Consider the following 55,321-nt stretch of genomic DNA (forward strand, 5'->3'; position numbering starts at 1 on the left):
ATCCTGGACGGGCACGGCCGCGAGGTGCCCGCCGGTGAGGTGGGGGAGCTGCACGTCGGCGGCCCCGGCGTGGCCACCGGCTACCTGGGCAGGCCGGACCTGACCGCGGAGCGCTTCGTCGACGACCCGATGGGCACCGACGGCGTGCTGTACCGGACCGGTGACCTGGTGCGCAGGGACGCGGCGGGCGCGCTGGAGTTCCGCGGCAGGACCGACGACCAGGTGAAGGTACGGGGCTACCGCGTCGAGCCCGAGGAGGTCTCGCGGGCCCTCAACGGCCTGGCGGAGGTCGGCGAGGCGGTCGTCCTGCCCCGCCGCGACCGGCGGGGCGGGGCGGGGCTCGTCGCCCACGTCGTGCCCGCGCTTCCCGGGGCACCCGGGCAGGAGCTGGCGGACCGGCTGACGGCTGAGCTCGCGGGGCTGCTGCCCGACCACATGGTGCCGCGCGCCTGGGCCGTGCTGCCCCGCCTCCCGCTGTCCGGCAACGGCAAACTGGACCGGACCGCGCTGCCCGCCCCCACCCTGATCACCTCACCCACCTCGCCCGCCGCACCCTCCGAGCGGCCGCGCCCCGCGCGCGACGGTATCGAGGCGCGCCTGAAGCGGCTGTGGGCCGAGGAGTTCGAGGCGGACGTGGCGGCGATCGCCTCCGACGCGTCCTTCTTCGAGCTGGGCGGTCACTCCCTGACGGCGATCCGGCTGGCGAACGGCGTGCGGGAGGAGTTCGGCACGGAGTACCCCGTGGCCCGCTTCTACGAGGAGCCCACGCTGCGGGCGATGGCGGCGTACGTCGCGGGAGACCTCGGCGAGGGCGCGGTCGAGGACGAGGATGAGGGCGGGGGTGAGGGCGAGGGCGGACAGGGCGCGACGCACGTCGTCGGCCGTGCCCCCGTCACCGTCCAGCAGGCCGCCTTCATCACCCGCCACGGCACGCACCCCCGCCCGCAGATCTACAACGTGGCGATGCGGCTCACCCTGACGGGTGCCCTGGACGTACCGGCCCTGCGCGCGGCGCTGACCGGACTCGTCGCCCGGCACGAGGCCCTGCGCACCCGCTTCGTCGAGGACGACGGCCAGTGGTGGCAGGAGGCGCTGCGCCCCCGGCCGGTGGAGCTGCCGGAGGAGGACCTCGTCGCGCGCCACGGTTCGGCGCGGGCGGCGCAGGAGGCGGCGGAGCGGGCGGCCGCGGACACCGCCGGGGTCCCGTTCGACATCGAGGCCGAACTCGCCCCGGTGCTCCGCCTGTTGCGCACAGGACCGGACCGCTGGGTGCTGCTCTTCGTCCTGCACCACGCGGCCTGCGACGGCTGGTCGGTCAGCCTCCTGTTCCGGGAGCTGGCCGCGCTGTACCGCGCGGCGGTCACCGGGGCCCCGCACGGTCTGCCGGAACGCGTTCCGCAGCCGGGCGAGTACGCGCGCTGGCAGCGCGAGCAGAGCCGCACGCAGGACACGGGCCGCCTGGTCGACTACTGGGCCCGCGAGTTGGACGGCGCCCCCTTCGGGATGCCGCTGCCGCTGGACAGGCCGCGCCCGGACGAGCTGAGCGGGGCCGGTGACGTGGTGCTGTTCACGGTGGACCGGGCCGCGCGCGCCGATGTGGAGACGCTGGCGCGACGGCACCGTACGACGCCGTTCGTGGTGACGGCGGCGGCGTTCGCGCGGCTCGTCGCGGAGGCGGGGGGCGAGCCGGACGTCGTGCTCGGCATCTCCCACGCCAACCGGGAACGGCGCGCGTTCGAGGCGCTCGCGGCCTGCACGGTCTCGTCGTTCACGCTACGGGTACGGGGCGGCGCCGCCGCGTCGTTCGGGGCGCTCGTGGACCAGGTGGCGCGCAGTGCGGTCGGGGCCCTAGACCACGCGGCGCCGCTGCGCGCGGTGGCGGCGGAGGTGAGCGAGGCCCTCGGCACCGAGATCCCGGACCGGCTGCCGCTCGGCTTCCAGTACCAGAGTTCACTGGAGACGGAGGTCGACCTGCCGGGCGTGACGACGGCGGTCGAGGACCTCGCGGTGCCGGGCGCCCGCTCGGAGTTCAACTTCGGACTGATCCCGACGGGCGACGTGCTCTCCGGCTACCTGGAGTACTCGACCGACCTGTGGGACCGCGCCACGGTCGAGGCCTGGACGGCCGCGTACGTGGAGCTGCTCGCGCGGGAGGTGGGGGAGGCGCTGGGGCGGTAGCGGAGGGGAGTGGGGAGGGCGGCGCCCCGGCGAGTCCGGAGCGCCGCCCTCCCCACGCTCCACGCCGGAAACCCTTCGCCACGCCCCGCCGACGGCGGCTACGGTGCCGGTCATGCTGCCCGAGGTGAACACGGACGAAGAGTGGGACCGCGTCGTCGGCGACGAGACGGTCGTGCGGCCCGCGGCCGAGGACCTGTGTGCTCGGCTCGGGCTCGCCGGCGCGCCCCTGACCCGCTACCCGGAAGGGTCCCAGCCGGTCTACGCCGTCGGCGACGAGCACGTCCTGAAGCTCTTCCCCGGCGCGGCGGCCCAGGATGGCATCGCCGAGGCCCGCGTGCTGAGCCACCTCGAGGGCCGCCTTCCCGTCCCCACGCCCCGGGTGCACGGCTCGGGAACGTACGAGAGCGGCTGGCGCTACGTCCTGATGTCCCGCCTGCCCGGCGAGGACCTCGCCGCCGCCTGGCCCCGTATCCCGCGCGCCGACCGGGAGCGCATCGTCACCGACGCCGCCGAGGCCCTTGCCGCGCTGCACGCGCTCGACCCCGAACCGCTCGCGGACGTCCTCGGCCCCGGCGACTGGGACGCGTTCCTCGCGCGGCAGCGCGCGGGCGCGGTCGACCGGCAGCGCGAGCGCGGCCTCGCGGAGCACTGGCTGGCGCAGATCCCCGGCTTCCTGGCCGCCGTCCCCCTGCCCGAAGCCGAAGGACGCCACCAACCCGCCCTGCTGCACACCGAGTTCATGCGCCAGCACCTGACCGTCGACCCGGACGACGGCTGGCGGCTCACCGGGCTCCTCGACTTCGAGCCCGCCATGATCGGCGACCCCGCGTACGACTTCGTGGGCGTCGGCCTCTTCGTCACGCGCGCCGAGCCGGGGCTCATGGACCTCTTCACGAAGGCGTACGGCAGGTCGTTCGAGCCGCGCCACCTCCTCGCGTACACACTGCTCCACGTGTACGGCAACCTGTCCCGGTACCTGCGGGAGCTGCCCGCTCCGCCCGAGCCGACCCTCGACGCGCTCGCCGAGGCGTGGTTCGGGCGGTAGGCGAGCCGACCCGGTTGCCTCAGCCGACCGGCACCAGCGTCAGATAGGCGATCCCGAGCACCCCGCGGTAGCCGTGCAGCCAGGACGCGCGCTGGGCGTCGACGCGGGTGCGGGTCTCGGCGGCCAAGGGGTGGTCGGGGTGTGTGGCCAGCCACTCCTCGACGTCGGAGCGGTAGCCCGACTCGAACTCCTCCCACTCCTCGGCGCTCGCCGTCTCCACCCACAGCGGGCGGAACCCCGCCCCGACGGCGGCGTCCACCAGGTCGCCGAGGGAGAGGTGCTCACCGGCGTCGGCGTCCGGCCACATCGCGGCGAGTTCCTTCGCGGTGGGTTCGCGCTGCCAGAAGCCCTCGCCGAGCAGGACGCGGCCGCCCGGCTCGACCAGGCGGCGCAGCACGTGCAGCGCCTCGACGGTCGCCCCGGGCGGCGCCGCGGAGCTGAGGGCGTGGCTGGAGCTGAGGCACAGGACGAGGTCGGCGGGGCCGCGCGCGGTGCCCGTCGCCGACTCCTCGGCGAAGACGACCCGGTCGCCGAGACCGCGCTCCTGCGCGGCGGTCCGCCCGCGCTCCAGGTCCTCGGCCTTGAGGTCGACGCCGACGCCGGTGGCCTCGGGGGCGGCTTCGAGGACGCGGAGCATCAACTCGCCCCAGCCGCAGCCGAGGTCGAGCACGGTACGAGGGCCGGCCGCCGTGAGACGTTCCACGAGTCCGGCCGCCCGGGTCTCGGAGAGGGGGCCGTGGAAGGTGAGGCGGGTGAGGCGCGGGGGTTGATCAGAGGCAGTGGTCATATGCGGTGACGCTAGGACCTCAAGGGGCGGGCGGCAAAGGAATTCCGGCGCGCTCGTCGAGGCGGCGCAGGTGCGTGGCCAGAACGTCCCGCGCGTCCGGGGTGAGCGTGCGCAGGGCGACCATGGCCGTGACGACGACGTCGCAGAGCTCGGCCTGAACGTCGTCCCAGGTGTGGGTGGTGCCCTTGCGCGGGTTCTGTCCCGTGGCGCCGATGACCGCCTGCGCGACCTCGCCGACCTCCTCCGACAGCTTCAACACCCGCAGGAGCAGGGCCTCTTGGGGTGCGCGGCGGTTGTGGGAATCGAGCCACGCGTAGAGGCGGTCGACGGTGTCCCACGGGTCCTGGCCCGTACGCGGCGTGCCCTGCTGATCGTCCATGGTGCGCAGCTTGTCACGGGGGTGCGACATCACCGGCGTACGGCAGGGGCGTGCGCCGGGCCCGGGCTAGGCATCCGTCGCGCCCTCGTCCGCCGCGCGGACGTTCTTCTTCCGCGCCCCCAGCGTCGCGAGCACCCCGACGGCCGTTCCCGCGAGCGCGGCGGGCACCATCCAGCCTCGGTTGAGCCAGTGGCCGAGCGCGTGGTCGGCGGAGTAGCGGCCGGGCCCCGTGACGGCGAGGGCAGCGGCGACCATGCCGAGGAACGCCGGGTACTCGTAGCCGCCGCCCTGGCTGAAGAAGCCGTTCGGCGTGTGCACGGCAGCGGCGCCGGCCATCGCGCCCGCCGCCGCCGAGCCCGCGGCGGGCGTCGCGAGGCCGAGGGCGAGCAGCGCGCCGCCGCCCGCCTCGGCGACCCCGGCCACGGTGGCGTTCAGCCTGCCGGGCGCGTAGCCGACGGATTCCATGAAGGCGCCGGTGTCCTCGATGCCGCCGCCGCCGAACCAGCCGAACAGCTTCTGGGCGCCGTGCGCGACGAGCACCCCGCCGGTTCCCGCGCGCAGCAGGAGCAGTCCGAGGTCACGTCGGTCCAGGCACGAGCAGGTGGTCATGGGGAACTCCCGGTTCGGCCCCTGGGCGGGGTGCGGCTGTGTCCGCCTCCACCGTCCACCGGACCCGCCCCCGCCACCCGGCTCGCGGGGCCGTCCGGGTGACCCGCGGGGTGCGGCACGGGTGGCGCCGCGCCCCGCGGGGTGTGACCGTAGGCCCATGAGCATCCAGGTAAACCGGCTCGGCGACCCCACGGTCCAGGCCTTCGTCACCGCGGTGAACGCCCACGACAGGTCCGCTTTCGACGGCCTCCTCGCGCCCGGCGCGACCATGTCCGACGACGGGTCCGACCGGGACATCGCCGACTGGACGGACCGCGAGATCTTCTCCTCCAACGGCCACATGGACGTCGAGTCGGAGTCGGACGGCGGCCGCACGCTGCTCGTCTCGTTCCGCAACGACACCTGGGGCGAGATGCGGACCAAGTGGCGGTTCACCGTCGACGGCGGCAAGGTCTCCCGCTTCGAGACCGGCCAGGCCTGACCGCCGCACAGAGCCAACAGGGCACAGGGCGCCCGCGACGTTTCGCAGGGCGACCGTTCCGCGACGCGGGCCGTTCCCCACGGCCCCAACCGCGGGTCCCTCGTCGCGGAGCGGTCGCCCTGCCCCCTCCCCTGTGGCAGTGGTCAGTGGCAGTTCGCGGCCCCGGAGCCGAGCCGCGACCACGAGCAGGAGTCCTGCTGCGCACCGCTCGGCTTGAGGAGGCGGGCCTTGTCGCCGGTGTTGTTCCAGACGTAGTTGCCCCGGCCCCAGTAGCGCACGCCCGAGGCGTCGCGGCCCTTGCCGGTGCGGACCTTGACGGTCTTGCCCGCGCCGATCTTGTAGCTGCCGAAGGTGTACGTGTAGCCGGTGTTGTCCTTCAGCTTGTAGCCCTTGAGCTGGACCGCCGAGCGGCCGTTGTTGTGGATGTTCACCCACTCCGCGTTCAGCGAGGAGTTCGAGCGGTTGTCCCGGCCCGGGCTGTCGTACTGGATGTAGCCGAGGTGCAGCCCGCCCTGGTGGCGCACGGTCGCCGCCGACGCGGGGGACAGGGTGAGCAAGGACACCGACAGGGCGGTGGCGGCGAGGACGGCGGGGGCCGCGGTGCGTATGCGCAAGGAGTGCTCCAAGTGTGAAGTTCTCGTGGAGAGGAGCCGAGCATACGGGGAGTACTGACCCGACCTGACGCGGAAGCTGAAACTCCACTTGTAGAGATTCCGGCCGTGCTGTCGCGCCACCATGCGCCACCCCGGCCCGTATCCGGCCCCTTCAGGGCGTTGGCGCCGCCGCCCCCGCGGGCCTCAACCCCGCCCCACGTACGGCATGTTGGTCGCGAGGACCGTCGCGAACTGGACGTTCGCCTCCAGCGGCAGCTCCGCCATGTGCCGCACCGTGCGCGCCACGTCGGAGACGTCCATCACCGGCTCGGTCGCCAACTGGCCGTTCGCCTGGAGGATCCCGGACTGCATGCGCTCGGTCATGTCGGTCGCGGCATTGCCGATGTCGATCTGCCCGACGGCGATCCGGTACGGCCTGCCGTCCAGGGAGAGTGACTTCGTCAGGCCCGTCAGGGCGTGCTTCGTCGCCGTGTACGCCACCGAGTTCGGGCGCGGGGCGTGGGCCGAGATCGAGCCGTTGTTGATGATGCGCCCGCCCTGCGGGTCCTGCTCCTTCATCTGCCGGAAGGCCGCCTGCGCGCACAGGAACGCGCCGTTCAGGTTGGTGTCGACGACGTGCCGCCAGGCGTCGTAGGGGAGCTCCTCGACCGGCACGCCGCCGGGGCCGAACGTGCCCGCGTTGTTGAAGAGGAGGTCCAGGCGGCCGAAGTCCTCGCGTACGCGGGAGAAGAGCGCCGCCACGTCGTCGGGGCGCGACACGTCCGTACGGACGCACAGGGCGGCGCCGTCCGCCGCCGGCGCGAGGGCGGCCGTCTCCTCAAGGGTCTCGGTGCGGCGGCCCGCGAGCGCCACCGACCAGCCCGCCGCGAGCAGTTCGAGGGCGACGGAGCGGCCGATTCCGGAGCCGGCTCCGGTCACCACGGCGGTCTTCGGCGGGGCAGTTCGCTCAGCGTTCATGGCCCCGCAGCGTACGGGAGGGCTGTCCACGCGGACATCATCCGCCCGCCATGCGGCTGTTGTGTACGCGACAGGCCCGCGTCGTCCCCCGCCACTTGCATGCCCTTGACACCAATCGTCAGGGGAGGGCCACATGACACCCGCAGGCCAGCAGCACGCGTCCGAGATCCGGGCCGCCGCCCGTCATCTGGGGCGCCGTCGTTTCCTCACCGTCACCGGCGCCGCCGCCGCGCTCGCCTTCGCCACCAACCTGCCCACCGCGGGCGTCGCGGGCGCCGCCGAGCTCGACGCCCGCCGCATCACCGAGGACCCCTTCACGCTCGGCGTCGCCTCCGGAGACCCGCTGCCCTCCTCGGTCCTGCTCTGGACCCGCCTCGCCCCCGCCCCCTACGAGCCCGGCGGCGGCCTGCCCCAGGAGCGCGTCACCGTCCAGTGGGAGCTCGCCCACGACGCCCGCTTCCGGCGCGTCGCCAGACGCGGCACGGTCACCGCGCACCCCGAGTTCAGCCACACCGTGCACGTCGAGGCCGACCACCTCGACGCGGGCCGCACGTACTGGTTCCGCTTCAGGACCGGCCGGTGGGTGAGCGAGACCGGCCGCACCCGCACGGCGCCGTCCGCGGGCAGCCGCCCCGGCGCCCTCACCCTCGCCGCCGTCTCCTGCCAGGCGTACCACGACGGCTACTTCACCGCGTACAAGCACCTGGCGCAGGACGACGTCGACGTCGTCTTCCACCTCGGCGACTACCTCTACGAGTACGCCGTGAACGCGGTCGGCGGCGCCCGCAACTACACCGACCGCACGCTGCCCGCCCACTTCAACAAGGAGACCAAGACCCTGGAGGACTACCGCCTGCGGTACGCCCTCTACAAGCACGACCCCGACCTGCGCGCCGCGCACGCCGCGCACCCCTTCGTCGTCACCTGGGACGACCACGAGGCCGAGAACAACTACGCCGACGACGTCTCCGAGAACGACGACCCGCCCGCCGAGTTCCTGCTCCGCCGTGCCGCCGCCTACCGCGCGTACTGGGAGAACCAGCCGCTGCGCCGCCCGCAGCTGCCGAGCGGGCCCGACGCGCAGCTCTACCGGCGCCTGACCTGGGGCAGGCTCGCCCAGTTCGACATCCTCGACACCCGGCAGTACCGCTCCGACCAGGCGTACGGCGACGGGGCGCACGTCCCCGGGCCCGAGTCGGACGATCCGGCGCGCACCATCACCGGCGCCACCCAGGAGCGCTGGCTCCTCGACGGCTGGCGGCGCTCGCGCGCCCTGTGGAACGTCGTCCCGCAGCAGGTCACCTTCTCCGAGCGGCGCCTGGACCTCAACGAGCGGGCCAAGCTCTCCATGGACGCCTGGGACGGCTACCGCGCCTCCCGGCAGCGGGTCCTCGCGGGCGCGAAGGCCGCGGGCCTGGACAACCTCATGGTCCTCACCGGCGACGTGCACGTCGGCTACGCCTTCGACATCAAGGCCGACTTCGCCGACCCGTCCTCGCGCACGGTCGGCACGGAGATCGTCGCGACGTCCATCGCGAGCGGCAAGGACGGCGCCGACAAGCCGGCCAACTGGGAGACGTACACCAAGGCCAACCCGCACCTGAAGTTCTACAACGGCCGCCGCGGCTACGTGACCGTCGGCTACGGCAAGGACGTGGCCAGGGCCGATTTCAAGACGGTCTCCGCGGTCACCACGCCGGGCGCCCCCATCAGGACGGCGGCGTCCTTCGTGACGGAGGCGGGCGACCCGGGGCTGAAGCCCGCGTAGCCGCCCCCGGGCGGTTCGAGCCCGTCCGCCGATCGACGACGAACCCGGCGAAGCCGACGAACCCGGCGAAGCCGAGCCTGACCGAGCCACGTGCACCGCGTACCGGGGCGGAGCCCACAGCTGCGACCATGGAGACCTACACGCAGCACATGGGAGGGGCACGATGCCTGAGCTCGGGCAGGCCACAACAGCACATCCGGCAACGAAGGCGGCGGCGCCGAACGGCCCCGCCGCCCTCCGTCGTACCGGCGCCCTGGTCACGCTCGTCCTCGGCGGCCTCACCGCCGTCCCCGCGCTCTCCATGGACATGTACCTGCCGGCCCTGCCGGAGGTCACCGACGCCCTGCGCTCCCCGGCCGCGACCGTCCAGCTGACCCTGACCGCCTGCCTCATGGGCATGGCGCTCGGCCAGCTCGTCGTCGGCCCCATGAGCGACAAGTGGGGCCGCCGCCGCCCCCTCCTCATCGGCCTGCTCGTCTACGTCCTCGCCACCGCCACCTGCGCCTTCGCCCCCACCGCCGAGCTGCTCATCGGCTTCAGGCTGCTGCAGGGCCTCGCGGGAGCGGCCGGGATAGTGATCGCCCGCGCGGTCGTCCGCGACCTGTACGACGGCGTGGAGATGGCCCGCTTCTTCTCCACCCTGATGCTCATCTCCGGCGTCGCGCCCATCGCCGCCCCGCTCATCGGCGGCCAGGTCCTGCGCTTCACCGACTGGCGCGGCATCTTCGTCGTCCTCACCGTCGTCGGCACCGCGCTGACCCTCCTCGTGTGGCGGCGGCTGCCCGAGACCCTGGCCCCCGAGAAGCGGCACAGCGGCGGCACCGTCGAGGCGCTGCGCACCATGAAGTCGCTCCTCGCCGACCGCGTCTTCGCCGGATACATGATCGCGGGCGGCTTCGCCTTCGCCGCGCTCTTCGCCTACATCTCCGCCTCGCCCTTCGTGATCCAGGAGATCTACGGCGCCTCCCCGCAGACCTTCAGCCTCCTCTTCGGCGTCAACTCCGTCGGACTGATCGCCGCGGGCCAGCTCAACGGCAAGGTCCTGGTCGGCAGGACGAGCCTGAACAAGGTGCTCGCCGTCGGCCTGGCGATGATCACGACCGCCGCCACGGCGTTGCTGCTCATGACCCTCGGCGTCTTCGGCGACGTCGGCCTCTTCCCCGTCGCCGCCGGGCTCTTCGTCCTCATGTCGTCGATGGGCCTCACCATGCCCAACACCCAGTCGCTCGCGCTGATCCGCACCCCGCACGCGGCAGGCTCCGCGTCCGCGCTGCTCGGCACCACCTCCTTCCTCGTCGGCGCGGTCGCCTCGCCGCTCGTCGGCATCGCGGGCGAGGGCACGGCCGTCCCCATGGCCGTCGTCCAGCTCGTCTGCGCGCTGGCGGCCATCGCCTGCTTCGTGGGACTCTGCCGGCCCTGGCAGCGACCGGCCGCGCAGGAGGCGGACCACTGAGCACACCAAGACTCCTGCGCCCCGGCTCCCCGGAGCGGGCAGGCCTCGACCCCGACGAGATAGGCCGCCTCGTCGACGAGGTGCGCGACCTGACCCGCGGCCCCCGCCCCTGGTGCGCGGGCGCCGTGGTCGTCGTCGGCCGCGGACCGGTGATCGCGGCCCAGGAGGCGGCGGGCTGGGCGGTGCGCTACGCCGCGTACGACCCGGAGACCGACGCCGGAGTCGAGCTGCCCCGCGAGTGGCGCGTGCCGATGCGCACCACCACCCCCTTCGACCTGGCCTCGCTCACCAAGCTCTTCACCACGGTGGCCGCCGTGCAGCAGCTGGAGCGCGGCACGCTCGGCATCGACGCGCTCGTCGGCGCGTACGTCCCCGAGTTCACGGCCGCCGCCGAGCACGGCATCACCGTCCGGCAGCTGCTCACCCACACCTCGGGACTCCGGCCCGAGCTGCCGCTGTACGGCTGCCCGGACGACGCCGCGCGCCTCACCGCCCTGCGCGCCGAGGCCCCCGCGACCGCGGCGGGCGACTACGTCTACTCCGACCTGAACATGCTGCTGCTCCAGCGCATCCTGGAGCGCCTCACCGGCCGCCCCTTCGACGCCCTGGTCCGCGACGGCATCACCCGGCCGCTCGGCATGACCGCCACCGGCTTCGGGCCGCGCCCCGACGCCGCCGCCACCGAGGACCAGCGCAGGCCCTGGGCGAAGGCCGACCGGGGGATGCTGCGCGGCACGGTCCACGACGAGAACGCCTGGGCGCTCGGCGGCGTCGCCGGGCACGCGGGCCTCTTCTCCACCGCCCGCGACCTGGCGGTCTTCTGCCGCACGCTGCTGTGCGGCGGCTCGTACGGCAGGGCCCGCATCCTCGGCCCCGACTTCGTCGAGCTGATGCTGGCCGGGCCGGGCCTGGGCTTCCGCGTCGACCAGCCGTGGTTCATGGGGGAGCTCGCGGGGCGCGGGGCGGCCGGTCACACCGGCTTCACCGGCACCTCGCTGGTCCTCGACCCGGCGACGGACACGTTCCTGGTGCTGCTCGCGAACACCGTGCATCCCCGGCGCAGGGCCGCCGACAGCGGGCCCCGCGCGGCGGCGGGCACGCGGCTGGCGCGGGCGGCACGGGGGCGCTGACCTCGGACGCCCGCAGGGCCCGGTGGCAGCGGACCCGTGGCCGGGACACCCGGGCCACCCGCGGCTCTGTGAGCATGACGCTCCCTCTCCCCACCGATCACCGTCCGCTCCCGCCCCACTCCCATCCCCGTAGAATCACGGGGTGAACGCCCCCCTCCCCCCGACCTCTCCGGCATCTCCGGCCTCCCCCGCCGAGACCCTGCGCGCCGCCCTCGCCGGGCTCCTGGACGGTCTCCCGCCCCGGCAGGCGACCCAGGCCGTCGACCGGCTGATCGCCAACTACCGGGGCCGCACCCCGACCGACGCCCCGATCCTGCGCGACCGCGCGGACGTCGTCGCGTACGCCGCGTACCGGATGCCCGCGACCTTCGAGGCGGTCCGTGCGGCTCTTGCGGCGCTCGCGGACGCGGCGCCCGAGGGCTGGGCGCCCGGCAGCCATGTGGACGTGGGCGGCGGGACCGGCGCGGCGACCTGGGCGGTGGCGGCGACGTGGGCGGGGGAGCGGCCCGTGACGGTCCTGGACTGGGCCGAGCCCGCGCTGGCCCTGGGGCGCGAACTGGCGGGCACGACGCCGCAGTTGAGCGGCGTACGGTGGCAGCGCTCCCGTATCGGAGCGTCGCTCGCCATCGAGAGCGCTGATCTCGTCACGGTGTCGTACGTGCTCGGGGAGCTGACGGGGGCCGACCGCGTCTCGGTCGTCGACGCGGCGGCGGAGGCGGCCGCGCGGGCCGTCGTCGTCATCGAGCCCGGCACCCCCGACGGCTACGGCCGGATCATGGAGGCGCGCGACCGGCTCGTCGCGGCGGGCTTCCGGATCGCCGCGCCCTGCCCGCACAGCTCGGCCTGCCCCATCGAACCCGGCACGGACTGGTGCCACTTCTCGGCCCGGGTCAGCAGGTCGTCCCTGCACCGCCAGGTCAAGGGCGGCTCACTGGCGTACGAGGACGAGAAGTTCAGCTATGTCGCGGCGGTGCGCTTCGAGCCGGACCCGGCGCCCTCCCGGGTCGTCCGCCGCCCGCAGATCCGCAAGGGCCAGGTCCTCCTCGACCTGTGCGGGGCCGAGGAGTCCCTGCGCAGGGAGACCGTGACCAAGCGTCACGGCCCCCTCTACCGCGCGGCCCGCGACGCGGACTGGGGCGACGCGTGGCCGCCCCGGCCCGCCGACGCGGACTGACTACGCCGGTCCCCAGGTGCCCTGGTTGACCGAGCAGTTCCAGCCGGTGCCGCGCAGGGTGAACTTCACCCCGAACGAACGGGTGTTGAGCAGCCGGGTCTGCACCTTGAAGCCGAGCTTCGCCTTGCCCCCGAGGCTCTTGTCGTAGACGGAGACCGTCTTCGTCGTCCGGCGGGTGATCTTGCCGCCCGTCGGCGTCGCCTTCTTGAAGCGGATGTTCTTGGTGTTGGTCACCGTGAAGGTGACCTTCTTGATGCTCTGCGTGGTCTTGCTCTTGATGCCGAAGTACAGGCCGCCGTTGGTGACGTTGCCGTGCGCGTCGTAGTAGAAGCGCTTCGGGTAGACGATGTCGATCGGGCAGCCGGCGACGGCGCGCGGCGCGGCCTTCACGGCGGTCGGACCGGACGCCGCGGAGGCGGAGCCGGCCAGGCCGAGCTGAGCGGCGGTAAGGGCCCCCGCGGTGGCCAGGACTGCGGCGGACGTGCGCATGCGATTCACTGCGCTGATACCTCTTCTTCCCCCTGGGCCCCTGTGGGCCCAACTGTTTGGTTGTGGTGTTGCGTTCGCACAGGGCGGTCTGTGCACCTGTGTACCTGTGCGCACGTATTGTTAGCACGTTGTCGGACAGATGGCTGAACTGCCCCTCCTTTTTGCGGGACACCTCACACGCCCCCCGCTTGTCGGAAGGCACCCTCCGCTTCCCGGAAGGGTCCCTCCGCTTCTTAGAAGGTTCTTAAGCCCGCCGACTATTCAGTTCTCCATGCCCACCAAGATCAGCTCTCCCGGCCACGCCCGCAGGCGGTCCGAGACCCGTTTCCTCTCCCTGTCCGTCGCGCTCGCGGTCGTGGCGGCCGGTGCCACCACGTACGCCTTCACGGCCGGGGCCGAGCAACCCCACGGAAAACAGGTCGAGTTGGCCGTCGACGGCGGCACGGCCCTCGTCGACACCGCCACCCTCGCCGTCCGCGCCCGCACCCGCGACGGCCGCGACCTGACCCTCTCCGACGCCTCTGGCACCGACCTCGGGTCGCCGGGCCCGGTGACCCGCTCCGGCACGGGCCGGGCCCGCTGGAGCTACCCCGAGCGCGGCATCGACGTCACCGCCCGCACCGACCACGGCCGCCTCTCCCTCCGGCTCGACGCGGACCGCGACACCTCCGTCAGCTGGCCCGTCACCGGCACCGACGCCACCGCATCGGCCCTCCAGCTGCCGCGCGGCGAAGGCCTCGACATCCCCGTCGCGGACGCCTTCTGGACCACCGGCAAGGGCGGACTCGGCGGCAGCACGGTCGACGTGGGCGCGGACCTGACGCTCCCGCTGTGGGGCTACTCCCTCGGCAAGAAGACCGGCGTCAGCTACCTCACGCCCACCGACATCGGCACCACCCTCGGCTTCACCGCCCCCGGCGGCCGGCTGCGTACCATGGCGCGGCACGCCTTCGACGGCGGCGACGGCACCCGCGACTACTCCGTCATCTTCGCCCTGACCGACGGCAACGCGGTCGCGCCCGCCGCCGACTACCGCGCCTACCTCGCCGAGCGCGGCCAACTCGGCAGCCTGAAGCGGAAGATCGCGAAGAACCCCGCGACGGGACGGCTCCTCGGCGCCTTCCACGCCTACACCTGGGGCGACGCCCGCAAGGCCCCCGCCGTCGAGCAGCTCAAGAAGCTCGGCGTGGACCGGATGTGGCTCGGCTACGACGCGGGCCCCGACCCGATGGACAAGGCCGCGGTGAACGCCGCGAAAAAGGCCGGATACCTGGTCGGCCCGTACGACTCCTTCGACAACGGCCAGCCGAGTGCCGACGCCGACAACCCCGCGTCGGCCTGGCCCGGCACCCTCTACCCGGACTTCTGCGTCCGCCGCGCCGACGGCAAGCCGCAGACCGGCTTCGGCGACCGCGGCTGCTACATGAGCTCCCAGGCCTTCGAGCAGGCGGAGAAGAAGCACCACTACCTCGCCGACCGGACCCGCTCCGTCGTCGCCAACGGCGCCGACAGCCTCTTCCTCGACGTCGACGCCACCGGTGAGCTCTTCCGCGACCACGCCAAGAGCCACCCCATGACCAAGGCGCAGGACAGGAAGAACCGCCTCGCGCGGATGAAGCGCATCGCGGAGCACGGCGAGGACGGCCTCGTCCTCGGTTCGGAGACCGCCCAGGCGTGGGCGAACAAGGCCGTCGCCTTCGACCACGGCGCGGGCACGCCCCCGGCCGACGGCATCTGGGCGCTCCAGAAGGACAAGGAGAAGTGGGGCGCCTACTACCCGGAGACCGGGCCGAAGTTCTTCTTCAAGCCGGTCGACCTGCCCGCCGATCTCGCCAGGGCGATGTACGACCCGCGCTACCGCGTCCCGCTCTACGAGACCGCGCTGCACGGCTCCCTGGTCAACACCGAGCGCTGGGAGATCTCCTACGAGAAGCTGCCGGAGCAGAAGACCACCCGCGCCCTGCTCGCGATGCTCTACAACACCCCTCTCAACTACGTCCTCGACGGCCCGTCGCTGAAGCGGCACGGCACCGAACTGGCCGCCCTGCAGAAGTACTTCTCGCCCCTGCACAAGGCCGCGGGCACCGAGCCCCTCACCTCCTACCGGCGCCTCGGCCACGGCCGCGACGTCCAGCGCACGGTGTTCGGCAGGGGCACGCTGACCGTCACGGCCAACTTCGGCACGAAGGCGTACGCCGGGCTGCCGGGCGGCTGCGTCGACGCCCGCCTGAAGGGCGACGACGAGCCGCGCCGGCTCTGCCCGGCCGAGCTGCACCGGAACTAGCTAGACCCGCAGCTCCTGCGTGCAGCACTTCACGCTGCCGCCGCCCTTGAGCAGCTCGCTCAGGTCCATCCCGATGGGCTCGTAGCCGCGCTCGCGCAGCGGTGCGAAGAGCCCCACCGCGGCCTGCGGGAGCAGCACGTGGAGCCCGTCGGAGACGGCGTTGAGCCCGAGCGCCACGGCGTCGGGCTCCTCGGCGGTCAACGCGTCGGGGAAGAGCCGCCGCAGCACCGCCTGGCTTCCGGGAGTGAAGGCGGGCGGGTAGTACACGACGTCGTCCGCCGCGTCGTCCAGGACGGCCAGCGCGGTGTCCAGGTGGTAGTAGCGGGGGTCGACGAGGTCGAGGCCGATCACCGGGCGGCCGAAGAACTCCTGCGCCTCGCCGTGCGAGAGCGGGCTGGCCCGGAAGCCGCGTCCTGCCAGGACGTAGGAGGCGGTGACGGCGAAGTCGCCCTCGCCCTCGTTGATGTGCGTGGGTTCGTGGATGTCGGTGAAGCCGTGCGCGCGGAACCACTCCAGGTGGGCCTCGGCCTCCCGCTCGCGCTCGCGGTAGGCGAAGCGCGCGCCGAGCACGCGTCCGCCGACGACGGTCGCGCCGTTCGCCGCGTAGACCATGTCCGGCAGGTCGGGCCGGGGGGTGAGCTCCTCGACGGTGTGGCCGAGGGCCCGGTACCGGTCGCGCAGGTCCTCCCACTGGGCGAGGGCCAGCGGGACGTCGACCGGCTTGGCGGGATCCATCCAGGGGTTGATGGAGTAGGTGACCTTGAAGTGTGCCGGTGGGCACATCAGATAGCGCCGGGGTGTGGCGCGCCGAGGAGAGCGAGGATTACGGGACAAAGAAGGCTCCTCACGTACCGCAGGGTCAGCTGCCGCCCGTGGTGGGGCAGTTGAAGCCCATAGTGCGGTGTGAGGAGCCTTCGCGCTGTGCACCGAACGGGTGGTTGCGGAGATGGTCATCCCGCCGCCCCCGCCGGACGCTCACCGTCCGCCGTGTGTCTCGCGTCCCTCCCGCAGCTTGCGCAGCAGCTCGCGCTTCTGTTCCTGGGGGCTGAGCGCTCCGCCGGCCTGGCCGCCGCCGCGCCGCGCGCCGCGCAGGGCGGTGCGGGAGAGGTTGCTGCGGGTGCCGCCGACGCCCAGCATGCCTCCGGATCCGCCTCGGGTCATGGGGTCCTCCGCTCCATCGATGTTCGAGTGGTGATGTTCCAGCGATCGAGCGAGACGATACGTCTCGCCACGGGCTCCACTTTGAACGAGACGGCACGTCTTGTCAAGACGGTACGTCTCGGTTCGGCTCGCTGCTACATTCGACGGCATGGCCCAGAAGACCGCCCCGGACTCCACGCGCCGCAGCGAACGCTCGCGCCGCGCGATCTACGACGCCGCCCTCGCCCTCGTCGACGAGGTCGGTTACGCCAAACTGACGATCGAGGCCATCGCGGCCCGCGCCGGCGTCGGCAAGCAGACGATCTACCGCTGGTGGCCGTCCAAGGGCGCCGTCCTCCTCGACGCCTTCCTCGACCTCGCCGACCAGGCCGCCCGGGAGGCCAGTGAGAAGGCCGGCCAGGCCGAGACCGCGACGGCGATCCCGGACTCCGGGGACCTGGAGGCCGACCTCAAGTACGTGATGCGGGCCACCGTCGACGAGTTCAACGACGCCAAGTACGACGCCCCCTACCGCGCGCTCGCCGCCGAGGGACTGCTCAACCCCGAGCTGGGCGCCGAGTTCGTCGAGAAGCTCCTGGAGCCGCAGCTCCAGCTCTACGTGAAGCGCGTGCGGCAGGCCCAGGAGGCGGGCCAGGTCGGCCCCTCCATCGACCCCCGCATCGCGCTCGAAATGTGGACGAGCCCGCTCGCCCAACGGTGGCTGATGCGCTCGGGTCCCCTCACCCACGCGTACGCCGACACCCTCGTCGAGTACGCGCTGTACGGCATCACGCCGCGCCCGACGGACTCCTGACCTTCTTGACCGGCGTGCGCGAGAGCAGGCCGGGCGCATCGGTGATCACGCCGTTGCAGCCGAGCCACAGCACCCGGTCCCGCTGCTTGGGTGAGGTCACGGTGTGCGCCCACACCCGCGGGATGCCCGAGTTCACCGCGCGCCGCAGATCGCTGTCGCGCGCCTTGTAATCGACGTCCAGGACGTCCACGTAGGGCGCCCAGCCCTCCGGCCGGTCCGTGCGCATCTGCTTCTTGGAGCGCCACAGCTGGGCGAGCAGGCCCAGCTCGTGGGCGCGCAGGGCGACCGCGGGGCTGTTGCTGTTCACGAAGACCGAGCGGGTCAGCCCGCGGGCGCGCAGCAGCCGGGCGAGCGGCTTGAGGCTCTGCGGGTCCTTGGCCTCCAGCATCAGCATGATCCGGCCGCCGAACCGGTCGAGGACCTCCGCGACCGTCGGCGGCCGCTCCGGGCGCCAGTTGCCGGGCAGCGTGACCCCGGGGCGGAGCCGGACCCCCAGCCAGTCCCACCGGTCCAGGGCGCGCACCGGGCCCGTGGAGAACGTGGTGCGGTCCAGGGTGTCGTCGTGCATGACCACCAGCGTGCCGTCGCGCAGTATCCGCGTATCGAAGTCGATGACCTGCGCGGTGCGGCTCCGGTAGGCCGTCAGCAGGCCCGACATGCTGTTCTCCGGTACTTCCAGGGCGCCGCCGCGGTGCGCCGTGTAGACGACGCGGGGGAGCGCCTCCACGGTCAGGGGGCCGCCGCCCCACTCGATCGGGGCGAGGAAGCCGTTCGGGGCCGTGAGGGTCAGCGCCGTGAGGCCTGTCAGCACAGTCTTGATGACCATGACGGCCACGGTAGGGGGAAAAATCAGTCCTTACACCCCAATGACTCGCTATGGCGCACGCCAGCTGGCATCGCCCCGGCCACCCCGGATGTGGACTCCGGCCCCCCGGGGCGCAGGATGGTGGGACCATGGGGTCATGCTTTCGGCACAACGGCGAGGTGAGGGGCTAGATGGGCGCGGAGTTCGGCAGCCGGTCCGGCGGGCAGGGCAGGATTTCCCAGTGGCTCCGCCGTCGTCCCAAGGACACGTCGGCGGATGACCGGGCCCGCGAGGACCTGCTGCTCGCCGCGGCGGGGGCCGGGCTGCCGCTCGCCCCGGCCGCGTATCCGTCGGGGTACCGATGTTCCTGCGACCGCATCGGCTGCCCCACACCCGCCCGCCACCCCGTCTCCTTCGCCTGGCAGACGCAGTCCACGACCGACCGCGGCCAGATCGAGCGGTGGGCCCGCCACCAGCCGCAGGCCAACTTCATCACCGCCACCGGCATGATCCACGACGTCCTCGACGTACCGCTGGACGCCGGTCTGGAGGCCCTGGAGCGGCTCCTCGCCGCCGGTATCGAGGTCGGCCCGGTCGCGGAGTCGGGCGGCAGCAACGGCCAGGGACGGCTGCTCTTCTACACCGCGACCCGCGGCACCCCCGAGGACGAGGACGAGTGGTGGCCCTGCGAGCTGGACTGCCACCCCGAGACGATGGACGAGCACCCGGGGCTGCGCTGGCACTGCCGCGGTTCGTACGTCCTGGTGCCGCCCGCCCGGCTCCCCGGTGACCTGGAGGTGCGCTGGCTGCGCGGCCCCGAGCACCCCCTGCCGGACCCGCTGACGCTCCTGGCGACGCTCACCGACGAATGCGCGCGGGTCGCGGGGGAGCCCCAACAGGACGTCGCCGCCTGGCCGTTGAGGGGCTAGGCGCCTTAGGCCCCCTTGGCGCCCGTCAGGCCCTGGATGCGGCCCAGGAACGCCACCTTCGCGCCGCTCGACCTCTTCGGGTCGACGACCACCTGGTTCGACACCCGGTCCAGGAGGAGGGACTGCCGCACCTCGCCCTTGAGCAGCGCCTTCGCGTCCGCCCCGACCTTCGGGCTCAGGCCCTTGAACGCGGTCTGCTTCTCGTAGTGGCGCGTGGAGAAGAACACCATCGCGCCACCGTCCTCGGTGCGCAGCCCCAGCGGGGCGAACGCGCCGCCGTTCTGCGGCTCGTCGACGTACTGCACGGCGAGCCCGGCGCGGCGGGAGTTCTTGTCGCGGTACGCCTTCCAGCCCGAGGTGTGGTCACTCGGTGCGAAGGCGTCACCACCCGACTTCAAGTACGACGTGTACTCCTTGCCGAGGTCCGAGGGGGCGAGGGCGAGGTCCTTCGCGGCCACGTCCACCGGCTCGGCGAAGCCGTCCTTGTCCTTCTTCAGCTCCGGCATCTTCCGGGGCGAGACCAGGTTCAGGTAGGTGGCCCGCCACAGCTCGTCGGGGCCGCCCTTGGTGAAGACCCACAGCCAGCGCAGGTCCGAGCGGCGGTTGGCCCGGGTGTCGGCCAGGAAGTAGCGGGGCCAGCCGGCCTTCTTCGGGATCGCGTACGAGACGTCCGTGAGTTCCAGCGGCACGTGGCGGGGGTTGCCGTCGGGGTGCTGCACGCCGCGGGACTTCAGGCCGCCCTGGTTGATGGCGCCCAGCGGGCCGGTGATGCGGGCGGCGTCCGCGGCCGGGTCGAAGGTCTTGTCGGCCTCGTTGTACGCGGCGAGGAAGTCCTTGAGCGCGCGGGCCGCCTCCGGCTTGGTGGCCGCGGGCACGACCTCCCGCTCACCGTGCACGGTCACGCAGCCGCTCGCGCCCAGCGCCAGAACCGTCACCGCCGCCGACGCCATGACGGGCCGACGGGGACCGCGGACCCTGGACACGTTGCTCATCGGAATTCCTTCACCTACCCCTTCCGGGCCCGAACCTTATCGGGCCCGGGAAGAGGCCGTGCGGTGCGGGTCAGATCTCCTGCAGGAGCTGCGCGTTGACCCAGCCGCGCTTGCTGGTGCGCGGCAGGTCGCCGTAGTACCACTGGGTGCCGCGCTTGACCGTGTAGCAGCGGACGTAGACGTTGTCGAACCACTCCAGGCGCTTGCGCTTGCTGTAGCTGGAGCCGGGGCCCGAGTACGCGGTGGCGCCCACGTTGATGACCATCATGTTGTGGTTCTTGACGTTCTTGGTGCAGGCGCTGCCGCCGACCGCGGAGGCGGTGGGGGCGGTCATGAGCGAGGCGCCGAGCGCCACGGCGGTCGCCGCGGTCAGCGTGGCGATGCTCTTCCCGAGACGGGACGTTCGCATGGGGGGAATCCTCGGATGTCGGTCAACTGGTGAACGACGATCATAGGCACGGCAGTTCGAGCCGCTCGCCGCCCGGGTCAGCCCTGTTCCGGAACTGTTGCCTTCGCGGGCTCCCGGGACTTGCGCGAAGCGGAAAAACCCGGCGCGAAGAAGAACGCCAGCGTCGGCACCAGATACAGCAGCCACACCACGACCTGCAGCACGGTCGGGTCCGGCTGGAAGTTGAAGACGCCCTTGAGCAGCGTGCCGTACCAGCTGTCCGGCGGGATCGTCGCGCTCACGTCGAACGCCTTGTCCCGCAGCCCGCCGACGAACTCCGCCTCCTGCAGGTCGTGCACGCCGTACGCGAGGACGCCCGCCGCCACCACGACCAGCATCGCGCCGGTCCAGGTGAAGAACTTAGCGAGGTTGATGCGGACCGCGCCCTTGTAGAACAGCCAGCCGAGCGCGATCGCGGTGAGCAGCCCCAGGACCACGCCGAGCAGCGGACCGTGCGAGCCGTCGTTCGACGCCCGGACCGAGGCCCAGACGAACAGCGCCGTCTCCAGGCCCTCGCGGCCCACCGCGAGGAACGCGGTCGCCACCAGCGCGGCCGTGCCCATCTGCAGGGCCACGTCGAGCTTGGCGCCCAGCTCGGCCTTCAAGTGCCGCGCGGTGCGCCGCATCCAGAAGACCATCCACGTCACCAGGCCCACGGCGACGATCGACAGCGAACCGCCGAGCGCCTCCTGCGCCTGGAACGTCAGCTCCTGCGAACCGAAGGTCAGCGCGCAGCCGAAGCCGAGCGCCAGCGCCACCGCGACGCCGATGCCGATCCAGATGGGAAGCAGCGCGTCCCGCCGCCCGGTCTTCACCAGGTAGGCGATGAGGATGCAGACGACCAGGCTGGCCTCGAGGCCCTCGCGCAGGCCGATCAGATAGTTGCCGAACATCGGCTCACGCCTTCCCGGTGAACAGGCCCTTGCCCCACCAGTCGTCCTTGTCGCGGACGCCCGGCGGGACCGCGAAGACCGCGGAACCCACGTGCTGGATGTATTCGTTGAGCGCGTCGGAGCGCGACAGGCTGCGCTGGACCGGGATGAACCCCTTGCGGACGTCCCGCTGGTACGCGAGGAAGAACAGCCCCGCGTCCAGCCGGCCGAGGCCGTCGGTGCCGTCCGTGAAGGAGTAGCCGCGGCGCAGGATCGTCGCCCCGTGGTTGGCGTCGGGGTGCGCGAGCCGCACGTGCGCGTCGGGCTTCATCGCCTTCAGGAACGGCTCGTCGTGCTCCTTGGCCTTGCCGACCGGGGCGCCCTCGCCCTTGTCGCGCCCGAACACGTCCTCCTGCTCGCCGAGCGAGGTCCGGTCCCACGTCTCGATGTTCATGCGGATGCGGCGCGCCACGAGGTAGGATCCGCCGGTCATCCAGCCGGGCCCGTCCTTCTCGCCGACCCACACGTGGCCGTCGAGGGCGGCGGTGTCCCGGCCCGAGACGTTGCGGGTGCCGTCCTTGAAGCCGAACAGGTTACGGGGGGTCTGCGCGTCCGGCGTCGTCGACGACGTCTTGCCGAAGCCCAGCTGGGACCAGCGCACCGCGACCTTGCCGAAGCCGATGCGGGCGAGGTTGCGGATGGCGTGCACGGCGACCTGCGGGTCGTCCGCGCAGGCCTGCACGCACAGGTCGCCGCCGCTGCGGGCCTTGTCGAGGTTGTCGCCGGGGAACTTGGGCAGGTCGACCAGGGCCTCGGGGCGCCGGTCCGCGAGGTCGAACTTCTCGAACAGGGAGGGTCCGAAGCCGACCGTCAGCGTCAGCCGGGACGGCTTGAGGCCGACCGCCTCGCCGGTGTCGTCCGGTGGCGCCTCGGCGAGCCCGCCGAACGCGCCCTCGCCGACCGCGTGGCCCGCCGTCATCCGCGCCGCGGCCCGCGTCCAGTCCTTGAGGAGCTGCACGAACTCCTCGCGGTCGGCCGTCTTCACGTCGAAGGCCGCGAAGTGGAGGCGGTCCTGGACGGCGGTCGCGATGCCCGCCTGGTGCGCGCCGTGGAAGGGGACGGCGGTCCCCGACTCGGCGGCGGGCGCCGTCTCGGTGTCGGAACGGGTCATCGCCACCGCGCCGCCCGCCGCGGCCGCGCCGAGCGCGAGCCCGGCACCGCCCCAGCCGATGAGCGAACGCCGGGACGGCGTACGGGAGTTGTCCTCGGTCATCGTTGCTCCCTGCCGGTCACTTGGTCCTGGCGACGGTCGCGGCCAGCTTCGACAGCGGCTCCGCGAGCGCGTTGACGCCGTCGGACAGCTCCTTGGTGTCGGCCTTGCCGAGCTTCTCGTACGAGGTGAACTCGTAGGAGCCGGCGCCGCCCTCGCGGTACTCGTCCAGGAGCTTGTTCAGGGCCGCGAACTGCTTGTCGAGCTCCTTGGTGAGCTTGGCGTCGTTCTCGGCGGCGACGGGCTTGAGGAGCTCGTACGACTTCTGGGCGCCCTCGACGTTGGCCTTGAAGTCGACGAGGTCGGTGTGCGAGTAGCGCTCCTCCTCGCCGGTGACCTTGCCGGTGGCGACCTCGTCGAGGAGTTCCTTGGCGCCGTTGGCCATCGAGGTCGGCGTGATGACGGCCTTGCCGACCCGCTTCTGCCAGGCGAGGAGGTCCTTGTCGAGCAGCGTGGCGAGCTGCTTCTCGCGCGCGCCGATCTTCTTGTCCTTCCACAGGGCCCGCTCCAGGCGGTGCCAGCCCGTCCAGTCCTTCTCCGCGTCCTGGTCCTCCGCCAGGCCGTCCTCGCGCACGTCGACCTTCGGGTCGATGTCGCCGAAGGACTCGGCGACGGGCTCGGTGCGCTCCCAGCCGATGCGGGAGTCGGCGTACGCCTTCTTCGCGGCGGCCAGGTCGCCCTTGCGGACGGCGTCGGTGAACGCCTTCGCCTTCGGCAGCGTCGCGTCGGCCTGCTCCTGCGTGTACTCGCGGTAGGCGGCGACTGCCTTGTCCAGGCGGGGGTCGCGCTTCGCGGTCCTGCCGCCGCCGGTGACGGTGACGTGCTGGCGGATGCCGTCGCCCTTCATACCGGGCTTGCAGGCGATGTCGTACGAGCCCGCCTTCACCTCGGCGGTGAGCTTCTGCTTCGTGCCGGGGCCGATGTTCTCCCGCTCGCTGACGATGCGGTCGTCGGGGAAGAGGAGGTAGACCTCGGTGACCTTGGAGCCCTTGTTCTCGATGGCCAGCTCGACGTGCCCGGCGGAGAGCTTCTTCTCGGACACCTCGCACGTGTCGTCGGTGGCGGTCACCCGCACGGTGTTGCCGCCGCCCTTGGCGTCGCTCTTCTCCGTGCAGCCCGTGACGGCGGTCAGGGCGGCCACGGCGGCGACGGCGGTGACGGCGGTGAGGCGTGCGGGTCGCACGGGGCGCATAGGAGCTCCAAGACGGGTCACGGACGGGATCCGGCCTCACCGCAAGCCGGTGAGGCCGACCTAACTTAACCGAGCCTTACCTCGGTAATACCCGCCCGTTCAGTGATTCAGCTCTCACGCCGCACGACCGCTCACGGACCGATCACGGACAGCCGATGGATGGCCCATGACCAGGTAAAGCACCGGTCAATCCCGATCTTCGCGGCCCCGCAGCGGCGTGATCACGGGGACGCCCGTGCGCGGGTGCGGGAAGACCTCCACGGGCTGCCGGTAGACCTCGGAGAGCAGCGCCTGGCCGAACACGTCGCCGGGGGCGCCCGCCGCGGCGACCGTCCCGCCGTGCAGCACCGCCACCCGGTCCGCGTACGCCGCCGCGAGGCCCAGGTCGTGCAGGACCACGACGACCGCGTCCCCGGCCGCCGCCCGCTCGCGGCAGATCCGCAGCACCAGCTCCTGGTGGCGCAGGTCGAGCGCGGCGGTCGGCTCGTCGAGCAGCAGCAGCGGGGCCCGCTGGGCGAGGGCGCGGGCCAGCGCGACCCGGGCCCGCTCGCCGCCGCTGAGCGCGCCGAACGAGCGCGCGGCGAACGCGTCCACCTCGGTGGCCGCCATCGACGCGCGCACGATCCGGTCGTCGTCGTCCGCCGCGCGGGTCCCCGCCCAGGGCGCGCGGCCCATCCGGACGACCTCCTCGACGGGGAAGGGGAAGGAGAGTGCGGCGGACTGCGGCAACACGGCCCTGCGCAGGGCCAGTTCGGCCGCGGTCCAGTCGGTGGCGGGCCTGCCGCAGACGCGTACGGCCCCGGCGGCGGGCGTCAGATCGGCGGCCAGCGCCGCCAGCAGGGTCGACTTCCCCGCTCCGTTGGGGCCGACCAGCGCCAGCACCTCGCCCGCCCGGGCCTCCAGCGAGACGCCCGCGAGCACCTCGTGCCCGCCGAGCCGCACCCGCAGCCCCTCGGCTTCGGCGAGGACGTCGCCGCGGACGGGCGGGGCGGGCAGCTCCCGCCCGCGCCCGGAGAACAGCCGCCTGCCCAGCGTCCCGATCATGCCCAACCACCCTGCCTGCGCCGGGTCCTGCGCAGCAGCCAGAAGAAGAACGGGCTGCCGAACAGCGCGGTGAGCACGCCCAGCGGCAGCTCGGCGGGCGCGGCCACCGTGCGCGCGGCCAGATCGGCGGCGACGAGGACCAGCGCCCCGCCGAGCGCGCTCCCGGGCACGAGGAAGCGGTGCCCGGGACCCGCGGCCATCCGCAGCAGGTGCGGTACGAGGAGGCCGACGAAGGTGACGATCCCGGCCACGGCCACGGCCGCCGCGGTCAGCAGGGCCACCACCAGGACGAGGACGAGCCGCAGCCGCTCCACGTCCACGCCCAGGTGCCGGGCGGGCCGCTCGCCGAGCGCGAGCAGGTCCAGTTTCCGCGCGGAGAAGGGCGCGACCGCCAGCCCCACGAGCGCGCACGGCAGCACGGCGAGGACCTTCGGCCAGGTCGCCTGGGCGAGCGAGCCGAGCTGCCAGAAGGTGATCTGGCTGATCTGCGCGTTGTCCGCGAAGAAGACGCACAGTCCGATGAGCGCGCCCGCGAAGGCGTTCACGGCGATGCCGGTGAGGATCAGCGTGACGACCTCGGTCCGGCCACCCTCGCGCGACATCACGTACACGAGGAGGACGGTCGCGAGCCCGGCGACGAACGCGCAGACCGTCACGGTCCAGTTCCCGAGGAAGGTCAGCCCGAGCGCGATGGAGGCGACCGCACCGACCGCCGCGCCCGACGAGATCCCGATGACGCCCGGTTCGGCGAGCGGATTGCCGAACACGCCCTGCATCAGCGCGCCCGCGCAGCCGAGCGAGGCGCCGACGAGCAGCGCGAGCACGACGCGCGGCAGCCGCACGTTCCACAGCACGCTCTCGCCGACCCGGTCGAGCGCGGACCCGCCGAGTCCCGCGCGGTGCCGGACGGAGGAGAGGACGTCGCCGAGGGGGATGTCGTACGCGCCGATGCCCGCGGAGAGCAGGCAGAGCAGGACGAGGGCGGCGGCGAGGCCCGCGGTGAGGGGGAGGGCGACGCCGCGGCGGGTGCGGGGCGGCCGGCCGGGGGCGGCGGGCGCGGCGGGGCGCCCCGCCCTGGTCAGCAGGCTCACCGGGCGTCCCCGTACAACTGGTCCACCAGGGATTTCAGGACCTGGTCGGTACGCGGCCCGTAGTTGAGGAGCACGCCGTCGTCGACCGAGACGACGCGGCGGTCCAGGCCCGCCGGGGTCTCGGCGACACCCGGCACCCTCAGCAGGCCGTCGACGCCGCCCACCGAGTCCAGCCCCTTCGTCATCACCAGGATCGCGTCCGGCGCGGCCTCGGCGAGCGCCTCGCTGGTGATCGCCGTGAAGTCCTTCCCCAGCCCGGACTCCTTGCCCGCGTCGACCGCGCCCGCCGCCTCCAGGAGCGAACTCGCCCCGGACTCGCGGCCGCCGAGCAGATAGACGGAGGCCGAGCCGCGCAGATAGAGGAAGGCGACCCGCGGCTTCTTCCGCCGGTTCGCCGGGATCGTGTCGCGGACCTTCGCGATCCGCTGCTCCGTACGGTCGGTCAGCCGGGCGCCCGACGCCCCGACGCCGAGCGCCTCCGCCACCGCCTCGATCCGGGGGCTCACGTCGTCGAGCCCCTTCGGGGGGTCGAACACGACGAGGGGGACGCCCGCGTCGCGGAGCTGGTCGATGGCTTCGGACGGCCCGGTGGTGGTGTCGGCGAGGACGACGGTCGGCTTGAGCGAGAGCACGCTCTCCGCCGAGACGTCGTGGGCCCGCGTCACCACCGGGAGCTTCTCGGCCTGCTGGAACGTGGCGGTGACGTCGCGGGCGACGACGTTCTCGCCGAGCCCCAGGGTGAAGACGATCTCATTCAGGCTGCCGGTGAGCGGCACGATGCGGCTGGTGTCGCGCACCGTCACGCGGTGGCCGTCGGCGGAGGTGACGGTGGCGGGCAACTCCGGCTTCGGACGGGTCGTCAGGGGCTCGACCCGGTCGGGCGCGGCGGCCGCGGCCGCCGTCCCCGCCTCGGTCCCGGACCCGGCCTTCGGCTGCCCGCCGTCGTCCGCTGTCCCGCACCCGGCGAGACCGAGGGCGAGCACGGCAACCCATGCGCCGGCGATACGGAGTGAGCGCGGCCTACGCACCGAAGTCCACCGTCCTGTCGAGCTGTTGAGGTCTGACCGGGCGGGTCCCTGCGCCGGGGCGGGACCCGGATTCCGGTTGCGGGGTTCCAGTCCGGAGTGATCGTAGTTTAGGTTAGCCTTACCTAATTAGCTAGGTCTGGAGGGGTCCCTCATGCCGTCGTCCCTGCGGTCGTCTGTCCGGTCGTCCCCGCGGCCGTCCGGGAGGGGGCGCGCGGCGGGCCGCACCGGCGCCGCGGTCGTGCTCGCCGCCTTCGTCGGGGCGCTGCTTCCGGCGACCGCCGCGCACGCCGAAGGCCGCACGCTCCAGGGCGGGCGGCTCGACTGGGGCATCAAATCCTCCTTCCAGAGCTACGTCACCGGGCCCATCGCCCACGGCAGTTCGACGCTGGAGGGCGGCGCCGCCACGGTCGGGGACAGCCAGTTCCGCTTCCACTCGGCGACGGGCTCGTACGACCCGAAGAGCGGGGAGCTCACAGCCGCCTTCTCAGGTGGCGTGCACTTCACCGGGCACAAGAAGGGCGGCTCCTACGAGCTCGACCTGACCATCAGCCGCCCCACGGTGAAGGTCTCCGGCGGCACAGGAACGCTCTACGCCGACATGGTCAGCGAGGCGAAGGGCACCGGCAAGGTCACCTCGACGCCCCGGGTGCCGCTCGCCTCGCTCGACGTCTCCGGCATCGACATGAGGGGCGGCACCGGCCCGATCGCCCTCGACAACCTCCCCGCGAAGCTCACCTCGCAGGGCGCGAAGGCGTTCGCCGGGTACTACGCGGCGGGCACCGAGCTGGACCGGGTGAGCCTGTCGGCGGACCTCGCGGCGAAGTCCGGCTCCGGCGAGCCCGCGAAGAAGCCCTCGCCGAAACCCCCGGAGCAGGGCAGGAAGACCGAGGCGGGCCGCATCGAGGACGCGGCCGTCGACTGGGGCGTGCGGCGCACGTTCCGCGAGTACGTCACCGGCGCCGTCGCCAACGGCGAATGGAAACTGGCCGACGGCGCCCGGGACGGCGGCGCGCTCTTCCGCTTTCCCGCGGGCAGGGGCACGTACGACGGGAAGAAGCGCACGCTCGACGCGGACTTCGCCGGAACCGTCCGCTTCACCGGCAGGCACGGCCTCGACCTCGCGCTCGGCAAGGTCGCCGTCGAGATGAAGGACGGCAAGGGCACGCTCTTCGCGGACGTCGGGGGCGCGAGCGCGTCGAAGAAGCCCGCGCACTCCACGAAGAAGGCGCCCGCAAACTCCGTGAAGAGGGTCCCGCTGGTCAACTTCGCCGCGTCGGAAGCCCAGTTGAAGCCGAAGGGCGGCCTCGTCCGGCTCACCGAGGCGCCGACGAAGCTCACCGCCGAGGGCGCCGAGGTGTTCGGCGGCATGTACAAGGCGGGCTCCGCCATGGACCCGCTCTCGCTCGCCGTCGCCCTCGACGCCGACGCGGAACTGCCCGCGCTGCCCGACCTCGGCTCGTCCGCGAAGCCGGACCCGCGCCCGGCGGCCTCCGCGGGGCCCGGGGCCGAGAACGCCGCGCGCTCCGCCGACTCCTCCGGCACGACGTCGAACGCCGTACCGATCGGCGTCGGCGCGGGAGTCGCGGTGCTGCTCGCCGCGGCGGTCACTTTCGGCGTCGCCCGCAGGAAGCGCGCCACGAAGGGCGCCGCCACACCCCCCACCGACCCCATGAACCCCACCGACTCCTGACCGCCCCACCGCCCCACCGGCCCACCGGTCTAACGGCCCACCGGTCTAACGGCCGACGCCCCCTCCCTCCCCACCCCCCCGTGCTCGTCTCTCACCCCCAAGGAGAAGCCTGATCATGGCCGCCACCCGTCGCCCCACCACCCTCGCGGCAGCCGTCGCGACCGCCGTCGCCCTCGGCGCGAGCGTGCTCACCCTGCCCGCGCTCGCCGCCGACGGCGGCCGGGCCGCCCGGTCGAAGGCCGAGCTCAAGAACGGCACGTTGGACTGGGGGGTCAAGGAATCCTTCCGTAAGTACGTCAAGGGCATGGCCCAGGGCCGGATCGAGACCAAGGGCGGCGCCCAACAGGCGGCGGGCGACGGCGTGTTCACGTTCTCCGGCGGCAAGGGGACGTACGACACCGGCACCCACGCCACCGACACCGCCTTCAAGGGCGGCATCCGCTTCGTCTCCACGCTGCACCGGTTCGACATCACCATCGGCGACGTCAAGGTCCGCACGAAGGGCGGGAGCGGCGCCGTCCGGGCCGACGTCACCCTCAACGGCGCCACCCAGAACGACATCGACCTGGCCCGGCTCGACCTGAGCGCGGTCCGGCCGGGGCAGGGCGCGGGCGGCGCCATGGTCTTCAAGGACATTCCGGCGACCCTGACCGCGGACGGCGCGAAGGCGTTCAACGGCATATACGAGAAGGGCGAGAAGCTCGACCCGGCCACGCTCACGGTGACGCCGGGCGGCCCCGCGGCCGAGCGGCCCACGCAGCGGCCGACCAGGCCCGGCAAGCCCGACCCGACCGGACCGAGCACGCCCACCGAGGCCCCCGGCCACGCGGACCGGCCCGCGAAGCCCGGCGCGCCGGCGAAGCCCGCGAAGGCGGCCGGTGTCGTCGACGGCCGGTTGTCCTGGGGGCTGAAGAAGAGCTTCCGCACGTACATCTCCAGCGGGGGCGGGGCGACCGTGGGAGGCGGCGCCAAGAAGACCTCCACCGGCTACGAGTTCCCGTACGCCGAGGCGGATCTGGACTCCGGCGGCAAGAAGGCCGACGCCTCGTTCGGCGGCTCCGTCCGCTTCACGTACAAGGCGCACGGCATCGACATGAAGTTCAGCGACCTCAAGGTGCGGGCGAAGGGCGGCGCGGGCACGCTGCTCGCCGATGTCACCACGCCCCGAGGCACCCACGACGACGTGAAGTTCGCGGCGCTCGACCTGTCCCGCGCCTCGTACGAGCCCCGGGGCGGTGTCGTCCTGCTCGACAAGGTGCCCGCGACCCTCACGGCGGCCGGCGCGCGGCAGTTCGCCAGCGAGAGGAACGGCTCCCCGTACAAGGAGGGGGAGAAGCTCGACGCGGTGACGGTCGCGCTGTCCTCCTCGGCGGGCGCGCGCCTCCCCTCGGGCGGCGGTGCGGCGGACGACGGCGCGGCGGGCGATGACACCGGTACGGCGGGGTCCGGTTCTGTGGGGGGTGGCAGCGGTGAAACCGGCGGTGGCAGCGGCGGTGGCAGCGGCGGTGGTGGTTCGGTCGGCGGGGCGGGCTCCCTGGCGGCCACCGGTTCCGCCGTGCCCTCCACCGCGCTGCTCGGCGTGGCGGGCGCGGCGCTCGCGGCGGGCGCGGGCGCGGTCGTCGTGGCACGGCGGCGACAGGGCACGGAAACCGCGTGATGTTTGAATACCCGGGTGACTGAAGCACTCGACGACGTACGCGACGCATCCGACGCCCTCGACGCCCTCGACGTGGTGCGCGTCTTCTGCGGGCCCGACGGTCGGCACGGCAACGAACTCGGTGTCGTGCGCGACGGGGCCCGCCTGCGCGTGTCCGGCGACCGGCAGGCGTTCGCGGGGAAACTCGGCTTCAGCGAGACGGTCTTCGTCGACGACCCCGAGCGCGGTGTCATCGACATCTACACGCCGACCCTGCGCCTGCCCTTCGCGGGCCACCCCTGCGTCGGCACGGCCTGGCTCCTCGACCTGCCGGAACTCGTCACGCCCGCGGGGGTGGTCCAGGCCCGCCAGGACGGCGAGTTCAGCTGGATCACGGCACGGGCGCACTGGGCGCCGCCGAGGACGCTGCGACGGTACGGGTCAGCGGCGGAGGTCGACGCGCTCGACGTGCCGCCGCAGGGGGAGTGGATCTACGCCTGGGCGTGGGAGGACGAGGCGGCGGGCCGGGTGCGGGCGAGGGGCTTCCCCGGCCGGGGCGACGGCATCGACGAGGACGAGGCGACGGGCGCGGCGGCGCTCCTGCTCACCCACGAACTGGGCCGCGCCCTCAACATCACGCAGGGCCGCGGCTCACAGCTCCTGACGGCACCGGGCCCGGAGGGCTGGATCGAGCTCGGGGGCCGAGTCCGCCTGAGTTCGTAGGGGATTCAGCCCCTCCGGCATTTGAGGAGCGGGGGCCCGGGGGCAGAGCCCCCGAGTCGTCCACCTCGTCAGGCCGTGAGCGGAAACTCGTCCCCGAGCTCACGGAACACCGCCGTATTCAAAGCGAACGCGCGCTTGCACTCGTCGACGATCCGCTTCCTCTCCAGCTCGTCCACGACCACCGCGTCCATCCCGTCGAGGAGCTGTCGGTACCCCCGCTTGAACGCGGCCGGGTTGGTTATCCCCTCGAACACGTAGAACCGCACGCCGTCGCCCTTGCGGTCGAAGCCCCAGGTCTGCTCGGCCTTGCCGCGAATGATCTGGCCGCCGGAGAGGTCCCCGAGATAGCGCGTGTAATGGTGGGCGACGTAGCCGCCCGGCCAGGTGCGGGCGCACTCCTCGATCCGTGCCGCGTACGCCGCGGTGGCGGGCAGCGGGGTGAGGTCCGCCTGCCAGTCCGCGCCCCGCAGGTGCGCGAGGTCGCGCTCCAGCTCGCTCACGCGCTCCAGCTCGGGCCGTATGAACGGTCCCGCGACGGGGTCGTCGAGCAGGGTCCGCGCGCCGTCCTCCAGGGCGCGGTACACGAACCACAGCTGTTCGGTGTAGCGCGTGTAGGCGTCGACGCCGAGCCTGCCGCCGAGCAGGTCACTCATGAAGGTCGAGGTCTCGGCCTCGGTGTGCTGCTCGTGCGACGCGGTGCGGATGACCGTCGAGAAGGGCGTGGGCGCCGTGTCCATGCGGGGCCTCCAAGGGGAGCCTGGAGCCTAGGAACGGGGATGCCTAGGCATGACGGGATGGCGGGAACCAGTACGGCCTGCGACCTCCGCAGATCATGGCAAGTTAGGCTTACCTAAGTCAACTGGTTCCCGACGTCCTGTCGGTAAAACGGTACCCAGCTCCGGCTCAGGGAAGCGTAAGGATCTCCGCCCCGGACTCCGTCACCACGAGCGTGTGCTCGAACTGCGCGGTCCGCTTCCGGTCCTTGGTGACGACGGTCCAGCCGTCCTCCCACATGTCGTACTCGTACGTACCGAGCGTCAGCATCGGCTCGATCGTGAACGTCATGCCCGGCTGGATGACGGTCGTGGCGTGCGGGCTGTCGTAGTGCGGGACGATCAGGCCGGAGTGGAAGGACGAGTTGATGCCGTGGCCGGTGAAGTCACGGACCACGCCGTAGCCGAACCGCTTCGCGTACGACTCGATGACGCGGCCGATGATGTTGATCTGGCGGCCGGGCCTGACGGCCTTGATGGCGCGGTTCAGGGACTCGCGGGTCCGCTCGACCAGCAGCTTCGACTCCTCGTCGACGTCGCCGACGAGGTACGTGGCGTTGTTGTCGCCGTGCACGCCGCCGATGTACGCCGTGACGTCGAGGTTGATGATGTCGCCGTCGTTCAGGACGGTGGAGTCGGGGATCCCGTGACAGATGACCTCGTTGACCGAGCTGCACAGCGACTTCGGGAAGCCGCGGTAGCCCAGCGTCGAGGGGTAGGCACCGTGGTCACACATGTACTCGTGCGCGACACGGTCCAGCTCATCGGTGGTCACGCCGGGCGCGATGTGCTTGGCTGCCTCCTCCATGGCGCGGGCGGCGATGCGGCCCGCGGTGCGCATCAACTCGATGGTCTCGGGGGACTGCACCTCGGGGCCCGTGTACGGGGTCGGCGCGGGCTTCCCCACGTACTCCGGGCGCCTGATGTTGCCGGGTACGGAACGGATGGGGGAGAGCTCCCCCGGTACGAGCGTTGACTGGCCAGACATGCCAGCGAGTCTAGCCAGCCATCGTGGGGCAGCATGGTCCCGGAGAGCGGGACCTCACCGAGGACGGAAGGAGCGGGTCATGGCGCTGTTCAAGAAGAAGACCGTCGGCAAGCCGGGCGAGTGGTTCTACTGCCTGGAGCACAACAAGGTCGAGGAGGGCCCGGACTGCCCCGGCAAGGACCGCATGGGGCCCTACGGGTCGCGCGAGGACGCGCAGCACGCGATGCAGACGGCCGCCGACCGGAACCTGGAGTGGGAGACCGACCCCAGGTGGCACGACAAGACCGCACGGGCCGAGGACGAGTAGGACCCCGGCCCCCTCGGGAGGGCGCGCCGCGACGTCCGGCACAGGCCTAGACCGCGGCCGCCCTCTCCCCGGCCCGCTCCCGCCGCAGCCGCGCGTCCGGGTCCTTCGTCGCGTCGTACGTGATGAGCCGCGGCAGCAGCGCCGCCAGGACGCCGACGGAGGCCACGCAGGCCAGGCCGCCCGACCAGATGGCGGACCGCGTACCCGTCCAGCCCGCCGCCGCACCCGCGCGGACCTGGCCGAGCTGCGGGCCCACGCTGTACGAGAGGACCTCGATCCCGGCAAGGCGCCCCCGCAGCTCGTCGGGGATGGTCTGGTTCCAGATGGTGGAGCGGCCGAGTCCGCTCGCCATGTCGCCCGCGCCCGCGAGCGCCAGGCACGCGAGGACCACCCAGACGTTCGCGAACCAGCCCGCCGCGGTGATCGCCAGACCCCAGCCCGCCGCCCCGAGGACCACGAGCAGCCCGTGCCGCCGCACCCGTGACGTCCATCCGCTGGTGACGCTGAACAGCAGCGAGCCGACCGCCCCGGCCGCGTACATCAGACCGAGCGCCCACTCCGCGTCCAGGTCGTCCGCGAGGAAGGGAAAGATCGTGTTGGGGAAGGCGAAGAACATCGCCGCCATGTCGATCGCGTACGTACCGAGGAGCACCGGCCGCGACCACGCGTACCGCGCGCCTTCCGCGAGGCCCTTCAGCGACGGCTTCGCCGCGTCGTGCGCGGCGGGCGCGGGGGAGAGGCGGGTGCACAGCGCGACCGACAGGACGAAGCAGACGGCCGTGACCCCGTACGCCGACGCGTGACCCGCGTACGCCACGACGATGCCCGCGAGGGACGGCGCCGCGATGGCACCCACGTTCCACCGCAGCGAGTTCAGCGCGGCGGCCGCCGTCAGCTGGTCGTGCGGCACGATTCGCGCCATCAGGGAGTCGAGGGCGGGCCGCTGCAGGCCGGCGAGCGCGGAGACGCCCGCGGCGACGACGTACAGGGGCCACAGCAGCGGCTCGGGCAGCAGCGCGTTCACCAGGAGGACGACGGCGAGGAGCCCGAGGCCCGCCTCGGTCAGCAGGATCACCTTGCGCCGGTCCACGGCGTCGGCGAGCGCGCCGCCGTAGAGCCCGAAGACGATCAGCGGCACCAGCTCCACCGCGCCCATCGCGCCGACCGCGACCGGGGAATCCGTCAGCTCCTTGATCTGCAGCGGCAGGGCGACCAGGGCCATGAAGCTGCCGAACGTGGTGACGAGACCCTGCACCCACAGCAGCCGGAAGTCGCGGGTGGAACGCCAGGGGGAGAGGTCGGGCAGTATCGCGGAGAGAGGCACGAGAAGCCATGTTCAGCGCAGGCCGGTGCGGCGGGCAACCGAATTTCTCACCACCGCGTGGGCGGCGGCGACGTCAGCTGGTCGGCGAGCCGGGACAGCCGGTCGCGCAGCCGCCGGGGGCCGCGGGCCTGCGGCAGCGCGTTCTCCCCGGCCGCCGCGCTGACCAGGTGCTGGACCGTGTCGAGGTCGAGGTCGGGCGTCGTCTCGGGGACCGCGAGCGCCTCGTGCGAGAGGGCGCCGAGGTCCCGGTCCCCGGAGCCGAGCGCGAGCACCGTCGCGCCCGCCCGCCGCGCGTCGTGAACCCGGGTCAGGAGCTCCGGGTCCGGCGCGTCCGGTGCCACCACGAGCAGCGTCTCGCCGCGCCGCGCGGCCTCGATCCGGCCGAGTCCGGTCGACAGGTGGGCCGGTTCCGTGCCGAGGACCCGGTGCCGGACGAGCGTCGGGGTGAGCTCCGGCGTGCCCGACCAGGCCGCCTCGTCCACCAGGTGCGCGGCCAGGTGCCACGGTTCGTACGCCGCCGTGCCGACGAGCAGCAGCCCGCCGCCGTGCGGCACGACGGAGGACCGCAGCGTCCCCGCGAAGCGGCGGGTGGCGCCGAGCCACTCGGTCCCGGCGAGCACTTCGCGCAGCAGCGCGACCCGTACGGCGTCCATGGCGTCGCATCCTGCCCCAACATGCCACTCGTCACCCGGCGTTCACGGGGAATTCCCCCGAGGTGGGGAAGGGCGGGGGATGACCGCTGAGACATCCGTTCCCTTTCGCGCGGGCCGAGAGGGATACGCGAGCTTCCGCATCCCCGCCGTCGTGGTGACCCCGTCCGGCACCGTCCTCGCCTTCTGCGAGGGCCGCGTCGGCTCCCAGGCCGACTACGGCACGATCGACATCGTCCTCAGACGCTCCGTCGACGGCGGCCGCACCTGGGGCCCGCTCCAGATCGTCGGCAAGAACGGCGACGGCCTCGCGGGCAACCCCGCCCCCGTCGTCCTCGACACCGGACGCGTCCTGCTCGTCCAGGTCAGGAACGCCGCCGGGGCCACCGAGGACGCCATCCGCCGCGGCACCGTCCCCGCGGCCGACGGGCGCCGCGTCTGGCTCCAGCACAGCGACGACGACGGCCTCACCTGGACGGCGCCGCGCGAGATCACCGGCCAGGTGAAGCGGGCGGCCTGGCGGTGGTACGCGACGACGCCCGGCCACGCCGTGCGGCTGACGACGGGGCGCGTGGTGGTTCCCGCCAACCACTCCCTGCCGCCCACCGGCGCCGACAACGGCACCGAGGGAAAGTACAACGGCGGGCACTGCCTGCTCAGCGACGATTCCGGCGAGACCTGGCGCATCGGCTACGTCGACGACAACACCGACGGCTACATCAACGTCAACGAGACCACGGCCGCCGAACTCCCCGACGGCCGCCTCTACTTCAACACCCGCAACGACTCCCCGGCACCCGGCAACCGCGCCGACGCCCACTCCTCCGACGGCGGCGAGAGCCTCCTCAAGCCCTTCCGCCCGCAGGCCTCCCTCACCGGCCCCGTCGTCGAGGGCAGCGTCCTGCAGCTGCGCGACCCCGACCTGCTCCTCTTCTCCGGACCCGCCGACCCCGGCTTCCGCGCCCTGATGACGGTGCGCGGCTCCGTCGACGGCGGCACCACCTGGCGCACCCTCCACACGGTCGACGGGCTTCCGGCCGCGTACTCCGACCTCGTGCGGGTCGACGGGGAGAGCGTCGGACTCCTCTACGAGACAGGGGACTTCAGCGCGTACGAGACGGTCTCCTTCCGGCGGATACCGGTGGCGGACCTCGCGGGGGCGAGCGGTGAGTAAGGTCGCCCCATGACCTCTACAGACAGTGCGCAGAAGGCCCCCGCCAAGGACCCCTGGGAGCTTCCCGACGTGTCGGGCCTCGTCGTCGGCGTCCTCGGCGGGACCGGCGACCAGGGGCGCGGCCTCGCCTACCGCCTGGCCCGCGCGGGCCAGAAGGTGATCATCGGTTCCCGCGCGGCCGAGCGGGCGCGGACCGCCGCCGACGAGCTGGGCCTCGGCGTCGAGGGCGCCGAGAACGCGGAGTGCGCGCGGCGCAGCGACATCGTGATCGTCGCCGTGCCGTGGGACGGCCACGGCAAGACCCTCGAAGCGCTGCGCGAGGAGCTGGCGGGCAAGCTCGTCGTCGACTGCGTGAACCCGCTCGGCTTCGACAAGAAGGGCGCGTACGCCCTGAAGCCCGAGGAGGGCAGCGCCGCCGAGCAGGCCGCCGCCCTGCTGCCGGACTCCCGCGTCACCGCCGCCTTCCACCACCTCTCGGCCGTCCTGCTCCAGGACCCGGCCGTCGAGGAGATCGACACCGACGTCATGGTCCTCGGCGAGAAGCGCGCCGACACCGACCTCGTGCAGGCGCTCGCCGCCCGCATCCCGGGCATGCGCGGCATCTTCGCGGGCCGCCTCCGCAACGCCCACCAGGTCGAGTCCCTCGTCGCCAACCTGATCTCCGTCAACCGCCGCTACAAGGCGCACGCCGGGCTGCGCGTCACCGACGTATAGCCGCCGTGGGGCATGGGGGACACTGGACGGGCAGTACGCATCCGCACGCTTCACCCGACAGGAGCCGACCCCCATGCCCCGCCTCGCCGTGTACGCCCTCGTCGTCTGCGCCCTCGCCGTCGCCGCCGCCGTGATCTCCTTCGTGCAGGGCAGCTGGCTCGGCATCGTGTGGGTCCTGCTCGCGGGCCTGTCCTCGAACATGGCCTGGTTCTACCTGCGGCGCGCCAAGGCCGAGCGGGACGCACCGCGCGGCGCGGCGCTCAGGAACTGAGCCCCAGCGCGGGCGGGACCTCCTGCGACCCGTCCCAGAAGCGGTACAGCCGCTGGCCCCAGTAGGTGTCCCACTCGCTGACGCCGAGGCCGCGCAGGATCGCGTCGATCGCGTCGAAGAACGCGTGGTTGACCTCCGGGATCCACAGGACGGCGAAGACCGCGATGAGGCCGAACGGCGCGAACGGCTCCACCTGGCGGCGCACCCCGTGCGAGAGCCAGGGCTCGATCACGCCGTAGCCGTCCAGACCCGGGACGGGCAGCGAGTTCAGGATCGCCGCGGTCACCTGGAGCAGCGCGAGGAACGCGAGCGCGTAGCGGAACGCGTCCGGCACGCCGTCCAGGGCGCCGAGCCAGAACGGGGCCGTGCAGACCACCGCGAACAGCACGTTCGTCAGCGGGCCCGCCGCCGAGATCAGGCTGTGCTTCCAGCGGCCCCGGATCCTGCCCCGCTCGATGAAGACCGCGCCGCCGGGCAGCCCGATGCCGCCCATGATCACGAACAGGACGGGCAGCACGATGCTGAGCAGCGCGTGCGTGTACTTGAGCGGGTTGAGGGTCAGATAGCCCTTCGCGCCGATGGAGATGTCGCCGCCGTGCAGGGCGGTGCGCGCGTGCGCGTACTCGTGCAGGCAGAGCGAGACGATCCAGGCGGCGGTCACGAAGAGGAAGACGGCGACGCCGGGGTTGTCCGCGAAACCGGTCCAGGCGGCCCAGCCGGAGACCGCCGTCACGGCGGCGATCCCCAGGAAGACGGGGCTGATCCGCCGGTCGCTGCGGCGGATGGGGGCGGTGGTCATGGGGCGGGGCTCCTGGGGGTCCGACGGCCTTGCGTGCCCGACCGTATCCCGGCCGGATGGGGCGTACGGAGAAAACGTCTCGCACCGGACGGGGAGTTCCGGGGAGGCTGGGGGCATGACGCTGTGGAACGTGATGTACCAGGACTGGCAGATGGAATGCTGCGGCAAGCCGTTCCGGGTGGGGGACGAAGTGGTGTGGCCGCTCCGCGTCGACGTGGCCGAGCAGGGCCGCGAGTGGCGGTCCGAGCTCAGTGCGATCGAGGGCCCGGTGGAGTCGGCGGGCGGCGGCCCCGTGGTGCGGTCCGGCGGGGTGACGGTCCCCTGGACGGGCGACGGCGCGTGGCCTCCCCGCGTCGCTCTGCGGGGCCTGCTGACCGTGGAACGGCACGGAGACAAGTGGCCGGAGACGGCGGGCCTGGTCCGGGGCATCCAGATCGTCGAGCAGGGGTACGTGGCGGGGGAACGGGTGGCGGGGGAGCGGTGGTTGCGCCCGGTGGAGGCGTGCCCGAAGTGGTTCAAGCGGGCGGTGTCGACGGGGTCCCGCAAGGGCCGGGAGTACCGGAGGGACGAGACGGGGGTCCTTGTGTCACTGGAGGTGGCGTAGCCCCGCTGTGACGGACACCCATGCCCCCGCCCCGCCGTACAGGGACAATGAGTCAGTGCGATACCGCGTCCTCGGCTCGGCCCGAGCCACCCGCCCCGACGGAACCCCCGCCCCCGTCGGCGGCCCCCGCCTCCGCGCCCTCCTGACCGCCCTCGCCCTCCGCCCGGGCCACACCGTGCCCGCTCCCGCGCTGGTGGACGACGTGTGGACCGCGGGTCCCCCCGCCGACGCGACGGGTGCGCTGCAGGCGTTGGTCGGCCGGCTCCGCAGGGCCCTCGGCGCGGACGCCGTCGTCTCGGCGGACGGCGGGTACCGGCTCCGCGCGAGCCCGGACGACGTGGACGTGTTCCGGTTCGACCGCCTCGTGACCGACGCGGGCCGCGCCCTCGCGGACGCCGACCCGGCGAAGGCGGCCGCACTCCTGGACGACGCGCTCGCCCTGTGGACGGGCGAGCCCCTCGCCGACCTGCCGGAGCACACCGCGGAGGCGGCCCGCTGGCATGCCAGGCACCTCGACGCCCGCCGCGCGAGGATGGCCGCCGCCCTCGCCCTCGGGCAGGCCGAGCAGGCGCTGCCCGAGCTCGCCGAGCTCTGCGACGCGCACCCGCTCGACGAGCCGCTGCAGGCCCTGCGGCTGCGCGCGCTGCGGGACACGGGCCGCCCGGCGCAGGCCCTCGCCGCGTACGACGCCGTACGGCGAGACATCGCGGACCGGCTCGGCGTCGACCCGGGCCCCGAACTGCGCGCCCTGCACGGGGAGTTGCTACGGGAGCCCCCGCCACGCCCCCGCACGCCGGGGAACCTCCGGGCCAGGCTCACGTCCTTCGTCGGCCGCGAGGCCGACATCGACGCGCTGCGGGACGACCTCGCGCGCGCCCGGCTCGTCACGCTGCTCGGACCGGGCGGCGCAGGCAAGACACGGCTGTCGCAGGAGGTCGGCGAGGCGGTCGCCGCGAGCGTCCCCGACGGCGTGTGGCTCGCGGAGCTCGCGCCGGTCGAGGACCCCGCCGACGTACCCGAGGCCGTCCTCACCGCGCTCGGCGCCCGCGAGACCGTGCTGCGGGGCGCCGGCGCGGAGGAGCTGCGTGCCCTGTCGGAGCGGCACGGCGAGGACCCCGTCGCCCGGCTCGTCGAGCACTGTGCCGCGCGGCGCATGCTGATCGTCCTGGACAACTGCGAGCACGTCGTCGAGGCGGCCGCCCGCCTCGCCGACGAGCTCCTCGCCCGCTGTCCGGGCCTGACGGTCCTCGCGACCAGCCGCGAACCCCTCGGCGTACCGGGCGAGTCGCTGCGCCCCGTCGAGCCGCTGCCCGAGCCGGTCGCGCTGCGCCTCTTCGCCGACCGCGGCGCCGCCGCGCGGCCGGGGTTCACCGTCGACGGCGACCCGGCGGCGGCCGCCGAGATCTGCCGCCGCCTCGACGGCCTGCCGCTCGCCATCGAACTGGCCGCCGCCCGCCTGCGGATGCTCACCCCGCGCCAGATCGCCGACCGCCTCGACGACCGCTTCCGGCTCCTGACCAGCGGCGCCCGTACGGTGCTGCCCCGCCAGCAGACCCTGCGGGCCGTCGTCGACTGGTCCTGGGACCTCCTGGACGACGGGGAGCGTGCGGTGCTTCGCCGGCTCTCGGTCTTCGCCGGCGGCTGCGACCTGCGGGCGGCGGAAGAGGTGTGCGCGGCCGCCGGGAGCGCGCACGACGTGGCCGGTCTGCTGGGCTCGCTCGTCGACAAGTCCCTGGTCGTCGCGGCCCCTTCGCCGACGGCCGACGGCGGCATGCGCTACCGGCTGCTGGAAACCGTCGCGGAGTACGCGGGCGAGCGGCTCGACGAGGCGGGCGACCGGGCCGAGGCCGAGCGCGCCCACCTGGTGCACTACCGGGAGGTCGCGAGGACCACCGATCCCGAACTGCGCGGCAGGGGCCAGCACGCGGCCGGGGAGCGGCTCGAAGCCGAGTACGAGAACCTGCGCACCGCCCTGCGGCACGCGATCGCGGCGCGCGACGAGCAGGAGGCGCTCTGCCTCGTCCTCTCCCTCTGCTGGTACTGGCAGATCCGCGGTCTGCGCATGGAGACCCGCAACTGGTCGAGGGACGTCATGGCACTCGGCCCCGACCCCTTCGCCCCGCCCGTCGTTCCGGCGCCCCCGCTGTACGAGCCGTGCACGGCCGCGCCCCCGCCGATGAGCCCCGAGGTCCTGACGGAGGCCCGCCGCGGGGCGCACCTGCTCCACCTGGCCTGCATGGACATGGACGTGCAGGACTGGCAGTCGGCGGCCGCCGAGCAGAAACTGCGCGGCATCAGGGAGGCGTACCGTCCGGGGCTGCCGCAGACCTGCCGGACGCCCGGCAACCTCTGGTTCTTCGCGGTGATGCTCGGCGGCGACATGGAGCTGCTGCGCGTCACCATCGACGAGACCGTCGAGGCCTGCCGCGCGCTGGGTTACGAGTGGGAGCTCGCCGCCGCCCTGCAGATGCGCGCCAACATGCTCGCCAACCGCACCGACTGGTCGGGCGACGCCATCCGCGACGCGGACGAGGCGCTGCGCGGGTTCCAGGGCCTCGGCGACGTGTGGGGTGTCGCCGAGGCGCTCTCCGCGCGCGGCGAGGCGCGCGAGCGGCGCGGTGAACTGGCCCTGGCAGCACTGGACTTCAGGGCCGCCGTCGAGTACGCCGAACAGCTCGGCGCGCAGGCCCAGGTGGTCCTGCTCAAGGCCCGTCTCGGCTCGCTCCTGACGGACGCGCCGGAGCGGGCGGACGACTTCGCGCGGGGCGAGGCGATGCTGCGGGAGGTCATCGAGAACCCCGGCCGCCACCACGCGGGCGAGGCCGTGCCCGCCGCCCGGATCTTCCTCGCGGGCGCGCTCGGCCGCACCGGCCGCACCGGCGAGGCGCGCGAGCAACTGCGGCTCCTCCGCCTGGAGTTCAGCCCCATCGGCTACGCGGTGTTCGACAGTGCGGTGCTCGGCCTCACGGCCTGGCTCGACGCGCTGGACGGGCGGTACGCCGAGAGCGTCGCCGGTGTGGGCGCCGCCTTCGGAAAGGCCCTCGACCCGCTCTCGCGGATGGTCGCCCCGCAGATGGTCTCCGTCCATCTGTGGATCGCCGCTCTCGCCCTGTCCCGGGCCGCCGACGGCGCCCGCGCGGCCGACGCGGCGCGGCTCCTCGGCGTCGCCGACCGGGAGCTGCCGCCCGCGCACGTCGCGAACACGATGGAGCGGGGCATCCGCGAGGACGCCGAGCGGCTGTGCCGTGCGGTGCTCGGCGGCGCCGCGTACGCATCGGCGTACGCACAGGGCGGCGGCCTCACTCTGGAGGAGGCCGCCGCCCTGTGCGGCGCGTGAGGCGGTGATCAGTTCTTCGTACGGAACTTGTGGATCGCGATCGGCGCCATCACCAGCGTGAGCGCCACCGACCAGCCGACCGCCACCCACAGGTCGTGCGCGACCGGGCCGCCGACCATCAGGCCGCGCGCGGAGTCCGCGAGCGAGGAGAGCGGGTTGTAGTCGGTGAAGCCCTGCAGCCAGCCCGGCATCGACCGGGTCGGCGCGAAGATCGACGAGCCGAACTGCAGCGGCATCAGGACCAGGAAGCCCATCGCCTGGACGGACTGGGCGCTCTTCATCGAGACGCCGAGCACCAGGAAGATCCACATGATGGACGTGCCGAAGAGGGCGGAGAGGCCCACGGCGGCGAACAGGCCGCCCCAGTTGGTGATGTCGAAGCCCACCAGGACACCGACGATCATCATGATCGTCGTCGCGATGAGCAGCCGCATCAGCTCCACCACGATCTTGGCGAAGAGCACCGAACCCTGGCCGATCGGCAGGGTCCGGAAACGGTCCATGATGCCGTTCTGGAAGTCCTGGTTGAAGCCGGTGCCGACGGCCATGGCGATGTTCATGCTCATCATCGCCATCATGCCGGGCACCACGTACTGCACGTACTGGTCCTGACCGCCGCCGAGCGCCTGCCCGATGGAGCCGCCGAAGACGTACACGAACAGGAGGGTGAAGACGATCGGCATCAGGACCGCGTCGAACATCGACTCCGGGTCCTGCCGGATCCAGAGCAGATTGCGGCGGACCAGGGCGCTGGTGTGCCGGACGTGGCCGCGCAGTCCGATGCGGGCGTCGGCCTGCCCCGGCTTGAGGGGGGCCGCGAGAGTGGTGGCGCTCATACGGCGACCTCCTCGAGTTCGTTGTCGCTGGGGCGGGCGTCCTGCGGAGCACTGGCCTTCTGGCCGGTGATCGAGAGGAACACCTCGTCCAGGCTGGGCAGTTCGGTGGCTATGGAGCCGATCGTGATGCCGCGCGCGGTGACCGCGCCGACCACGGCCGTCAGCTGCTCGTCGCTGAGGATCGGCACCAGGACCGTGCCGGACTCGGCGTCCACCGTGGAGGTGGCGATGCCGGTCAGGCCGAGGTCGTCGAGCGCGTTCGCCAGCGGGTGCAGCTCCAGCGGGTCGGCCGGGCGGACCCGCAGGGTGCGGCCGCCGACCTTCGCCTTGAGCTCGTCGATGCCGCCGTTGGCGATGACCTTGCCGCGGTCGATGACGGTCAGCTCGGAGGCCAGCTGCTCGGCCTCCTCCATGTACTGGGTGGTGAGCAGCACCGTCACGCCGTCGCCGACCATGCGCTTGACCTCGGCCCACACCTCGTTGCGGGTGCGGGGGTCGAGGCCGGTCGTCGGCTCGTCCAGGTAGAGGACGGCCGGGCTGCCGATCATCGAGGCGGCGAGGTCGAGGCGGCGGCGCATACCGCCGGAGTAGGTGCTCGCGGGACGCTTGGCGGCCTCGGTGAGGGAGAACCGCTCGAGCAGACCGTCGGCGCGGGACCTGGACTCCTTGCGGGACAGGTCGAGCAGGCGCCCGATCATGTAGAGGTTCTCGCGCCCCGAGAGCTTCTCGTCCACCGACGCGTACTGGCCGGTGAGGCCGATCACGCGGCGCAGTTGGCGGGGCTGGCTCGCCACGTCGTACCCGGCGACCAGGGCCGTGCCCGCGTCCGGGGTGACGAGGGTGGAGAGGCAGCGTACGAGGGTCGTCTTGCCGGCGCCGTTGGGTCCGAGCACGCCGAGGACGGTGCCCTCGCGTACGTCGAGGTCCACGCCGTCCAGTGCCTTGGTCTCGCCGTAGTGCTTGACCAGTCCCCTTACGGTGACCGCGCTCCCTGCGCCGCCGGGGTTCACGTCGATTCGCTTCATGGCCCCAAGATGTCAGGTGCCACCGACAAACCACCGACATGCCGCCGACAGGCCCTTGCGGAGCTGGAGGGGGCGGTGTCCTGACCCGCCGCTCCGCGCCGGATACCTCCCCCTCATCCCGCACGGAACGGGACCGTAGGGGCCCCAATTCACCCATCGTTACGCCCGCATCGGATGGTCCTGTAGGAGCCCCAGCCCGCCGCTTCGCGCCGGATGTCTCCCACCCGCCCACCCGTTTACCCGGCACCGAATAGGCCTGTAGGGGCCGGCCCCGCCGCTCCGCGCCGGATGTCTCCCGCCCACCCGTTTACCCGGCACTGAATTGGCCTGTAGGAGCCCCGACCCGCCGCTCCGCGGCGGATGCTTCCCACCCACCCACCCGTTTACCCCGCACCGGATAGGCCTGTAGGGGCCCTGCCCCGCCGCTTCGCGGCGGATGTTTCCCGCCCGCCCACCCGTTTACCCCGCACCGAACGGGACCGTAGGGCCCCTACCTCCACCCTGCGTCGCCGGGCAAACGGGTGGGTGGGTGGGGAAGATCCGCCGCGAAGCGGCGGCCCTGAACCCACCCACCCCAAGGACGAGAAACAACCTGCCCCCACCCGCCCGAGGACGAGAGGCCACGTCGCCCCCGGCCCCCCAACCGCCCAGGGGCGAGAAAAGGCAGCCCGCCGACGGGGGAATCGACGGGCTGCCATGGTGCCGCGATGGTCAGAGGGGGCGGCCACCGATCCCGGCCCGCCCCACGGCCTCAGCGGACCGTCGCGACGGTCGGAGGGAGTGGCCACCGGTCCGGGCCCGCCCCCGCGGCCTCAGTGGACCGCCGTGGTGGTCGGAGGGGGGCGGCGGCCACCAATCCCCGCCCGCCCCACGGCCTCAGTGGACCGTCACGATGGTCGGAGGGGGGGCGGCCACCAATCCCCGCCCGCCCCCACGGCCTCAGTGAACCGCGTGTTCGGGCGCCGGGAACACCCCGCCCACCACGTCCTCCGCGAACGCCTTCGCCGCGCCGGTCATGACGCCCCGCAGGTCCGCGTACTGCTTGACGAAGCGCGGCATCTTCCCGCCGGTCAGGCCGAGCATGTCCGTCCAGACCAGGACCTGCGCGTCGCACGCGGCGCCCGCCCCGATCCCGACGGTCGGGATGTGCAGGGAGCGGGTGACCTCGGCGGCCAGTTCCTCGGGGACCAGCTCCAGGACGACCGCGAACGCGCCCGCGTCCTGCGCCGCCTTGGCGTCGTTCAGGAGGCGGTGGGCGGCCTCGTCGCCGCGGCCCTGCACGCGGTAGCCCATGGTGTTCACGGACTGCGGGGTGAGGCCCAGGTGGGACATGACGGGGATTCCGGACTGGACGAGCAACTCGGTCTGGGCCAGGGAGCGTTCGCCGCCCTCCAGCTTCACCGCGCCGACGCCCGCCTCCTTCACGAGCCGGGTGGCCGAGCGGAGCGCCTGGACGGGGCCCTCCTGGTACGAGCCGAACGGCAGGTCGCCGACGATCAGGGCACGCGAGGTGCCCCGTACGACCGCGGCCGACAGCATGGCGATCTCGTCGAGGGTGACGGGCACGGTCGTCTCGTAGCCGAGGTGGCAGTTGCCCGCCGAGTCGCCGACGAGCATTACGGGGATGCCCGCCTCGTCGAAGACGGACGCGGTCATCGCGTCGTAGGCGGTGAGCATGGGCCACTTCTCGCCGCGTTCCTTGGCGGCGTTGATGTCGCGCACAGTGATGCGCCGGGTTCCCTTGCCGCCGTACAGCGCCTTGCTGCTGTCGGGGCTCTGCGGGGCGTCGGCGCTCTTCTGGGCAGCCGAAAGCTGCGTCATCGCAACGGCTCCTTCTGTCATCTCGAGGCGCCCTGACGGCGTCCCCGGATCACCTCCATGGTCGCATCACGCACCGCTTCGGGGCTAGGGCCTGTGTCGGAAGTCCCGCCCGCCCCACGACGCCCGCCCTCCGGGCGGACGACGCGACTTCCGACCCAGGCCCTGGTACGGCGCTGGACAGGCCCTGGTACGGCGCTGGATGACGCCGTTCGGCAAAGTCTTGGTCAGCCGTTCGCCAAGGGATTTTCAATACGAGACGGTCTCGTATCGAAATAGGCCTACGCTGGTGGGCATGTCCTCCCCTGCCATGCCCACCCCGAGCCACGTACCGGAAGCCGTCCACCGGCGCCGCTGGGCGATCCTCGGGGCGCTGATGCTCAGCCTCCTGATCGTGGTGCTCGACAACTCGATCCTGAACGTCGCCATCAAGACGATCTCCACCCCCGAACCGACCGGCCTCGGCGCCACCCAGAGCGAGCTGGAGTGGGCGATCAACGCCTACACGCTCGTCTTCGCGGGTCTGCTCTTCACCGCCGGCCTGCTCGGCGACCGGCTCGGCCGCAAGAAAGTGCTGCTCGGCGGGCTCGTCGTCTTCGGCATCGGCTCGGCGCTCGCCGCGATGTCCGGCTCGCCCGTCCAGCTCATCGCGTTCCGCGCGGTGATGGGCCTGGGTGCCGCCTTCGTGATGCCGGCCACCCTCGCCGTCCTGATGAACGTCTTCGAGCGCGACGAACAGCCCAAGGCCATCGGCATCTGGGCGGGCGGCGTCGGCCTCGCCATCGCCATCGGCCCCATCACCGGCGGCGTGCTGCTCGACCACTTCTGGTGGGGCTCGGTCTTCCTGGTCAACGTGCCGATCGTGATCGTCGCCCTGGCCCTGATGGTCTGGCTCGTGCCCGACTCGCGCGACCCCGCGCCCGGCCGCATCGACCTCTTCGGCGTCGCGCTCTCCGTGGTCGGCCTGGTCCTGCTCGTCTACGGCATCATCAAGGGCGGCCAGCTCGCCGACTTCACCGACCCGGCCGTCGTCGGGACCGTCGTCGCGGGCCTCGCCGTACTCGCCGCCTTCGTGCTGTACGAGAAGCGCAGCGACCATCCCTCCATCGACATCGCCTACTTCAAGAACCGGGTCTTCTCGGCGGCGATCTGCGCCATAGCGCTCGTCTTCTTCGCGCTCATGGGCGTGACCTTCTTCTCGGTCTTCTACACCCAGAGCGTGCGGGGCTACTCGCCGCTGCAGACCGGTCTGCTGATGCTGCCGCTGGCCGTGGCGCAGCTCGTCTTCGCGCCGCGCGCCCGGCTCGTCGTCGACCGCTTCGGCGTCCGGGCCGTGTGCACCGGCGGGCTGCTCCTGGTGGCCGCGACCCTGACCGCCTTCACCCTCTTCGAGTCCGACACGCCGATCTGGCTCCTCGAAGTCGTCTTCTTCCTGATGGGCACCGGCATGGCGCACATCATGACCCCCACCAGTGTCGTGATCATGCAGGCCCTGCCGCGCGAGAAGGCCGGCTCCGCGTCCGCGCTCAGCAACACCTTCCGGCAGGTCGGCGGCGCCCTCGGCATCGCCGTACTCGGCTCCGTGCTCTCCACGGCGTACCGGGGCGGTGTCGAGGACCAGCTGCACATGCTGCCCGAGGGCGTGCGGCACACCGCGGGCGAGTCCATCGAGGCGACCCTCGGTGTCGCCGCGAAGCTCGGCCCCAAGGGCGAGCCCCTGGTGGCGGCAGCCAACGACTCGTTCCTGCACGCCATGCACGTCACGGCGCTGTGCGGCGCGGGCGTCGCCGTGCTCGGCGCGCTGATCGTCTTCCTCTTCCTGCCGGGGCGCCCACCCCGCGACGAGGGCCCGCAGCAGGAGAAGGCCGAACCGGTGGGAACCGCCGGGCGCTGAGGCTCTCAGGCAGAATCGCCCCGGCAGCCGACGCGAGCGAGGGAGAGACGACGTGGTCCACAAGGGCGTGCGGGTCGCGGAGCAGGGCGACACCGCCGAGAGGGTGCCCGCCGCCCGGGCCGGCCGGGGGCGGCCCCGGAGCGAGGCCGTGGAGCAGGCGATCATCGAGGGCGTCCTCCAGCTCCTGGAGGACGGCGTCCCGCTCACCGAGCTCTCCATCGAGCGGATCGCCCGCACGGCCGGCGTCGGCAAGGCCACCATCTACCGGCGCTGGGACGGCCGGGAGGCCCTGTTCGTCGACGTCCTGCGCGTTTTCGAGGAGCCGGACCCCGAACTGCCGGGCACCTCGATGCGCGACGACCTCGTCTGCATCCTGGAGAGCCTGCGCCGCCGTGGCCTGACCATGCGCTCCTCGGCCCTGCTGCACAACGTCTTCGCGCAGATGAAGGCCCTGCCCAAGCTGGCGGAGGCGTACCAGGAGACGGTCGTCGCGCCCCGCCGCCGCCGGATACTCGACGTGCTGCGGCAGGGCGTCGCCGACGGCGAGCTGCGCGCGGACGTCGACGTGGAGACGGCCAACGACCTCTTCGTGGGCCCCATGCTGCTGCGCACGATCCTGCGGCCCGGCGCGCCGCTCGACGAGAACCTGGCGGAGCGGATCGTCGACACGGTCCTCGGCGGTCTTCGCGCCCCGAAGTGACGCGCGTGATGCCCGTGACGCCCGTGACGCGCCGGTGGGCGCCCTCGCACATATGCGCATTTCGTCACAGAGGGCGCTCTCCGTGGCCGATCAGGAACCTGCGTCGCCGCCCCGTTCGTCCTGGAGCCTGTACGGCCGTCGCGAGACGGCAGGGACGACACCCGATCATCGCCTAGGGTTTCAGGGGGCGGGACAGACGGTGTGCACGGCAGGCAGTGAGGCGACGACAGCATGGCGCAGGCGTACATGACGGAGACGGGCAGCGGCGGCTCGGGCCCCGAACGTCCGGGGTCCCGGCTCCGCCGCCTGCTCGACGGCTGGCGGGGCGACCCGGGCATCTGGCGGCGCGGACTGGTCACCACGGGTGTCGCGGTCCTCCTCGCGCTGGTGATGCTCTTCCACGCGCAGATCCCCAACAACGTGGGCAACCTCGGCAGTCTGACCGAGACCTTCCTGCCCTGGCTCGGCCTCTTCATCCCGGTGCTGCTGGTCATCGCGGTGGTCCGCAAGTCCGCCACCGCGCTGATCGCCCTGCTGCTGCCGCTGGTCATCTGGATCGACTCCTTCGGCGGCCTGATCACCGGCAAGTCGGCCACCGGCGGCGACCTGACGGTGGCCACGCACAACGTGAACGCGGACAACCCCGACCCGACCGGCACCGCCCAGGACGTCGCGGCCTCCGGCGCCGACGTGATCGCCCTGGAGGAGCTCACCGCGAACGCCGTCCCCACGTACGAGAAGGCCCTGGCCGGTACGTACAAGTACCACTCGGTCAAGGGCACCGTGGGGCTGTGGAGCAAGTACCCGCTGGCCGACACCGAGCCCGTCGACATCAAGCTGGGCTGGGTGCGCGCGATGCGCACCACGGTGCACACGCCCAAGGGCGACGTGGCCTTCTACGTGGCGCACCTGCCCTCGGTGCGCGTGAAGCTCGACGCGGGCTTCACCGCCAACCAGCGCGACAACAGCGCCGACGCGCTCGGCGAGGCCATCTCCGACGAGAAGCTCGGCAAGGTCGTCCTGCTCGGCGACCTCAACGGCACCATGAACGACCGCGCACTGAACGGCGTCACCGCGCAGCTGCGCTCCACGCAGGGCGCGGCGGGCGACGGCTTCGGCTTCAGCTGGCCCGCGTCGTTCCCGATGGCGCGCATCGACCAGATCATGGTCAAGGGCGTCGAGCCGGTCTCCTCCTGGACGCTGCCGAAGACGAGCAGCGACCACCTGCCGATCGCGGCGCGGGTCGACCTCTCGTCGTAACGTCCGCGTCGCCCACTCTTTCCGGCCGCACGGAATACTCGGTGGACGCGGCTTTGTTCCGTACGTGAACATACGGGGTTCCCCGCGCTGCCCGTCCCCCCCCGTTTCCCCCTGCTTCCGTGGAAGGTACTTCTTCATGCCCCTGGCCCTGCTCGCCCTCGCCGTGGGCGCCTTCGGCATCGGCACGACCGAGTTCGTGATGATGGGCCTGCTGCCCAACGTCGCCGACGACCTGCACATATCCATCCCGGTCGCCGGACACCTGGTCTCCGCGTACGCGCTCGGCGTCGTCATCGGCGCCCCGCTGCTCGCCGCCCTCACCGCGAAGCTCCCGCGCCGCCGCGTCCTGATCGGCCTGATGGTGCTCTTCGTGGTCGGCAACGCCCTGTCGGCCGCCGCCCCGGACTACCACCTGCTGATGGCCGCGCGCTTCCTCAGCGGCCTGCCGCACGGCGCCTTCTTCGGCGTCGGCGCGGTCGTCGCCACCGGCCTCGTCGGGCCCGAGCGCAAGGCGCGCTCCGTCTCCCTGATGTTCCTCGGCCTGACCGTCGCCAACGTCGTGGGCGTGCCGGTGGCCACCGCCATGGGACAGCAGCTCGGCTGGCGCGCCACCTTCCTCGCGGTGAGCGCGATCGGGCTCGCGGCCATCGCGGCGCTCGCCCTGCTCGTCCCCGCCGACCACGGCCACGGCGACGCGGTCGGCCTGCGCGGCGAGCTGCGGGCGCTGCGCAGCGTCCCGGTCTGGCTGGCGCTCGGCACCACCGTCGCGGGCTTCGGGGCGCTCTTCTCGGCGTACAGCTACATCACGCCCATGCTCACGGACGCGGCCGGCTACGCCGAGTCCAGCGTCACCCTGCTCCTGGCGCTGTTCGGCGTGGGCGCGACGGCGGGCAACCTGCTGGGCGGGCGCCTGGCCGACCACTCCCTGCGCGGCACGCTCTTCGGCGGGCTCATCGCGCTCGCGGTCGTCCTTGCCTTCTTCCCGCTGCTCATGAGCGCCGGGTGGAGCGCGCCGATCGCCGTCCTCCTGCTCGGCATGGCGGCGTTCACGACGGGTTCGCCGCTGCAGCTCATGGTCATGGAGAAGGCGGCCGCGGCCCCCTCGCTGGCCTCGTCCGCCAACCAGGGCGCGTTCAACCTCGCCAACGCGGGCGGTGCCTGGATCGGCGGTCTCGCCCTCGCGGCGGGCTTCGGCGTGACCTCACCGGCGGTGACCGGCGCGGTCCTCGCGGTGCTCGGCCTCGCGGTGGCGGGCCTGGCGTACGCGGTGGACCTGCGGCGTGGTCCCGTGCCGGGTCCGGAGCGGGTGGTGGCGTCGTCGCCCGAGCAGCGCGAGCCGGTCAGCCACTGACCCGGCTCCCGCCCATCCGCAGGGGCTCCTGCGGATGGGCGGGCTCCTCGTACCGGCACCCTCAGTCGGAGGCGGACTCGCGCCAGCGGTTGGTGATGGGCAGGCGGCGGTCCTTGCCGAAGCCCTTCGCGGAGATCTTCGTCCCCGGCGGGTACTGCCGCCGCTTGTACTCCGCGGTGTCGACCATCCGCAGCGTCTTGGTGACCAGTTCCCGGTCGTACCCCGCCGCCACGATCGCGTCGGCGCCCTGGTCCCGGTCGACGTAGAGCGCCAGGATCGCGTCCAGGACCGGGTAGTCCGGGAGCGAGTCCGTGTCGACCTGGTCCGGGCGGAGCTCGGCGCTCGGCGGCTTGCTGATGGAGTTCTCCGGGATCGGCGGCGTCTGCCCCCGCTCCCGCGCCGCGCGGTTGCGCCACTCCGCGAGCCGGAAGATCGCCGTCTTGTAGACGTCCTTGATGGGGCCGTACGCGCCGACGGAGTCGCCGTAGAGCGTCGAGTAGCCGACCGCGAGCTCGGACTTGTTGCCCGGCGCGAGAACGATGTGCCCCTCCTGGTTGGAGAGCGCCATCAGCATCGTGCCGCGCAGCCGCGACTGCAGGTTCTCCTCGGCGAGCCCGGTGAGCCCGAGGGACCCCATGTACGCGTCGAACATCGGCGCGATCGGTACGGTGCGGAAGTTCAGGCCGGTGCGCCGGGCCAGCTCCTCCGCGTCGCCGATGGAGTGGTCGGAGGAGTAGCGGGACGGCATGGCGACGCCGTACACGTTCTGCGCGCCGAGCGCGTCACAGGCGATGGCGGCGGTGAGCGCCGAGTCGATGCCTCCGGAGAGGCCGATCAGGACGCTGCTGAAACCGTTCTTCGCGGCGTACGCGCGCAGCCCCACCACGAGCGCCGAGTACACCTCCTCGTCGTCGTCCAGCCGCTCGGCGTACCCGCCGGTGAGCTCGCCCTCGTACGGGGCGAGGGGCTCCTGCGACAGCGTGACGTGCTCGATGCGCAGCCCGTCGTCCACGACGCCGGACGGCGGTACGGGCGCGGCGGCCGGCAGCTCCAGGTCGAGCACGACGCAGCCCTCGGAGAACTGCGGGGCGCGCGCGATGACCTCGCCGTCCTTGTCGACGACGATCGAGTCACCGTCGAAGACCAGCTCGTCCTGCCCGCCGATCATCGCGAGGTAGGCGGTGGTGCACCCGGCCTCCTGCGCGCGCTTGCGCACCAGCTCCAGGCGCTCGTCGTCCTTGTTCTGCTCGTACGGCGAGGCGTTGATGGAGAGCAGCAGCCCCGCCCCCGCGCTGCGGGTCGCCGGCACGCGGCCGCCGTCCTGCCAGAGGTCCTCGCAGATGGCGAGCGCCACGTCGACGCCGTGCACGCGCACGACCGGGAGGGTCTCGCCCGGCACGAAGTAGCGGAACTCGTCGAAGACGCCGTAGTTGGGGAGGTGGTGCTTGGAGTAGGTCAGGACGGCCTCGCCGCGGTGCAGCACCGCGCCCGCGTTGCGCGGGGCGCCGGCGGGCTGGCCGAACTTCGGCTTGGCCTCCTCGGTGCGGTCGAGGTAGCCGACGACGACCGGCAGCTCCCCGAACCCCTCGTCCCGCAGCCGCACGGCGAGCGCGCGCAGCGCCTCCCGCGAGGCCTGGACGAAGGACGAGCGCAGGGCGAGGTCCTCGACGGGATAGCCGGTCAGCACCATCTCGGGGAACGCGACGAGATGCGCTCCCTGCTCGGCGGAGTGCCGGGTCCAGTGGACGATCGCCTCGGCGTTCCCGGCGAGATCGCCGACGGTCGAGTCGATCTGATTCAGAGCGAGGCGTAGTTGAGGCACGCGGCCCAGTGTAATCGTCAGAGCGACGCGATGCCCTGCGGGACGGTTCGGGGCGCCCCGCGCGAGGCGCCCCGTGCCGACCGCGCGGGGCTAGCGGCGGTAGCCGAGCACCGTCATCATCCCCGCCTCCGCGTGGTAGACGTTGTGGCAGTGGATCATCCACAGGCCCGGATTGTCCGCCTCGAAGTCCACCGACAGGGTGCCGTTCGGCAGGACGATCGCGGTGTCCTTGCGGGGGCCGTCCGCCACGTCGGCCAGGGTGAAGGTGTGGCCGTGGAGGTGGACGGGGTGCCACATCGCGGTCGCGTTGGCGAAGGTGAGGCGGACCCGCTCGCCCGCGCGGACGGGGTGGCGCCGGCCGGGGGAGTAGGGCTTCTCGTCGAACGCCCAGTCGTACGCGGCCATGCCGCCCGTCAGCCGGAGCTCGATCGTGCGGTCGGGCCTGCGCGCGGGCAGGGCGACGGACGCGTGCGCCTTGAGCCGGTCCGCGGTGAGGAGGCGGCCCGTCAGCTCCCTGGGCCGGGCCGACGCGGACGGCGCGGCCCCGCCCCCCGTGCGCAGCAGCGCGAGGCCCGCCGCCTTCTTGCCCTCGGCCAGCGCGGTCAGCGGGAAGACGCCGTCCTTGGCGGTCACCAGTACGTCGTACCGCTCGCCCATGCCCAGGAGCAGCGCGTCCGTCTTCGCGTGCCGCACGGGGGAGCCGTCCGTGTGCGTCACCGTCATCTCGTGGCCGCCGAGGGCCACGCGGTAGGCCGTGTCGCCGCCCGCGTTGATGACGCGCAGGCGGATGCGGTCGCCGGGGCGGGCGCGGAACTGCGAAGGCGCCGTCGCCGTACGGCCATTGACGAGGTGGTACGGGTGGGCGACGTCGCCCGCGTCGCCGCCGAGCAGGTCGCTCCTGGCGCCCATCATCATCCGGGACGGGCCGCGGGAACCGGCGGAGCCGGAGGGGCGCTCCGGGCTCGGGGAGCGGTCCGTGCGCAGTGACATGCCCGACATGTCATGGCCGCCGTGGCCCTTGTCGTGGCCGCCGCCACCGCCGTGGTCGGCCATCCCCTTGCTGAGCTCCGCGAGCACGCCGTCCGGTGTCGAGCCGTCCACCCCGTCGACCCAGTCGTCGAGGACGACCACCCACTCCTTGTCGTACCGCAGGGGCTCCTTCGGGTCGTCGACGATCAAGGGGGCGTACAGGCCGCGGTCCTGCTGGGTGCCGGAGTGCGGGTGCAACCAGTACGTCCCCGGGTCCGGCACCGCGAAGCGGTAGGTGAAGTCCGCTCCGGGGGCGATGTCCTTCTGGGTGAGGCCGGGGACGCCGTCCATGTCGTTGCGCAGGGCGATGCCGTGCCAGTGCAGGGACGTGGACCGAGGGAGGTGGTTGGCGAGGGTGAGGGCGAGGGTGTCGCCCGCGGTGACCCGGACCTCCTTGCCGGGCAGCCGGTCGCCGTACGCCCAGGTCCTGACCGTGGGGCCGCCGAGGTCGAGCCGGGTCCGCGCGGCCGTCAGCCTGACCTCGCGGACCCGGCCGCCGCCCCGGGCGCGCCTCTTCTCGGCGGCCGCGACCTCCTGGCCCGCCGGGTCCACATAGCCCTCGGGGCCGGGAGCGCCGCCCCGGCCGTGACCGCCGTCACCGCCGTGACCGTTGTGGCTGCCCGGCGTGGAGCCGGAACACGCCGTCAGGATTCCCGTCCCGGCGAAGGCCGCGGCCGCGCCGAGCACGGTGCGGCGGGCAGGGGTGTGCGGAGCTTCTTTACGCATGACTGAGTGACACCTCGTCCGATGTGGTGCGTGCAGATGGTGCGTCTGCTGCTTCCGGTACACCGCTCGGCCCCGTGGGCTCCCACGGGAGCGGCACGGGTTTCGCGGGCAGCGCGAAGCAGCCGGTGCGCGGCCTAGATGCGCAGCACGGACAGGCGGGCGAGGAGTATCCGGAGCGGGGGCGGTGCGGGCCGTGGGGCGTGCCGGGGGTGGCCGGACGCGGGCGGGTGGGCGAGGGTGCCGCCCGGCCGCAGCAGGCCGGCCCGTACCAGCAGGAGGAGGGTGAAGGCGCCGAGGACCGCCAGGCACACGGACAGCGGATCCATGCTCATTCCGCCGTGCGGCCCAGGGGCGGAGGTGGCCGTCACCGTGGCGGTGGCGGCGTCGTGCCCGGCCGGACGGAGCGCCGCGGCAGGCATGGCATCGTGCGGGGCGGCGGGCACCGCGCCCATGCCGTGCCGCATCGGCCCCGACGAGGAGGCGGACCGCGACACGCTTTCGGGTCCCGACACGACGGTGGCCCCGCCCCCGTGGCCGCTCCCATGGCCCCCCGAAGGGTGCCCCAGCGTATGCATGGTCACGATCCCGAGGAGCAGCGCGGCGAGCAGCAGCAACTGCCCGTGTCCCGTGCGGCTCCGCGTCCTCGCCATGCGGGGAACCCTACCCCCAGTGGGTATCCGGCGACGTGCGGGCCCCCCGCTCTCCGACGATCATGAGCGCATGACGAGTAAGGACGAACCGGTCCATACCGGCGAAGCGCCGCTCCCGGAGCCGGACCCCGCCATCCCGCGCCAGTTCATCTCCTGGGTGACGCTCGCCCTCATGACCACGGCGTCCGTGGCCAGCCTGCGCCCCTCGCCGTCGATGGCCATCTACGGACTGGCCGCCGTCTTCCTC

At 72.9% G+C, this 55,321-nt stretch carries 52 protein-coding genes (2 of these 52 only partly in view); 24 read left to right on the forward strand and 28 right to left on the reverse strand.

What is annotated here, in order from left to right; translation table 11 throughout:
* Together ACZ69I_RS03235 and ACZ69I_RS03240 are read left to right on the forward strand one after the other, a co-directional pair.
* Positions 1–2,178 carry the end of a MupA/Atu3671 family FMN-dependent luciferase-like monooxygenase gene (locus ACZ69I_RS03235; protein WP_470830320.1) on the forward strand. Its footprint begins 5,166 nt before the window's first position, so 2,178 of the gene's 7,344 nt are visible here — the last part of the coding sequence; its start codon lies beyond the left edge, outside the window; it ends in the stop codon at positions 2,176–2,178.
* A 112-nt stretch (positions 2,179–2,290) separates the two neighbouring features.
* Entirely contained in the window at positions 2,291–3,223 is a 933-nt protein-coding gene (locus ACZ69I_RS03240) for an aminoglycoside phosphotransferase family protein (protein WP_470830321.1), read from the forward strand.
* A 19-nt stretch (positions 3,224–3,242) separates the two neighbouring features.
* On the opposite strand, the gene ACZ69I_RS03245 is transcribed toward ACZ69I_RS03240, so the two are convergent.
* From ACZ69I_RS03245 to ACZ69I_RS03255, 3 genes are all read right to left on the reverse strand, one after another.
* On the reverse strand, positions 3,243–4,010 hold the full coding sequence (locus tag ACZ69I_RS03245) for an SAM-dependent methyltransferase (RefSeq protein WP_467668578.1): 768 nt from the start codon (positions 4,008–4,010) through the stop codon (positions 3,243–3,245).
* Between the two features lie 19 nt (positions 4,011–4,029).
* Positions 4,030–4,389 (reverse strand): MazG-like family protein, encoded by a 360-nt coding sequence (locus ACZ69I_RS03250; RefSeq protein WP_467668576.1) that lies wholly within the window; start codon positions 4,387–4,389, stop codon positions 4,030–4,032.
* A gap of 66 nt (positions 4,390–4,455) precedes the next feature.
* Entirely contained in the window at positions 4,456–4,998 is a 543-nt protein-coding gene (locus ACZ69I_RS03255; protein WP_470830322.1) for a DoxX family protein, read from the reverse strand.
* A 157-nt stretch (positions 4,999–5,155) separates the two neighbouring features.
* Here ACZ69I_RS03255 and ACZ69I_RS03260 point away from each other — a divergent pair, with 157 nt between their 5' ends.
* Positions 5,156–5,479 (forward strand): nuclear transport factor 2 family protein, encoded by a 324-nt coding sequence (locus ACZ69I_RS03260; RefSeq protein ID WP_467668572.1) that lies wholly within the window; start codon positions 5,156–5,158, stop codon positions 5,477–5,479.
* 143 nt (positions 5,480–5,622) lie between these two features.
* Here the strand turns inward: ACZ69I_RS03260 and ACZ69I_RS03265 are convergent, their stop codons facing one another.
* Positions 5,623–6,093, reverse strand: a complete 471-nt coding sequence (locus ACZ69I_RS03265) for a lamin tail domain-containing protein (RefSeq protein WP_467668570.1) — start codon at positions 6,091–6,093, stop codon at positions 5,623–5,625.
* Between the two features lie 183 nt (positions 6,094–6,276).
* The gene (locus ACZ69I_RS03270; RefSeq protein WP_470830323.1) at positions 6,277–7,050 is read right to left on the reverse strand and encodes an SDR family oxidoreductase; all 774 of its coding nucleotides are present in this window, start codon (positions 7,048–7,050) and stop codon (positions 6,277–6,279) included.
* A 133-nt stretch (positions 7,051–7,183) separates the two neighbouring features.
* On the opposite strand from ACZ69I_RS03270, the gene ACZ69I_RS03275 reads away from it, so the two are divergent.
* The 4 genes from ACZ69I_RS03275 (at position 7,184) to ACZ69I_RS03290 (ending at position 12,575) form a co-directional block, all read left to right on the forward strand.
* Positions 7,184–8,818 carry an alkaline phosphatase D family protein gene (locus ACZ69I_RS03275; RefSeq protein ID WP_470830324.1) on the forward strand — a complete coding sequence of 545 codons (1,635 nt, stop codon included), beginning with the start codon at positions 7,184–7,186 and terminating at the stop codon, positions 8,816–8,818.
* Between the two features lie 163 nt (positions 8,819–8,981).
* Complete coding sequence (locus tag ACZ69I_RS03280; protein WP_470830325.1) at positions 8,982–10,271, forward strand: multidrug effflux MFS transporter; 1,290 nt, start codon at positions 8,982–8,984, stop codon at positions 10,269–10,271.
* On the forward strand, positions 10,226–11,401 hold the full coding sequence (locus ACZ69I_RS03285) for a serine hydrolase domain-containing protein (protein WP_470830649.1): 1,176 nt from the start codon (positions 10,226–10,228) through the stop codon (positions 11,399–11,401). The genes ACZ69I_RS03280 and ACZ69I_RS03285 overlap by 46 nt, the downstream gene beginning before the upstream one ends.
* A 142-nt stretch (positions 11,402–11,543) precedes the next feature.
* On the forward strand, positions 11,544–12,575 hold the full coding sequence (locus ACZ69I_RS03290) for a small ribosomal subunit Rsm22 family protein (protein WP_467668561.1): 1,032 nt from the start codon (positions 11,544–11,546) through the stop codon (positions 12,573–12,575).
* Here the strand turns inward: ACZ69I_RS03290 and ACZ69I_RS03295 are convergent, their stop codons facing one another.
* Positions 12,576–13,064, reverse strand: a complete 489-nt coding sequence (locus tag ACZ69I_RS03295; RefSeq protein WP_467668559.1) for a hypothetical protein — start codon at positions 13,062–13,064, stop codon at positions 12,576–12,578.
* A gap of 271 nt (positions 13,065–13,335) precedes the next feature.
* Between ACZ69I_RS03295 and ACZ69I_RS03300 the strand changes: the two genes are divergently transcribed.
* Entirely contained in the window at positions 13,336–15,348 is a 2,013-nt protein-coding gene (locus ACZ69I_RS03300) for a glycoside hydrolase (RefSeq protein ID WP_470830326.1), read from the forward strand.
* Here ACZ69I_RS03300 and ddaH read toward each other — a convergent pair whose 3' ends face one another.
* Positions 15,349–16,182 (reverse strand): dimethylargininase, encoded by an 834-nt coding sequence (ddaH, locus tag ACZ69I_RS03305; protein WP_470830327.1) that lies wholly within the window; start codon positions 16,180–16,182, stop codon positions 15,349–15,351. It abuts the gene before it with no gap.
* Between the two features lie 141 nt (positions 16,183–16,323).
* Positions 16,324–16,509 carry a DUF6243 family protein gene (locus ACZ69I_RS03310; protein ID WP_467668553.1) on the reverse strand — a complete coding sequence of 62 codons (186 nt, stop codon included), beginning with the start codon at positions 16,507–16,509 and terminating at the stop codon, positions 16,324–16,326.
* A gap of 148 nt (positions 16,510–16,657) precedes the next feature.
* Here ACZ69I_RS03310 and ACZ69I_RS03315 point away from each other — a divergent pair, with 148 nt between their 5' ends.
* Positions 16,658–17,302 carry a TetR/AcrR family transcriptional regulator gene (locus ACZ69I_RS03315; RefSeq protein ID WP_470830328.1) on the forward strand — a complete coding sequence of 215 codons (645 nt, stop codon included), beginning with the start codon at positions 16,658–16,660 and terminating at the stop codon, positions 17,300–17,302.
* Here the strand turns inward: ACZ69I_RS03315 and ACZ69I_RS03320 are convergent.
* On the reverse strand, positions 17,277–18,128 hold the full coding sequence (locus ACZ69I_RS03320) for a glycerophosphodiester phosphodiesterase (RefSeq protein WP_467668549.1): 852 nt from the start codon (positions 18,126–18,128) through the stop codon (positions 17,277–17,279). The genes ACZ69I_RS03315 and ACZ69I_RS03320 overlap by 26 nt on opposite strands.
* A 170-nt stretch (positions 18,129–18,298) precedes the next feature.
* Here ACZ69I_RS03320 and ACZ69I_RS03325 point away from each other — a divergent pair, with 170 nt between their 5' ends.
* The gene (locus tag ACZ69I_RS03325) at positions 18,299–19,036 is read left to right on the forward strand and encodes a bifunctional DNA primase/polymerase (RefSeq protein ID WP_467668547.1); all 738 of its coding nucleotides are present in this window, start codon (positions 18,299–18,301) and stop codon (positions 19,034–19,036) included.
* Positions 19,037–19,041: 5 nt separating this feature from the next.
* Here the strand turns inward: ACZ69I_RS03325 and ACZ69I_RS03330 are convergent, their stop codons facing one another.
* From ACZ69I_RS03330 to ACZ69I_RS03365, 8 genes are all read right to left on the reverse strand, one after another.
* Positions 19,042–20,028, reverse strand: a complete 987-nt coding sequence (locus ACZ69I_RS03330) for an SCO2278 family lipoprotein (protein WP_467668545.1) — start codon at positions 20,026–20,028, stop codon at positions 19,042–19,044.
* Between the two features lie 70 nt (positions 20,029–20,098).
* Positions 20,099–20,437 (reverse strand): hypothetical protein, encoded by a 339-nt coding sequence (locus tag ACZ69I_RS03335; protein WP_470830329.1) that lies wholly within the window; start codon positions 20,435–20,437, stop codon positions 20,099–20,101.
* Positions 20,438–20,514: 77 nt separating this feature from the next.
* Positions 20,515–21,369 carry an iron uptake transporter permease EfeU gene (gene efeU, locus ACZ69I_RS03340; protein WP_470830330.1) on the reverse strand — a complete coding sequence of 285 codons (855 nt, stop codon included), beginning with the start codon at positions 21,367–21,369 and terminating at the stop codon, positions 20,515–20,517.
* A 4-nt stretch (positions 21,370–21,373) separates the two neighbouring features.
* Positions 21,374–22,621, reverse strand: coding sequence for an iron uptake transporter deferrochelatase/peroxidase subunit (efeB, locus tag ACZ69I_RS03345; protein ID WP_470830331.1), 1,248 nt, complete (start codon positions 22,619–22,621; stop codon positions 21,374–21,376).
* A 16-nt stretch (positions 22,622–22,637) separates the two neighbouring features.
* Positions 22,638–23,801, reverse strand: a complete 1,164-nt coding sequence (efeO, locus tag ACZ69I_RS03350; protein ID WP_467668537.1) for an iron uptake system protein EfeO — start codon at positions 23,799–23,801, stop codon at positions 22,638–22,640.
* A 195-nt stretch (positions 23,802–23,996) separates the two neighbouring features.
* Positions 23,997–24,854, reverse strand: a complete 858-nt coding sequence (locus ACZ69I_RS03355) for a heme ABC transporter ATP-binding protein (protein ID WP_470830332.1) — start codon at positions 24,852–24,854, stop codon at positions 23,997–23,999.
* Positions 24,851–25,936: a FecCD family ABC transporter permease gene (locus tag ACZ69I_RS03360; RefSeq protein WP_470830650.1), complete on the reverse strand. Its 1,086-nt coding sequence runs from the start codon at positions 25,934–25,936 to the stop codon at positions 24,851–24,853. Before ACZ69I_RS03360 ends, ACZ69I_RS03355 begins: the two co-directional genes overlap by 4 nt.
* A gap of 5 nt (positions 25,937–25,941) precedes the next feature.
* Positions 25,942–26,928, reverse strand: coding sequence for a heme/hemin ABC transporter substrate-binding protein (locus ACZ69I_RS03365; protein WP_470830333.1), 987 nt, complete (start codon positions 26,926–26,928; stop codon positions 25,942–25,944).
* Between the two features lie 196 nt (positions 26,929–27,124).
* Here ACZ69I_RS03365 and ACZ69I_RS03370 point away from each other — a divergent pair, with 196 nt between their 5' ends.
* The 3 genes from ACZ69I_RS03370 to ACZ69I_RS03380 all read left to right on the forward strand — a co-directional run bounded on the left by ACZ69I_RS03370 (position 27,125) and on the right by ACZ69I_RS03380 (position 31,022).
* Entirely contained in the window at positions 27,125–28,663 is a 1,539-nt protein-coding gene (locus ACZ69I_RS03370) for an HtaA domain-containing protein (RefSeq protein WP_470830334.1), read from the forward strand.
* Between the two features lie 115 nt (positions 28,664–28,778).
* Positions 28,779–30,320: an HtaA domain-containing protein gene (locus ACZ69I_RS03375; protein ID WP_470830335.1), complete on the forward strand. Its 1,542-nt coding sequence runs from the start codon at positions 28,779–28,781 to the stop codon at positions 30,318–30,320.
* A 15-nt stretch (positions 30,321–30,335) separates the two neighbouring features.
* Positions 30,336–31,022: a PhzF family phenazine biosynthesis protein gene (locus tag ACZ69I_RS03380; protein WP_467668527.1), complete on the forward strand. Its 687-nt coding sequence runs from the start codon at positions 30,336–30,338 to the stop codon at positions 31,020–31,022.
* A 68-nt stretch (positions 31,023–31,090) separates the two neighbouring features.
* Here the strand turns inward: ACZ69I_RS03380 and ACZ69I_RS03385 are convergent, their stop codons facing one another.
* Positions 31,091–31,759 (reverse strand): biliverdin-producing heme oxygenase, encoded by a 669-nt coding sequence (locus tag ACZ69I_RS03385; RefSeq protein WP_470830336.1) that lies wholly within the window; start codon positions 31,757–31,759, stop codon positions 31,091–31,093.
* 166 nt (positions 31,760–31,925) lie between these two features.
* The gene (gene map, locus ACZ69I_RS03390) at positions 31,926–32,783 is read right to left on the reverse strand and encodes a type I methionyl aminopeptidase (RefSeq protein ID WP_467668523.1); all 858 of its coding nucleotides are present in this window, start codon (positions 32,781–32,783) and stop codon (positions 31,926–31,928) included.
* A gap of 79 nt (positions 32,784–32,862) precedes the next feature.
* Between map and ACZ69I_RS03395 the strand changes: the two genes are divergently transcribed.
* Positions 32,863–33,090 (forward strand): hypothetical protein, encoded by a 228-nt coding sequence (locus tag ACZ69I_RS03395; protein ID WP_470830337.1) that lies wholly within the window; start codon positions 32,863–32,865, stop codon positions 33,088–33,090.
* 46 nt (positions 33,091–33,136) lie between these two features.
* On the opposite strand, the gene ACZ69I_RS03400 is transcribed toward ACZ69I_RS03395, so the two are convergent.
* Both ACZ69I_RS03400 and ACZ69I_RS03405 read right to left on the reverse strand, forming a co-directional pair.
* On the reverse strand, positions 33,137–34,414 hold the full coding sequence (locus ACZ69I_RS03400; RefSeq protein WP_470830338.1) for an MFS transporter: 1,278 nt from the start codon (positions 34,412–34,414) through the stop codon (positions 33,137–33,139).
* A 47-nt stretch (positions 34,415–34,461) separates the two neighbouring features.
* On the reverse strand, positions 34,462–35,067 hold the full coding sequence (locus ACZ69I_RS03405) for a hypothetical protein (RefSeq protein WP_467668517.1): 606 nt from the start codon (positions 35,065–35,067) through the stop codon (positions 34,462–34,464).
* Between the two features lie 79 nt (positions 35,068–35,146).
* On the opposite strand from ACZ69I_RS03405, the gene ACZ69I_RS03410 reads away from it, so the two are divergent.
* The 3 genes from ACZ69I_RS03410 to ACZ69I_RS03420 all read left to right on the forward strand — a co-directional run bounded on the left by ACZ69I_RS03410 (position 35,147) and on the right by ACZ69I_RS03420 (position 37,223).
* Positions 35,147–36,238: a sialidase family protein gene (locus ACZ69I_RS03410; protein WP_470830339.1), complete on the forward strand. Its 1,092-nt coding sequence runs from the start codon at positions 35,147–35,149 to the stop codon at positions 36,236–36,238.
* A gap of 9 nt (positions 36,239–36,247) precedes the next feature.
* Positions 36,248–36,952: an NADPH-dependent F420 reductase gene (gene npdG, locus ACZ69I_RS03415; RefSeq protein ID WP_467668513.1), complete on the forward strand. Its 705-nt coding sequence runs from the start codon at positions 36,248–36,250 to the stop codon at positions 36,950–36,952.
* Positions 36,953–37,025: 73 nt separating this feature from the next.
* Positions 37,026–37,223 (forward strand): hypothetical protein, encoded by a 198-nt coding sequence (locus ACZ69I_RS03420; protein ID WP_467668511.1) that lies wholly within the window; start codon positions 37,026–37,028, stop codon positions 37,221–37,223.
* Here ACZ69I_RS03420 and ACZ69I_RS03425 read toward each other — a convergent pair.
* A complete protein-coding gene (locus ACZ69I_RS03425) occupies positions 37,213–38,022 on the reverse strand; it encodes a site-2 protease family protein (protein WP_467668509.1) in 810 nt (269 codons plus the stop codon). The genes ACZ69I_RS03420 and ACZ69I_RS03425 overlap by 11 nt on opposite strands.
* A gap of 115 nt (positions 38,023–38,137) precedes the next feature.
* On the opposite strand from ACZ69I_RS03425, the gene ACZ69I_RS03430 reads away from it, so the two are divergent.
* On the forward strand, positions 38,138–38,626 hold the full coding sequence (locus ACZ69I_RS03430) for a DUF6578 domain-containing protein (RefSeq protein ID WP_470830340.1): 489 nt from the start codon (positions 38,138–38,140) through the stop codon (positions 38,624–38,626).
* A gap of 55 nt (positions 38,627–38,681) precedes the next feature.
* Positions 38,682–41,963: an ATP-binding protein gene (locus ACZ69I_RS03435; protein WP_470830341.1), complete on the forward strand. Its 3,282-nt coding sequence runs from the start codon at positions 38,682–38,684 to the stop codon at positions 41,961–41,963.
* A gap of 8 nt (positions 41,964–41,971) precedes the next feature.
* Here the strand turns inward: ACZ69I_RS03435 and ACZ69I_RS03440 are convergent, their stop codons facing one another.
* From ACZ69I_RS03440 to panB, 3 genes are all read right to left on the reverse strand, one after another.
* Positions 41,972–42,799, reverse strand: a complete 828-nt coding sequence (locus tag ACZ69I_RS03440) for an ABC transporter permease (RefSeq protein WP_470830342.1) — start codon at positions 42,797–42,799, stop codon at positions 41,972–41,974.
* Complete coding sequence (locus ACZ69I_RS03445; RefSeq protein ID WP_470830343.1) at positions 42,796–43,824, reverse strand: ATP-binding cassette domain-containing protein; 1,029 nt, start codon at positions 43,822–43,824, stop codon at positions 42,796–42,798. The genes ACZ69I_RS03440 and ACZ69I_RS03445 overlap by 4 nt, the downstream gene beginning before the upstream one ends.
* 939 nt (positions 43,825–44,763) lie before the next feature.
* Positions 44,764–45,645 carry a 3-methyl-2-oxobutanoate hydroxymethyltransferase gene (gene panB, locus ACZ69I_RS03450; RefSeq protein ID WP_467668499.1) on the reverse strand — a complete coding sequence of 294 codons (882 nt, stop codon included), beginning with the start codon at positions 45,643–45,645 and terminating at the stop codon, positions 44,764–44,766.
* A gap of 292 nt (positions 45,646–45,937) precedes the next feature.
* Here panB and ACZ69I_RS03455 point away from each other — a divergent pair, with 292 nt between their 5' ends.
* From ACZ69I_RS03455 to ACZ69I_RS03470, 4 genes are all read left to right on the forward strand, one after another.
* Positions 45,938–47,536 carry an MFS transporter gene (locus ACZ69I_RS03455; RefSeq protein WP_470830344.1) on the forward strand — a complete coding sequence of 533 codons (1,599 nt, stop codon included), beginning with the start codon at positions 45,938–45,940 and terminating at the stop codon, positions 47,534–47,536.
* Between the two features lie 67 nt (positions 47,537–47,603).
* Positions 47,604–48,236, forward strand: a complete 633-nt coding sequence (locus tag ACZ69I_RS03460; protein ID WP_467670751.1) for a TetR/AcrR family transcriptional regulator — start codon at positions 47,604–47,606, stop codon at positions 48,234–48,236.
* Between the two features lie 231 nt (positions 48,237–48,467).
* The gene (locus ACZ69I_RS03465; protein ID WP_470830345.1) at positions 48,468–49,496 is read left to right on the forward strand and encodes an endonuclease/exonuclease/phosphatase family protein; all 1,029 of its coding nucleotides are present in this window, start codon (positions 48,468–48,470) and stop codon (positions 49,494–49,496) included.
* 136 nt (positions 49,497–49,632) lie between these two features.
* Complete coding sequence (locus ACZ69I_RS03470) at positions 49,633–50,847, forward strand: MFS transporter (protein WP_467668493.1); 1,215 nt, start codon at positions 49,633–49,635, stop codon at positions 50,845–50,847.
* A 61-nt stretch (positions 50,848–50,908) separates the two neighbouring features.
* Here the strand turns inward: ACZ69I_RS03470 and ACZ69I_RS03475 are convergent, their stop codons facing one another.
* The 3 genes from ACZ69I_RS03475 to ACZ69I_RS03485 all read right to left on the reverse strand — a co-directional run bounded on the left by ACZ69I_RS03475 (position 50,909) and on the right by ACZ69I_RS03485 (position 55,074).
* Positions 50,909–52,669: an NAD+ synthase gene (locus tag ACZ69I_RS03475; RefSeq protein ID WP_470830346.1), complete on the reverse strand. Its 1,761-nt coding sequence runs from the start codon at positions 52,667–52,669 to the stop codon at positions 50,909–50,911.
* Between the two features lie 90 nt (positions 52,670–52,759).
* A complete protein-coding gene (locus ACZ69I_RS03480) occupies positions 52,760–54,424 on the reverse strand; it encodes a multicopper oxidase family protein (protein ID WP_470830347.1) in 1,665 nt (554 codons plus the stop codon).
* A 134-nt stretch (positions 54,425–54,558) separates the two neighbouring features.
* Positions 54,559–55,074, reverse strand: coding sequence for a hypothetical protein (locus ACZ69I_RS03485; RefSeq protein WP_470830348.1), 516 nt, complete (start codon positions 55,072–55,074; stop codon positions 54,559–54,561).
* A gap of 70 nt (positions 55,075–55,144) precedes the next feature.
* Here ACZ69I_RS03485 and ACZ69I_RS03490 point away from each other — a divergent pair, with 70 nt between their 5' ends.
* Positions 55,145–55,321, forward strand: the 5' portion of a protein-coding gene (locus tag ACZ69I_RS03490) for an APC family permease (protein ID WP_470830349.1). Its footprint extends 1,290 nt past the window's final position; 177 of the gene's 1,467 nt are visible here — the first part of the coding sequence; it begins with the start codon at positions 55,145–55,147; its stop codon lies beyond the right edge, outside the window.

This window comes from Streptomyces sp. NPDC036815 (assembly GCF_055609205.1).

What these genes read in the sequence shown, in the direction of transcription:
- ACZ69I_RS03325 (WP_467668547.1), top strand. Translation starts at nt 18,299, where the DNA reads ATGGGCGCGGAGTTCGGCAGCCGGTCCGGCGGGCAGGGCAGGATTTCC.
- ACZ69I_RS03330 (WP_467668545.1), bottom strand. Translation starts at nt 20,028, where the DNA reads ATGAGCAACGTGTCCAGGGTCCGCGGTCCCCGTCGGCCCGTCATGGCG.
- ACZ69I_RS03245 (WP_467668578.1), bottom strand. Translation starts at nt 4,010, where the DNA reads ATGACCACTGCCTCTGATCAACCCCCGCGCCTCACCCGCCTCACCTTC.
- ACZ69I_RS03405 (WP_467668517.1), bottom strand. Translation starts at nt 35,067, where the DNA reads ATGGACGCCGTACGGGTCGCGCTGCTGCGCGAAGTGCTCGCCGGGACC.
- ACZ69I_RS03430 (WP_470830340.1), top strand. Translation starts at nt 38,138, where the DNA reads ATGACGCTGTGGAACGTGATGTACCAGGACTGGCAGATGGAATGCTGC.
- ACZ69I_RS03485 (WP_470830348.1), bottom strand. Translation starts at nt 55,074, where the DNA reads ATGGCGAGGACGCGGAGCCGCACGGGACACGGGCAGTTGCTGCTGCTC.
- ACZ69I_RS03420 (WP_467668511.1), top strand. Translation starts at nt 37,026, where the DNA reads ATGCCCCGCCTCGCCGTGTACGCCCTCGTCGTCTGCGCCCTCGCCGTC.
- npdG (WP_467668513.1), top strand. Translation starts at nt 36,248, where the DNA reads ATGACCTCTACAGACAGTGCGCAGAAGGCCCCCGCCAAGGACCCCTGG.
- ACZ69I_RS03465 (WP_470830345.1), top strand. Translation starts at nt 48,468, where the DNA reads ATGGCGCAGGCGTACATGACGGAGACGGGCAGCGGCGGCTCGGGCCCC.
- efeU (WP_470830330.1), bottom strand. Translation starts at nt 21,369, where the DNA reads ATGTTCGGCAACTATCTGATCGGCCTGCGCGAGGGCCTCGAGGCCAGC.
- ACZ69I_RS03385 (WP_470830336.1), bottom strand. Translation starts at nt 31,759, where the DNA reads ATGGACACGGCGCCCACGCCCTTCTCGACGGTCATCCGCACCGCGTCG.
- ACZ69I_RS03295 (WP_467668559.1), bottom strand. Translation starts at nt 13,064, where the DNA reads ATGCGCACGTCCGCCGCAGTCCTGGCCACCGCGGGGGCCCTTACCGCC.
- ACZ69I_RS03355 (WP_470830332.1), bottom strand. Translation starts at nt 24,854, where the DNA reads ATGATCGGGACGCTGGGCAGGCGGCTGTTCTCCGGGCGCGGGCGGGAG.
- ACZ69I_RS03375 (WP_470830335.1), top strand. Translation starts at nt 28,779, where the DNA reads ATGGCCGCCACCCGTCGCCCCACCACCCTCGCGGCAGCCGTCGCGACC.
- ACZ69I_RS03260 (WP_467668572.1), top strand. Translation starts at nt 5,156, where the DNA reads ATGAGCATCCAGGTAAACCGGCTCGGCGACCCCACGGTCCAGGCCTTC.
- ACZ69I_RS03255 (WP_470830322.1), bottom strand. Translation starts at nt 4,998, where the DNA reads ATGACCACCTGCTCGTGCCTGGACCGACGTGACCTCGGACTGCTCCTG.
- ACZ69I_RS03395 (WP_470830337.1), top strand. Translation starts at nt 32,863, where the DNA reads ATGGCGCTGTTCAAGAAGAAGACCGTCGGCAAGCCGGGCGAGTGGTTC.
- panB (WP_467668499.1), bottom strand. Translation starts at nt 45,645, where the DNA reads ATGACGCAGCTTTCGGCTGCCCAGAAGAGCGCCGACGCCCCGCAGAGC.
- ACZ69I_RS03240 (WP_470830321.1), top strand. Translation starts at nt 2,291, where the DNA reads ATGCTGCCCGAGGTGAACACGGACGAAGAGTGGGACCGCGTCGTCGGC.
- ACZ69I_RS03335 (WP_470830329.1), bottom strand. Translation starts at nt 20,437, where the DNA reads ATGCGAACGTCCCGTCTCGGGAAGAGCATCGCCACGCTGACCGCGGCG.
- ACZ69I_RS03455 (WP_470830344.1), top strand. Translation starts at nt 45,938, where the DNA reads ATGTCCTCCCCTGCCATGCCCACCCCGAGCCACGTACCGGAAGCCGTC.
- ACZ69I_RS03270 (WP_470830323.1), bottom strand. Translation starts at nt 7,050, where the DNA reads ATGAACGCTGAGCGAACTGCCCCGCCGAAGACCGCCGTGGTGACCGGA.
- ACZ69I_RS03445 (WP_470830343.1), bottom strand. Translation starts at nt 43,824, where the DNA reads ATGAAGCGAATCGACGTGAACCCCGGCGGCGCAGGGAGCGCGGTCACC.
- map (WP_467668523.1), bottom strand. Translation starts at nt 32,783, where the DNA reads ATGTCTGGCCAGTCAACGCTCGTACCGGGGGAGCTCTCCCCCATCCGT.
- ACZ69I_RS03320 (WP_467668549.1), bottom strand. Translation starts at nt 18,128, where the DNA reads ATGGTCATCAAGACTGTGCTGACAGGCCTCACGGCGCTGACCCTCACG.
- ACZ69I_RS03410 (WP_470830339.1), top strand. Translation starts at nt 35,147, where the DNA reads ATGACCGCTGAGACATCCGTTCCCTTTCGCGCGGGCCGAGAGGGATAC.
- ACZ69I_RS03280 (WP_470830325.1), top strand. Translation starts at nt 8,982, where the DNA reads ATGCCTGAGCTCGGGCAGGCCACAACAGCACATCCGGCAACGAAGGCG.
- ACZ69I_RS03440 (WP_470830342.1), bottom strand. Translation starts at nt 42,799, where the DNA reads ATGAGCGCCACCACTCTCGCGGCCCCCCTCAAGCCGGGGCAGGCCGAC.
- efeB (WP_470830331.1), bottom strand. Translation starts at nt 22,621, where the DNA reads ATGACCGAGGACAACTCCCGTACGCCGTCCCGGCGTTCGCTCATCGGC.
- ACZ69I_RS03425 (WP_467668509.1), bottom strand. Translation starts at nt 38,022, where the DNA reads ATGACCACCGCCCCCATCCGCCGCAGCGACCGGCGGATCAGCCCCGTC.
- ACZ69I_RS03250 (WP_467668576.1), bottom strand. Translation starts at nt 4,389, where the DNA reads ATGGACGATCAGCAGGGCACGCCGCGTACGGGCCAGGACCCGTGGGAC.
- ACZ69I_RS03300 (WP_470830326.1), top strand. Translation starts at nt 13,336, where the DNA reads ATGCCCACCAAGATCAGCTCTCCCGGCCACGCCCGCAGGCGGTCCGAG.
- ACZ69I_RS03315 (WP_470830328.1), top strand. Translation starts at nt 16,658, where the DNA reads ATGGCCCAGAAGACCGCCCCGGACTCCACGCGCCGCAGCGAACGCTCG.
- ACZ69I_RS03310 (WP_467668553.1), bottom strand. Translation starts at nt 16,509, where the DNA reads ATGACCCGAGGCGGATCCGGAGGCATGCTGGGCGTCGGCGGCACCCGC.
- ACZ69I_RS03275 (WP_470830324.1), top strand. Translation starts at nt 7,184, where the DNA reads ATGACACCCGCAGGCCAGCAGCACGCGTCCGAGATCCGGGCCGCCGCC.
- ACZ69I_RS03370 (WP_470830334.1), top strand. Translation starts at nt 27,125, where the DNA reads ATGCCGTCGTCCCTGCGGTCGTCTGTCCGGTCGTCCCCGCGGCCGTCC.
- ACZ69I_RS03480 (WP_470830347.1), bottom strand. Translation starts at nt 54,424, where the DNA reads ATGCGTAAAGAAGCTCCGCACACCCCTGCCCGCCGCACCGTGCTCGGC.
- ACZ69I_RS03470 (WP_467668493.1), top strand. Translation starts at nt 49,633, where the DNA reads ATGCCCCTGGCCCTGCTCGCCCTCGCCGTGGGCGCCTTCGGCATCGGC.